The organism is Paenibacillus sp. JCM 18996, assembly GCF_055392555.1.
Genome location: NZ_AP043884.1, coordinates 3,707,501 through 3,761,889, shown reverse-complemented (window position 1 = coordinate 3,761,889; position 54,389 = coordinate 3,707,501). Strand labels below are relative to the sequence as shown.

Below are 54,389 nucleotides of genomic sequence, written 5' to 3'. Positions count from 1 at the left end.
ACGGCCCTTGCTATGGAAGCGAGAGGGTACAGGCTCAAGCCTCTGGGCCGCAACTCCTCGTACCCGCGGATGAACCGTATCGACGCAGCTGCCGTGGGATTTGGCGCTGTGCTTTCGGCTGCTCTGCTGGGGATACATTTTTATTTGTTATAGACAGGAAATATTAATATAATTAATCCATGCAGATTTTTCGCCGCATCCTTTGCGGATGTGTGGATTGAAATCATATGAAGGACGGGGATCATTTTGAACAAAACGCCATCTAAGGAGAAGCCGAAAATCCTCCGCAAACTGGAGAAGGAAAGGCAGCAGAGACGCATACGAACACTGACCTGGTCGACTCTCGCAGTTATTGCGGTTATCGTCGTTCTGGCCATAGCGTTCAGGCCGTCCTCCACCGCCCAATTTGATTACGGCAAGCTTCCCGTCCTGGGAAACGCCAATGCCCCGGTCAAAATCATCGAGTTCGGGGATTACAAATGCCCATCCTGCCAATATTTCGCCCAGCAAATCGAACCGAGGCTGAAGAAGGACTTTATCGACACCGGAGCGGCCTCCATGCACTTTATGAACTTTACGATTATCGGTCCGGATTCCAATACGGCGGCACTTGCCGGGCAGTCGATTTACCATCAGAGCAACGACGCCTACTGGGCATTTTATGAGGCGGTTTACAGGAACCAAGGGAATGAGAAGGTCGAATGGGCTACTCCGGATTTTCTCACCAGCCTTGCCCAGAAGGAAAACATCAAGGTGGATTACGCGAAGCTTCAGCAGGATATCGTGTCGAGGACGTATCAGAATGAAGTGGACGAGCATAATGCCATCGCGAAAAAGAACAACTTGTCCGGCACTCCGACCCTTTTTATAAACGGCAAAAAGTTTGATGATATATTTAATTACGATGCCCTGAAGAAAGAGATCGAATCCGCTCAAAAAGGTGGGAAATAGATGAGGACTGACGATTTTCGAGCCCTGTTGAAGCCTTACGCGCTTTATTTGGCTTGGGTCGTTTCCCTTGCCGCCACTGGAGGAAGCCTGTATCTTAGCGAAATATTGGGGTATATCCCCTGCAAGCTTTGCTGGTTTCAGCGCATTTTCATGTATCCCGAAGTGATCCTGCTGGGCATCGCGAGCTACAAGAACGACCGCCGTCAGGCCGGCTATGTGCTACCTTTGAGCATCATCGGCGGATTATTCTCGCTGTACCATTACGCCGAGCAAAAAATCCCGGGGCTGGCCGAGCTGCTGCCTTGTACCTCGGGTGTGCCTTGCAATACGGATTACCTGGATTGGTTCGGATTTATTACTATTCCTTTTTTGGCGCTGATTGCGTTCATCTTGATTACATGCTTTTTATGGATAGGGCGGGACAGCTCGGATAACAGCAGGAAAGACAGCCAAGTTTCTGCAGATTAAAACAAAAAAATCCCTGGCTTTGCGAATATGTCAAGTAACCAGCATGAGAAAAGCCACCCTTCGGCGGCCTTGGGTAAACGTTTTAGCTCTTCATAGAAATTTTCCCTAGTTCCGGCTAAAATGACTAAAACTAATTCGCCTTCCTCATTTTCCTCAACTCGATTGTGTGTAGCTTGTTACCCTAGGGATCCCAAAATTCAAAACTACCATGGCCAGCATCTGAAATATCGGTTACTTCAACTCCTTTTTTTCTTTTAAGTACCGAGATATCGTCATAAAGTTACTTCTGCACAATCTGAATAAGGTTGCCGCATGTATCGTCGAAGACAGCTATTGTAAGGTCGCCCATTTTTGTCGGCTCCATAGTAAAATTCACGCCGTTTTCCAATAATCGTTTGTACTCTTTATTAATATCTGCAACGCCAAACATTGTTGCTGGGATGCCATCGGCAAATATCTTCTTTTGATACTCTTTGGCGGCAGGATGGTCATTCGGTTCGAGTAAAAGTTCTGTACCGTCTTGCTCATCGGGAGAAACAAGCGTTATCCACCTAAATTCTCCGACGGGAACGTCATGCTTTTTTACAAAGCCCAGCGTTTCTGTATAAAACTCCAATGCCTTGTCTTGATCTTGAACGAATATACTGGTAACAATGATTTTCATAATGTTTTTCCCTCCATTGATATTTGCAACGTTGGTGTTCTGCTAACAATCTGGCTCCAATAGAAAAACCCATACATTCGTCAGAAGTTTTTAATTAAAATTACTCTATCCATCCTTTCAGCAAATTTTTAAGTGGTTCGTTATTGAATATAACCACTCGATATTCCCCCTTTTTAATGCGCTTACAAAAAAGACCCGCGCACTGCGGATCTTTTGTCTGCTTGTCTATATCCGGTATAGTCCGTTTCCTGGGAGAGGGACGATTGGCTCTTTATCTTCCGACAGCCCAGCCGCGTTTTGGGATTGCATGGCAATGTCAACGAGCCACCGGGTAAAACCGGCCACATTCATCTGCTCCATCTCCTCGAGGCTGTAAAAACCCGCTGCGTCCACTTCCTCTCCATCCGGCTTGGGCTCGCCGCCCAAATATTCCATGGCGAAGGCAATGTACACGTTATGTATATGCCTAGGCTGATCCCGGACGGCCACTATGCTTTTCACCGCAGCCTGAACGCCGGCTTCCTCCAACACTTCCCTTTCTATCGTTTCATGGATCAGTTCCAGCTGCTCAATATATCCGCCGGGATTAGTCCAGTATCCTTTGCCCGGTTCCTGCGCTCTGCGCACCAGCAGCATTTTCCCGTCTTTTACGACGAGGGCCCCGACACCGACGCTGTAATTCCCCCAGTGGACAAAGGCGCATTCGGAGCATGCATGTCTCAAGCCGCCGCCGATATCGCGGGTCTCCAGGGCACCTCCGCACGACATACAATATTTTATTTCCATTGTGGTCACCTTCCCTTGCAAGTCGTCTTTGTTTAGCGACTATTATACTTCATCGGCTGCTTAATGAACAGAGACATCGTCCCTTACGGCCGGATGGATTTGGAGGCCGGAAGTCTCGTGGCCTGCAGCAGACGAAAAGCCAGACCCGGCATAAGGCGTCCCAGATGCAGCAAAATCGGAGATGCCGCCGGACTGCCAAGCAGCGATTGAAGAACGCTCCCCCATCGCAGCGGACCTGTAAATTCGCGGCGCAAAGCCCTCGTATACTCCTGCCGCCAGCCCGCGAGTCCCATGGCTCCCCGCAGATAGCTGTCCGCAAGCGGCCCGCATAGTTCAACGGATCGCAGGGCCATGGCCATACCGTCGCCGCAAAGCGGCGGAATGACCGATGCCGCATCTCCGATATGCGGAATCAGATCCCACGCATTCACCGAGCGGGTCGTGAGTACAGGGGCAACTGCCGCCTGACTACCCGGAATCGGACGGCCGTCCGCCATTCTGCCCCGGTACGCCGAATTGAATAAGGAAGCCCTCTCCAGCACCCCTTTCACCGTTTTCCCGGCATCGAGAAATGCCTTTCTTGTTACGAGGGCAGCGACGTTCACCCGTTCCTCGTCAATAGGCGACACCCCCACATAGCCTCCGGGAAAAAAATATAGCTCAACCACAGGCTCCGGCTTTACACCTTCAAAATGCGATTTAATCCCGACATATCCCTCACTTGGTGCGGGCGCGGCAGAGGCAGTCAATCCGGCTCGCGGAGTTCGCCCCCATGCGCCAATTACTGTTCTCGCTTCCCATATTTTTCGTTCCTGCTTATGCTGCGAATCCACCATGAATCCACGGTCCGTCGGTGTCACCGAGGTAACCGTTAATCCGGTGTGTACAGCGCCCCCCATCGTTTTCACTGCCTGGTGCAGGGCGATGTCAAGAGAATATCTGCTTATACCAAGAGCCTTCCCGGGCAGCGGAATTTCCAAAGAAGCTCCCCCGGGCATAATTAATCGGGCCGCCCCTATTTCTATAGGCTGAAGCGAACCTACCACCTTATCCAAACCAAGCGCACCCAGGCTGGCCTGGGATTCCGGGGAAAGGAACTCCCCGCAAACTTTATGACGCGGAAAAGCTTTATGATCAACCAGAACGGTCTCCCACCCTTTTGCCGCCATAAAATGAGCCATGCTTCCGCCAGCAATACCTGCACCAAGGATTACCGCATCATGAAGATGTCGCTTCATTATAACCGCCCCATAGGCCCTGCGCCCTATAAAATGTTGTTCACTTGCTGGCGGTCACCACATACCGGAACAGCGGCCTCCACCAATAAAACAATTCGCAGTCGTCAAACTTCCCTCTCAATTCCTCCCAATCCGACGAAGTAAAACCTTTGGCCACCGACAAAGGACCGTCGTGCCGTATGTACCGGTTTGGCGAGATGCTATGGGCGGCAATCCAAACGGCCATCCAGGCAATCCAGTGCCGATGGATATCGTTAATCACAATGCCCATCCGGGAAGCATGCAGCATAGCCCTTACTGCCCGGGGCAGCTCCTCATCCGAAAAATGGTGAATAAATTGAGTGGCCGTAACCAAATCCGCGCAGCCTTCCGGAAGCTCAAACAAATCGCATCGGATGACTCGCACGCGCTTCTCCTTTTGAAATAACAACCTTGCTTCTTCGCATGCTTCTTCCGTAAGGTCAGCTATAGTAATCGTCAAGTCCAGGTTATTCTTTTCCGCCCACTGCAGTAAACTCCGGTTGACATCCCCCGAGCCGCCGCCAATGTCAAGGAGGGATAACTCCTGAGGCTTCCCCGCCTGGGTCCACAATTTTTCTACGCCAAAGACAGTCGGACCAGCCGCCGCAAAAATGCGGTTCAGCCTCCGAAGATGCCTCAGCGCTTCCCTGAGATCAGCTCCCCCTATGGAGAAATCGTCCATTAATTCCTTCGCTTCCGCCCGCTGCCCCAACCAGTTAAACATAAACCTCACCTGATGCGTCTTGCTGCATCCGCACAGCCGGAATATACTGAATGCGCAGAAGCTCCGCATGCATGCCCGGTCCGAAAGCCAGCGCCATCCCTGCCTTGGGACCGCTCGTCTGCCGCTCGAGCTCAGCCCTCATCTCTTGAAGAACAAACAGGATCGTCGCCGAGGAAAGATTCCCGTATTCCCTCAGAACGGACCGGCTTGCGCGGGTCTGATCATCCGATAGGCCAAAGATCGTTTGAAGCGCATCGATAATTCCCCGTCCTCCCGGATGGATCGCCCACAGATCAGGCAAAGACTCCCCGTCCAGCAAAGTCCTTACTTCGGCTGGAACGCTTTCTCCGATCAAAGCAGGAATACGCGGGGAAAGGTACAGCTGAAAACCATGATTGCCGATTCTCCATACCATGTCATCAGTGGAATCCGGCAGGATCACCGTGCGATGGCTGCCTAAAGCGAACCATCCTTTGCGGTTAGCTCCTCGTGTCCCTACAACGCAGGCCGAAGCTCCATCCCCAAAAAATGCCGCCGCAAATAGATCCTCCCGTTCGCCCGAATTCTGAATGTGCAGAGTACATAATTCGACGCAGCAAATCAGCACATGCGCAGACGGTGTCTGTTCCACAATCTCCTTGGCCATGCGCACAGCTGTCAATCCGGCGGCGCATCCCAGGAACGTAAGGGGAATGCGGGTAAGATCGGATTCCAATCCAAGCTGCCCTATAAGCGAGATATCCAGGCCGGGCTGAAATAACCCCGTACAGCTGACCGTAATCAGATGGGTGATATCGGAGCCGCTGATTCCACTGTCCTGAAGCGCTTTCTCGGCCGCATCCAAAGCAAGGGGAACGGAGCAGCGCCTATACACTTCCATCCGCTCTGCTGTCGTCGGAACTTCGTCATCAGGCGTGGAAGGCAGATACCGGTTCCGTCCGGAGGGCTCTGTCACATTCGGCTCACAGGTGTAACGGCTCTGTACACCGCACTGCCTGAATATTCTCTTCGCCCATCGTCCGGCATGCGAGTTTTCCCCCAGCGCCTCCGCTAACCTGTCCGAAGCCTCTTCCTGAGTAAAGCGGTGAGACGGCAGGGCCGTGCCGATTCCCAACACCGCAATGGCAGATCCCCCAATTTCCACTGTTCTCTTCATCCCTCTTTCGCTATGTTTTATGTCACTAAAAGACATGTCTTCTGCTTCATTCTATTATTAAGCCCGGCAATTATTACCCATCCGGCAAGAGCAATGACGCAGCCGCTCGCGCATAACGCTTTCATCAAGTCTAATTATTTGCTGATTTCTTGCCGTTCAAATACCAGTCGAGCGTAGTTCGGATCGCTTCCTCGTGCGGAGTGACGTTAGAGCCGAACGCATTTCTGTATTTAGTGTCATCCACCACGAACGGCTGGTTATGCTGGTAAAAAATCTCTTGAAATTCTCTCATCTCAGCACTGAACAGACCCATAAGGTCAAGGATCATCTTATTAGCAACCCGGTACTTAGGCGTTTTTCCCAGAAGAGCGGCGATCATCCCGGTAAGCTCCCTTATACTGGAAGGTTGATCGCATGGAATATGCCATATTTCTCCTAACGCGCGTTCCTTCTCTCCAAGCATAACCAGACCGCGGGCAAAATCCCTGATATAAATGAGCGAATGAGGCATATTGATGTTGCCCAGCGCTTGTACCGGTTTATTGGCGATCAGATTGTAAAATACCATGGAACCCAATATAGACAGCGTAACGCCAGGTCCGTAAAAATCCGATCCCCTCCCGATTGCCGCACGAACCTTGCCTTGCTTGTGCGCATCCATCAACAAATTTGCCGCTTGCGCTCTCACCGTCGTCTTCCGGCCTACCGGGCGGCAGGCCGTGCTCTCGCTGATTTTGCCTTGGACAGGGCCATACGCATACAGGTTGTCTCCATACACCAGAGCAGCATTTGTCCGGCTTACCCCTTCGATCAGCCCATTCATCATATCAGGAAGCCGGTTCCACTCCCTGTACGGCAGCCCTGTGCAATTATACACGACATCCGCATCTTTACATATACGCATCACCTGCTCCACCTCGCCGGCATCACAGCTCACCAGCTCCACTCCCGGCTGAACATCGGCGATTCCGCTCCTGTTGGCCATTCGTACGCTCACACCCTGTTCCACCAGCTCCTCCATCACCGCTTTTCCTAATGCACCCGTGCCGAATATGACATGCAACCCTTTTTTCATTTTCAAGCCTCCCCTATGCCATGTAATGTTAACACTGTTAACCAAAAGCCAAAAAAATCATAGCTCCAGTCCTCTCAAGCAAGCATCCAAATGAAAATCGATTAAAGCCTCACTGTCCGTCCATTCAAAAGCGGGAAACATGTTCAACAAAGAAGTAATCCCATGCAGCGCAGCCCACACCGATTGGCTTATCGCCAGTTCCCCATGGCTTGCAATCAGCTTGGAAGGGACGGCTTCGCGTATTAGCTCGACCAAAACCTTAAAGCCCTTCATCCGGTCGCTCTCTCCTGTTAGTACTCTGTCGTAATGCTCTAAATTGTCGATAAACATCAGCTTGTAGTAACCGGAATTGTCGAGTCCGAACTGAACGTACGCTTTCATAGCAGCTCTCAGCTTGATCGAGCTCGTTTCATCAACATGCCGATTTACCGCTTCCAACAGATATTTGAGAAAAATAGAGTAACCGTCCTGTAGCAGCATCAGAAGGATTTCTTCTTTATTTTTAAAGTGATTGTACAGGTTGGTCGGTGAACATTTGACTTTGCCGGCTATTTTTCTCATCGACACATTCTCGTACCCTTCACTCAAAAACAGCGCGGTTGCCGCGAGCAGGATATCTTTTTTGCTTATTGTTGTTCTTCTCTCTGTCTTCCTGTAATCCATTCCATATCTCCTTTCTATAAAAAATGTCACATTAACAGTGTTAATATGTACACCGTTAACTTTATCACAAAATATTCCAACCCGCAATAAAATCTCGCAAATGGATCAGCCTCGGCAATAGCGCCCCGATAACATTGAAAAAAAGCACGATCCCAATGGACTGTGCTTTTTCCTGCTCCATCTCCCATCAAGCATTGAGCGATTCCCGCCCGGTTACACGCGTCGACTTATCCCTGACGGATGTCCACTTCAGGGATAAATACCGCCACCCGTTGGCTAGACCGGTCAAGACGATTAAACTGCATAACGCGCTCCATGCCCCATACTGTCCGAACTGGTAGACTTGTGTGAACAGAACCGTGCATGGGATAAACAAAACCCAATTGAACAACAGCGCCGTCCGCGACAAGAATGTTGTATCCCCTACGCCCCGTAAGCCGCCGGCAAAAATAATGCCCGCTCCGCTGAACAATTGAATGAACGAAGCCAGATGAATGAGTGAAATGGCCGTCATGTAAACGGCGGTTTCTGTCGTATACAGTTTCGCAACCGGCAAGGCAAACAGAAACAAAAAGACCGAGAACAGCGCCATAAATCCCACCCCTAGATACACCGTCACCAAACCGAAGCGTTTGGCTTCCAGCGGCCGCCCTTTGCCGATTTCCTGGCCGATTCCGACGGTAGAAGCGGCACCAAATCCATTGGAGGGCATAAACCCGAAGGAGAGAATATTCAGCGCGATTTCGTTGGCGGCAATGGCTGCAGTCCCTAGTCGGGTGATACAGCTTGTGAATACCAGCATCCCTATACTGTTGGAAAGTTCCGTTATGCTCAGCTTCACACTTTCAAAAAGGACCAGCCGAACTTGAGGCAGTTCAATCGGCACCCATGTACGCGTCAAATAAGCTTCGTTCATGAACCGGAAGTACACGAGAAGATTCAGCAGCAATCCGATGCCTTCCGCGATCACCAAACTCCATGCCGCTCCTTGCAGTCCCATATCCGGAAAGCCGAACTTCCCGTAGCATAGCAGATAGGTAAAAAGCACAACCAAAGCGTTGCTGATCAACGCAATGTTCATCGGTGTCCGCGTATCGCCTGTGGCCCGCATATAGGCAAAGAACACAATGTTAATGATGCTGAACATTAAAGCGAACATGCGCACCTGGACGTGAGGGGTTCCCAGGCTGAGAATCGTTTCGTTGGATCCCATGGCCTGCAGAATAAAATGGGGAAACGCAAAACTCGAACCGAATTCAAGAAGGGCCAGTATGGCTGATGCGATAAGTGCGATTTGCATGCGCTGATTGCCCAGTCTCATATTGTTCGAGCCGTGATTCTGAGCGACCAAATAGTTAATGGCTCCCTGGATGCCTGAAAACAACGCCCATATGTTGTACATCAAAATATTCGTAATTCCTACCACAGCTATTGCCGCAGCCCCCAATTTGCCAACTATCATCAGGACGAGCAGACCCGTAAAGGTCATAGATGAAAAAGTCGCAATCGATGGAATCGCCAGCCGAAGAATTTGCCTGATCAGTTGCATCATAATCCCACCACCAGTGTTATTTTAAGAGGAAAGTGTTCGCCTGCCCCAACCACCTTACCATTTTCTTAAGCAGTCACGCAATAGAAAAAAAGGCCGGTGATGACTGAAATATTCGCACGGTGAGGACAGACTGCGACGGCAAAATTTTTCCATCCGGTCCAATAGATTGTTTTATTCTGAAAGGACAAGGGTAAAAGAATTTTGGGCATCACCAATAACTTACAAGGAGTGATTTCAATGGCGGACAACAAGCAGAACAAAATGAGCCGTGAAGAAGCTGGACGTAAGGGAGGAGAGGCTACTGCAAGAAACCATGACAAGGAATTTTATCAGGAGATAGGCCATAAGGGCGGAGAAGCCACTTCCAAGTCCCACGACAAAGAATTTTACCGGGAAATCGGGGAAAAGGGCGGAGAAGAACGGGCCCGTCAGCGCAGAAACGAATAGTGGGAAGTGAACGCAGGCTGCCAATCCATCAGTATGAATGGAACTAATTAAAAGAATCCCCTTACGGTTGCTGAGGCATCGTTCATCCTCTCGGGATGGAGCGACCCTGTTGCCGGAAGGGGATTTTTATGGTCTTGTTCGGCATTCATCTGACGATAAAAATAAGTATATAAACCTATTGAAACCCGCATCCGAATAAGCTATTGTATAAAGACTATCGGATGAAGGTGATGGGTTATGAGAGTACATCGGATACTTGTAAAAAACGACTTGTCGCTGGAAAGATTAAAAACGATATCCCAGAAAGCGGCTATTTTTCAATCGAATATTTATGTTTATTTATACGATGAGTCGGTTCAAATCGACGTTAAGAGCTTGCTTGGGCTTTTATTGCAAATTATTCACAAAGGCACCGCCATAACAATCAAAACGATAGGAAACGACGATCTCGAAGCATTGGAAGAGATGTGCGTCCTATTTGAAAATGCATAACGGAATCCCCGAAAAAAAAAACGAGTGCTTGCCGCCGCAGCATTCGTTTTTTCTTGATTTTAAAGGGAATTTGACTTCCACCATTAAATAAGCTTCAAACCGCTGATCAATATCAGGCTTGCTATAATAGTACGTAAAATCTTGGTCGAAGCTTTTGACGATAAAGTGCTTCCCAACAGGACGCCAGGCACTGAGCCAAGCAGCAGATTTATGGCCAGCATATAATTGACGTTGCCAAAGCTTGCGTGCATAATCCCGGCTGCTGTAACCAGCAGAAAGGCGTGCGCGATATCCGTTCCCACGAGCTGCGAAGCCTTCATACGAAAAAAATAAAGCATCACTAAAGCGAATAAAGAACCCGAGCCAATGGAGGTAAGACCCACGATAAAACCAAGTACTGCACCAATAGCGATTGTGAAGCCTTTACTGTCACCCAGTGATTTCGTCTTGAAGCTCTCGGCATTGTATTTCTGGTCGATTACGATTTTGACCAGCGTAGCGAGAGACACAATAATCAGGACATAGCCGAGTGCATGTTTAATGATTTGTTCTTGATTGGCATAAACTGAATTGAATAGATGCAATAGCACAATAGACGCTACTGCGCCAGGGACACTGCCGAACGCCAAGTATTTTACCAGCCGAAAATCAATCGTTTTTTGCCGCCAATGCTGGATCGTGCCAAACAATTTCGTGACCGAGTTATAGAGCAGGTCTGTTCCAACCGCGATGGAAGGATTGATACCGATCATAAGCAGTATGGGGGTCAATAAGGCAGCCCCTCCCACTCCCGTTAAACCAACCATGAAGCCAACGAAGAAACCCATAGCTACGATGCTAATCGTCATGTCGTATTCCCCACTTCTTTAATCCGCACTATTCCTATCGGGTATATTTCTTATTTTATTTAATTTTCTGATGCATGTAAAGAGAAATATTTATAATTCATCTTATTCCGCTGCCGCCTTATAGGTTAATGATCATGCAAAGAAAAAAAATCCGTTATGCGCGGATAATAAAGCAGCAAATTTCCGCCTTTTAGAGGAGTCATCCATCAGCTTGCCGAATGTAGGAAAAGATACTGTTTCTCGTCAGGAGAGTGAAGCATGGAAATACGAAAGCCAGGTCCGGATGAGCGTCCTCCGATGGAATTGCTTCTGCTGGCCGATCCTTCCCGGAAACTGGTTGAAGAATATATCGCCAGGGGTCAGTGCTTTGTCGCCAAAGCGGATGAAGGCATTGTAGGTGTCTATGTGTTGCTGCCGACACGGTCTGAGACAATTGAGTTAGTAAATATAGCGGTTGATGAGAAGCATCAAGGCAAAGGGATAGGGAAACGGTTGGTGAACCATGCGGTTGACAATGCGAGGCTGCTCGGTTATAAAACGATCGAAGTGGGCACCGGCAATTCAAGTGTGGGACAGCTGGCCCTTTATCAAAAATGCGGGTTTAGAATGACCGGTATTGACCGGGGCTTCTTCCTGAGGCATTACAGTGAACAGATATTCGAGAACGGCATACAAGTTGTGGATATGGTACGTTTGTCCCAAGATTTATAAAGCGGCCGCGGTTCTAAGGCGGCCGCGGTTAAGAGGTATTTTGCTCCTTTATCAGGCAAACACCGCTTTTTGATTCGCCATGACTTTGAGCAGCTCTGCCACCTCTTTTCGCAACATGCGTATTTGTTATCCAGAGGAATATCTCTTGTATGTGCAGAATGAATGTTTCTTTTCGTGCTGGCTATCTCGCCGATCAGTGTCGCCCGAGGTGCATGACCTTACGTACGAGCCATAGGAGCGCGGCTGCCAGCATCATGTCGAAGCAGACGTTAAACAGGAACAAGTGCTTGGCCATATCGGCCTCTCCGTCACCGATGACCGGAATTACAAACGAAACGGCGCCGATCAACCCAATCCAGGCGAAGAGCTCCGCAAACACCTTTGGACGCAGGCTGTCCGCCCAAATATGCTCACAAATGAGCACGGAATAATAAAGCAAATAAAAAACGAAGATGAACCAAAATGTATTCGGCAGCCGGTTATGCTTCCATTCGCTCCACAGGCCGAACTTGCCCGAGACGGCGCCTCGCGGCTGCCCTTCAGCTTTTTCATAAGTGCCAAGGTAATAGGGGCGGATCGTCATTCCGTTCTGTGCCGCTACCTCCAGCTTGCCCAGCAGCCGTGCCGGATGCTTCATGTAGAAGACGGCAATTTTGGCATGGCTCATTTTATTGTAAAACTTCTCGTAGAGCAGCGGGTCTCGCTGCGGGATCGGTGTATCCGGCGTGAAAAAATTCGTATTCTGTAAAACCGCCAGCTCCGGGGGCAAACCGAGCTCCTTGAGGTCCTGCGCGGGGGTTGGGGAGTCCTTAAGCACCCCGTAGAACACCGTTTGATACATGTTGATTTCCTTCAGCTCCTTGGGAGCAAACAGGTACATTGCAGCCGAGCCGAGCAGCAAAAACACGGAAAAACCGATGACCGTCCGGCGCCATGCCCTTTCCCTGCTGAAATTCAAGAAGCGAAAGCCCAGCAGCGCGGCGAGCACGCCAACAGGCGCGTTCTGGATCTTCGACCCTACCAGAAAAATGGCGCACACAAAAAACAATATGAGCATCGTCAAAGATATCCGCTCCCGCCGTATAAGCGCAATGCCTAGAGCCACGGTAAGCAGCAAAAATACATAAGACACCGGCTCGCCGAACAGAGTATTGAAGTACCCGATATAGCCGATGTCGGCGAATATGAAGACAACCACTGTGGCGAGGATGACATTGTACCCGGTGGAACGCGTTTTGTTATAACGTACAATTAAATAAAGCGCCGTACACAATAAGACGGTATAGACGGCTGCCATAAACCGGATGTCGAACACGGTCGTACTGTACAGCAGCTTGTTAAGCAGTGCGGCCATAAGGACAAGAAAGAGCTGCGTTGACGCATAGCCGCCGATTTCGATCGGAACCAGCTTGAATTCCCGGGTCATATAGCCGAAATATCTGTCTTCATCGCTCATCGAAGGATTAAGGTAACCCAGTCCTGCGGACTTCATGATTCTCAAAAAATCGCCGTTGTCGGCGATGCCCGCGATAGGACGCGCCATCAGTACGTAGATGGCGACCGCACAGACAGCAACAATTGTCCATAATTCGAGATGCCGTTTAAATTTCATTCGTTTCCCCTGCCTGTAAAGGAACCGGAACCTGCCGGAATGTAAAATATTTATGGCCTAAGTAGTTGCTGACCGTATATAAGCCTGTACCGAACAATACAGCTGCATTATGCGCCCAATACGCGCCATCGCGGCCGGCGACGGCAAGCACCAGATGGGAAAGACCAAGTCCGATCGCATAAGAGAAAAAGTAACACACTGCAACAACCGCAAAAAATTTCCACAAGCTCCGTCTCACCTGCGTACGGGAGCCAAATGTGAACGACCGGTTCAGCATATAGCTGACAGCGGCTCCAATACCGTTGCCGATAAGAGTGGCCGGCCAATATCCGATCCCCGCTCCATTCAAGAGAACATAGATAATAGACAAGCCGACAATCGTATTGACGATACCGACGAGCAGGAAGCGGACGAACGAATGGTTCCACAAAGCCGTCATGCTCCTTCCCTCCCTTGAGTAACCTGTGCGGCGGACGGCGCCGCCGAAGCCCGAAGTTTGGTTTCGACAATATACAGCGGACGGTGCTTCACCTCTTTGTAGATTTTACCGATATATTCTCCGATCAGTCCCATGCCGATCAATTGAATGCCTCCGATGAACCAGACCGACACCATCAGCGACGCCCACCCGGCTACTGTGTTGCCGGCAAGCTTCTGGCCGATGGCGTACAATCCCGCCACAATGCTGATGAAGAACAAGACGAAGCCGGCTGCGGACACGAGCCGGATCGGCGTCACGCTGAGCGAGGTAATGCCATCCCATGCAAAGGCGAGCATTTTTTTCAGCGGGTATTTGGACTCGCCCGCGAACCGTTCGTGCCGGTCGTAATACACCCGAGTCGTCTTGAAACCAATCATCGGTACGATTCCACGGAGGAACACGTTCACTTCTTTGAAATTGGCCAGCTCATCCAGCGCTCGCCTGCTCATAAGCCGGAAATCCGCATGATTGTATTCGATCTTGCCGCCCATCTTCAGCAGCATTTTATAAAATACCTGTGCCGTGAACCGCTTGAACCACGTGTCTTTCTCCCGGCTTTGCCGCACCCCATACACGATATCATAGCCTTCATGATATTTGGTCATGAAGTCGCGGATCACATTCGGGTCGTCCTGCAGATCAGCATCGATGGAAATGGCGCAGTCGCAAGAGCTTCTCGCGGAGTTCAGCCCGGCGAGCAGCGCGCTCTGGTGCCCCGCGTTGCGGGCGAGCTTCAAGCCGGCGACGTGCGCATGCGTTCGATGGAACGACTCGATCAGGTTCCACGTTTTATCGCGGCTGCCGTCATCCACGAACAGGACGTAGCTGCTGCCGGCGGCGAGCTTATCAAGAATAAGCCGTTCCAGCATGCCGGTGAGGCGGACTACCGTCTCGGACAGTACCTCTTCCTCGTTGTAGCAAGGAACGACGATTGCGAGAACGGGCAGTTTTTCCAATTTCAATTCCAACATCCCCTATTTCCGAATTCCGCCTGCGCAGTTTTGATTTAATAATACCTGATCCCGCGCCGCTATACAAAATGGAAAAATATCCCTATAAGCAAACAATGTCAACAGCAACCGGCGCCCCGCAGTAGGGTTCATTCTTTTAAAGGCAGTATGAGTAATGCAAAAAAAGCCCGCCTCTCCCTTTGTGTGGGCTAGACGGGCAAGTGTGCCGCTTATCTTTCTACAATGATGTCTCCGCTGAATTGTTTTGTGCTTTCATCCCACGATAAGTTAATCAGCAATCTGTTCGAATTAAACGAATAGTAAGAAGACAGATACAATGCTGCCGCATCGATGAGTTCTTGCTGATTCAGAAAGTATTCCTGGTAATTTAGCCGGCTTCTCGCCGAAAAACCTTTATCCTGATCAAAAAATAACTTAATGTCAGTTACCCGATTCGGCTCGCTGCCTTCTACATTTCCCCGGTTTGCCCTCGCCGCGACCGCCACACACACCGAATCAATCAGGTCCTGCTCGTCAAATTGTATTCTCATCCCCGTCGTCCTCTCAGTGATTTAAACAGCAGTGAACCTATCCAGATAACGAAAATCAGTATGCCAATATCTATCAATAAAGGCATAATGGAAAAAGGCTGATGGACATAACCGCCTCCCGCAGCCGGGAAATAACCGCCCTGCGGATGCAGCATCGAGCCTAAAAATGTCCCTGCGGCAAATGCGCCAGCTACAGGCCAGAAGCTGCTTGGCTTTTTACCGTTAGGAACTGCCTCGGAGTAAGTGCTGCCGCCGTAATAGCTTCTTCCGGTGGCGGGATTCGTAGTGCTTCCATTCTGTACATTTGACGACGGTCTCTGGGTGCCCGTGCTGTATGTCGTTCCGTTCTTTGTGATCGAACTGTTTGAGCTTGGCGCACTAGGAACCGTAGACTTATTCGAAGCGCCTCCGCTGAACCCGGACGAACCGCTTGAATTTACGGCTGGGCCGTTTGAACTGTTACTGCTGCCGGCCGATGGACTTTGAGCGCCCGAGCTGCTTGAATTGCTTGAACCGGGAGCAGTGGAACTGCTCGAGCCGCCGCTGAATCCGCCCGTTGACGAGTGGCTGGGTGGAGTACTGTGCGTACTTGAGCTCCCGCCTGTGGAAAATGTCCCGGTTCTTGACGTGGTTGTAGGCGTAGTGGAGGATGCGCTGCCCTGGCCTGCAGCTGCGGCTGCCATCCCTATTGAAGCATTTAACGAAAGCATCAGCGCCAAAACGATGGTTACAGCTTTCTTTTTCATACTTAACACTCCTTGCTTGCCTGATTGCGCTAGATTTAATTGATAAGACCGCACACTGTCTATTATAAAGCCTGATAATTAGAAACGCATTAAAAAACAATAAAAATTTAGCCATTCCCGACCTTTTTCGACAATATAAGTCATATACTTTTTTTCCGTTTTTTTATTTGCCGACTATTTTCTCAGGTACCCGGCAGCCAGTTTCGTTAATTATGAACAAAAGAATTCATTGAAATTATCAGACCAAATTCGACAGTAAGTGCAATAAAACTGCTGTAGTATAAAAATAGAAACCTTAGCGAGCGCCTCTTTATAGATTGTCAAAACCATTTAAAGGAGGGATCACAGCCCATGATAAACTATGACGGACCTGTCCATGAACTGCCTCAATCCATTACGTGCCCCAATTGCGGCAGAAGAATGCGTTTGAACTATTTTTTATGGAAGGATCCAAGATATGTGTGTGATAGTTTTCGTCGGGAAAATGATTGTGAAATGGTTCTTATGATAAACGAATATAGGCCGCGTGCAGACAGAACAGTTTCTGCTTGATGCAAGCTTGCGCACGTTGGCAGGCTCGCCTGCGGACTTCATGTGAGCTCTGACAGGAATAAAAAAGCCAAATCCCGACTTTTGAGGAACTTGGCTTTTTTCTTATTATCTATAAGCGATTCCATTGGGATTTTTGCCTACTTTCATCTTGGACAGCGGACACAGCAGCAGTAACAGAATAGACCAGTTCATAGAGTTACATGCCCCTTCCTTATTAAACCGCGAATCAATCGAAGCTGTATCTAAAGCCACACTTATCCATCCTGTCTTCTCCCTTCCAAGCATCACGGGTCAAAGTTTAACTCTCTGCAATCTAAGCGCATTTAATACGACAGAAACAGAACTCAAAGCCATCGCGGCGCCTGCAACCCATGGGGCAAGCAGTCCAATGGCTGCTATTGGAATGCCAAGACTGTTGTAGGCAAGCGCCCAAAAAAGGTTCATCTTGATATTGGCCATCGTTTTTTGACTCATATAAATCGCATCGGGAATACTGTTTAAATCGCCCCGCATTAACGTCACATCCGCAGCTTCCATAGCAACGTCAGTTCCGGTCCCAATCGCCATCCCTATGTCAGCCATCGCAAGAGCCGGAGCATCATTGATACCATCGCCAACCATGGCTACTTTCTTGCCTTGAGCTTGCAGCTTTCTCACTTCTTCCGCTTTTCCTTCCGGCAGGACTTCGGCTAACACGTGATCGATGCCCACCTGCTTGGCGATCGCCTGTGCCGTGCGCTCGTTGTCTCCAGTGATCATAATTACCTCGATACCCATGTCCTTCAGGCGAGCGACAGCTTCCCTGGACGAGTCTTTTATTGTATCCGCAACAGCAACCATACCTGCATACTGCCCGTCAATAGCGATCAGCATCGCTGTTTTTCCGGCCTCCTCGAATTGTTCCATTGCGATGAAAGCCTCATTCGCCGAGACATTGTATTTCGCCATCAGCTTCCTTGTCCCTGCCAAAATCTCTTTTCCTTGCACAATGGCTCGTATCCCGAATCCAGGTATAGCTTCAAATTGCTCTGCTTGTGGGATTTGAATACCCTTTGCCGCGATGCCTGACACGATAGCCTCTGCCAAAGGATGTTCCGAGCTTTTCTCTGCTGCGCCTGCCAGACCTAAAAATGACGCTTCGTCCATAGTTTTCACAACCACATCGGTCAATTCAGGCTTGCCTTTTGTCACGGTACCCGTTTTATCAAGAATAATCGATTGGATCCGATGTGTGGCTTCCAGGTGCTCTCCGCCTTTAAACAACACTCCGAATTCCGCGGCGCGGCCGGAACCGGCCATGATTGATGTAGGCGTTGCAAGACCAAGTGCACAAGGGCAGGCGATAACGAGAATCGCGATTGCTTTTTCCAAAGCGCCGGCGAAGTTGCCTTGATCGACGAAAAGGTACCAAGCCAGAAAAGCAGCTGCAGAAATGCCGACAACGATGGGAACAAAAATACCCGAGATCCTGTCCGCTATCCTTTGAATAGGCGCTTTCGACCCCTGCGCTTCTTCAACCACTGTGATAATTTGCGCTAATGCCGTTTCTTTGCCCACTCTCGACGTCTTGATTTTAAGCATTCCGTTTTTATTGATTGCCGCGCCGACCACGTTATCTCCAACCCTTTTTTCAACCGGAATGCTTTCGCCTGTGAGCATCGATTCGTCAACGGATGACGACCCTTCGAGCACTTCCCCATCCACAGGAATTTTTTCCCCGGGCTTTACCAAGACCACGTCACCGACTGCTACCTCTTCAACAGGAATACTGATCTCGTGTGCATCCCTCAGCACAAGGGCCGTTTTAGCTTGCAGACCCATCAGTGTTTTTATTGCTTCCGACGTGCGTCCTTTAGCTAAAGCTTCAAACAATTTGCCTAGAATAATTAAAGTAATTAATATTGCGCTCGTTTCATAGTACATCGGCGGAGCATGATGCGGCTCTGCCATGGCCGACCATTGAAATGTCAAGTACAGGCTGTAAAAAAACGCTGCAGATGTACCCAAGGCAACAAGTACGTCCATATTGGCGCTTTTATTTTTCAGCGCTTTGTAAGCTCCAACATAGAACTGGGATCCAATGATGAATTGAACCGGAGTAGCCAGTAATAACTGAAACCAAGGATTCATGAATAAATTAGGGACCCATACAAAGGAGGTAAATGTAAAATGCCCTACCATGGCCCAAAGTAAAGGCAGCGACAGTAAAGCTGATACCAGCAGTTTTCCTTTCTGTCGTGCAATTTCCTTTTGTCTATGTTCAGCTTGATTTTCCTGTCCTTTAGGCATCGCCTTATAACCGAGTTGATCTACCTTTTTCTGCATATCTGTGATGGTAACATTCTCGGGATTATAATCGACATGAGCGGTTTCCAGTGCAAAATTCACGTTCGCGTTAGTGACGCCAGGCAATTTGTTTAAACCTTTTTCAATCCTGGCCGCGCATGCAGCGCAGGTCATTCCGCTAATTTGAAGATCAATCGAATTCTTCACTGTTGAATTGCCCAATTCAGTTTTTTCCATCCCAATCACTCCAGTTAAAGTGTTATACCCCCATAGGGTATAGTTTTATGCAAAAAAAATTAGCTGCAGGGGTCACTTAAAAAGTGCCCCCTTATCCTATATTTAGGCAACATCATACCCTTGATCTTCAATTGCTTCTTTAATGGCTTCCAGTGTAACTTTGGATTCATCATATTCAACCGTAACCGATTTAGAGTCCAGATTCACTTTTCCGGCAGCACCTATAATTTTCAGCGCTCCTTCAACTGAATTCACGCAATGACCGCAAGACATTCCTTCAACATGCAAAGTTACATTTTTCATTAGTGGTTCCCTCCCGCGTAACATTATTTCATTAATTTGTTAACAGTAATCAAAAGTTCATCAATCACTTCGTTATCGCCTGCTTGAATGCGTTCCATGACGCAGCTTTTCATATGGCCTTCCAATAAAAGTTTCCCAACACTGTTCAGGGCAGATTGAACTGCAGCAATCTGATTCAACACATCATCGCAGTAAGTGTCTTTTTCAATGAGACCCTTTACTCCTCTAATCTGGCCTTCGATACGGTTTAAGCGAGTGATCAGGTTGCTTTTCATTTTCTCAGAATGATGACTGTGTCTTTCTTCCTTTGCAGAACAACATTCTTCATATGAAGTATTATTAGGATCCATATGTTTCACTCCTTATAGCAATAATATACTATACCTATATAGGGTATGTCAAGGGAGCTTGAAACGGTATCTTTGTAATTAAATGCAACAGTTTCCGCGAAAAATAAGTTGTACATATTTTACACATACCCTCCATATGTATCCAATATAAGGAGGAGAAGCCCACTATGACCGGATCTTTACTCTTAATCATTGAATATTCCTTGCTTACCGTTTGGATTTTATGCTTTATTGTCCAATATCGTTCTCGAATTACCTGCATGGCGGGTATGATGAGCGCTATGTGCCTTGCAATGACCATTGGGTTGGGTGCCGGGACATTTATCGCAGCCCTATTTCCCGGACACTTTTTTCAAGCGTGTATAATCAGCATGCTGCTTGCCGGCTTGATTGGTGCGGTTGCAGGGTTGCCGATCAGCACCATGGCCGTACTCGATGGCTTGCTATCCGGCATTATGGGCGGAATGATGGGAGCCATGTTCATTGCAATGATGCCAGCTGCTTATATAGCGGTGACATTGAAAATCGCTGCTGTATTAACTGCGAGCATTATATTTATTTTGCTGATTATGCTGATTGGGGAAATCAAGGACTTGGGTTCCGCGCGCCGGTTGCGCTTCTGCTTCTTGCCACAAACCATGTTTGCCTTTGATATCCTTATATTTGTTTCCCTTTTCTTTCTCCACCCTCTCCCTGCGCATTTAGAGGACCAGAAGCCGAATCATACCCATAATTACGAAAAATCATCGAATAGCAACGATATGGCAGAAATTAACTTTTCGTCAATTCCCCTTTAAATTGACAAAAAGAAAAATAGATCGAAGGAAGAGATCAAAGGCAAAGGACAGCCACACGTCGGCGATCCCCATTTTAAAATAGATACACAATGTTAAGCGGCTTTATGCTCAGATTAATGCTAACCTCTCCTTCTCTGTAAAGCAGGGGACTGGTTGCCCGGCCCTCCTCGTCAAAGCATACGAGCAAATACCCCGCGTGATCCCTTGCTATTCCTTTATTTTATTTAAGCAACCGCTGCCGCATCGCCTCAAACAGCAGCACCGTAGCGGCCATCGCCACGTTCAACGATTCCGACTCACCGCGCATCGGGATGATCACGGTCTCGTTCACGAGCGCAGATACTTCAGGCGAAACGCCGCTGCCCTCATTGCCGAGCACAAGCCAGGTCGGCTTGGTCAAATCCAGATCATAACAGCTTCTGCTTGCTGACAAATCCGTAATCACCAACTGCGCGCCGCCCGCCTGGGCTCTCGGCAGCAGTTGAGTGAGGTCCGCCTCCGCTATGGGAAGATGAAACATCGAGCCCATCGTAGAGCGTACTGTCTTGGGGTTGTACAAATCAACCGTACCTTTTCCGAGCACAATACCTTGGGCGCCGACGGCATCCGCGCTGCGGATGATCGTGCCGAGGTTGCCTGGGTCCTGCACACCGTCCACCGCGACGACAAGTTCGTTCCGGAGGCCGCCAAAAACTTCCTCTCCCCAAACCAGCTTATCCACCACCGCGCTCAGCCCTTGCGGAGTCTGCGTATCGGTGATTTTGGCCATGACTGCCTCGCTCACACCGATCCATTCCACATGGCTGCGGGTTTCTTCGTACAACGACTTGGGCGGCCCTTTATCCGACAGATAGAGGATTGTTCCGACCGGTGCCTTGGCTTTGACCGCTTCTTCAACCAGATGCACTCCTTCGATCAAAAACTTCTTCTGCTTGTCTCTTCCCCGCCGCTCGAGCAGCGCCGCCCAATCTTTCACTCTCTGATTCTGTGTCGAATTAATCTCAACTGGCATCGCATTTACTCCGTAATTGATTTCAAGATTTTTGGCACGCAGCCTTTTGCCGTATTATACCACAATTGAATTCCACTTAAAAAAAGGCCGCCAGCCGGATCTGACCCTATGGACCATGAGTGTTACTCCCGGCACTTAGCCGGAACTGCGGAAAATAGTCAAGACCTCTGCGCATAAAAAATGGATGTTCTGCACATCTTAGCTAGAGCGGCCAAATTAGCGACAAATAATCACGCTCCGTCTTTTAGCGGCAGATCAGCTTTGGGACGAGCATGAAGGAGAGATTCTAAGCATGATTCTGCTATCTTTGAGACAGGCGATTTTTAAACGGGTAGAAGGCAGGTCAAATGAGGAATTGGTCCAAATCATCCAGGATTCCATAGACGCCGAAGAGAAGGTGCTGCCGGGGCTGGGTGTATTGTTCGAAATGATCTGGAAAAACAGCGACACTGCTCTGCGCGAAAAAATGGTGGAAGTGCTGGGTGCTAACCTGCCGGCCGGCCCGCCGGACGAGGAAGACAAAGACGACAGAAAAGCCTGACGGCGTCCTTTAGATCTTTGCAGTAAACCAAACTATTGCGCGTGGGGAAGAAAAGGGTATGGGGTTCCAGCCGCTGTTGGTGCCCTGTTCCTCGATGAGGTTAAGCGGCTGGAACACGACAATAAGGCGGCCTGTGAAGTTTCCACCCAATACCCTTTTTCTTTTTTGGATCTGCTCAGTGATGACTTCCGCTAATGCAGTATTTCCCGGTTATTGCCCGGTATTAACGCACTGCGCTTCCGCTAATTATGGTCAAAACGCTCTCCTGGATGGGTAAACAGCGTGTTTGCCAAAAATAGAGGAATTGAATTCCGTTAATGTCAGGCGGGGAGCCGAAATCTGGGAATAACGAAAAAAATGAGTTACCGCCGTAAATTCGCGATTCACAGTAGTTCCTGCACTGCAGGGAGCCCGCTGCCCTCGGATTTATACTTGCTTACTTATCTTTTAAGAAAAAAGCCTGACGGCCAAGTCAGGCTTTCTTTGCGGATGCAGCCATATAAGGATAAAACGAAGAGTGCTACTTGTTTGCGAGACGTTTGATCGATTGCATATGTCCCAGATGATTCGCCTCATGGTATAACGCCATGCCAAACATGTCACCGTATGTATACAATTCTCTCTGGGCGAAATGGAACGGAGCCTGCTCGGCCCAAAGCGCAGCCGGGAGCGCTTCAATACGTTCCTTCTGGAACGTCAGCTGCTGCTTCAGCTCGGATAACGTAGGAGCTTCCCTATTCCACTCGGAAGGCCTTGTTCCCATGCCGAAAAGCTCAGGGTAATAATCTGGAATGACCTTCGGATGCTCAGGTGACTGGAATAAAAACTTCTCGGCAACGCTGTAGACATGCCCTGTGAGCCAGCGGATCGTGTTATTGAAGCCTCCCGGCTGAAAGCTCGCCTCTTCTTCCGTCACCGTGTCCAAAAATTTCAGCAGCGCTCCTCTGGTCAATCCAAACTGTTTCATCATCGCTTCATTCGACATACGGCCATCCCCGTCCCTTGTGATTATCAATCCGTCCATAAAGAAATTGTACATAATAACTCTCCGCAGCTCAATCAACCAGGGACCCTTCCAGCCCGGCAGGCATTGGAGCAGGGATATCGCAGCTGCTCTTCATCACATAATGCTTGCCTTCATCCGAGGAATCATGGAAAGCGTGCATGGCTTCAAGGACATGATACGCGAGCTCGCCGTTCGCCCGGTGCGGACGGCCGTTCAAGATGCCGTGCGCCATATCCGCCACGCCGACTCCGCGGCTGTTTCCGCCGAAGCCGTGGGTAAAAGGAATCTCCGCCCATTCCTTCTCATCCTTGCGGCGGACATAGATGGGCTGCCCGAACGTATTCGGATCGGGCACTTTCATCGTGCCCTCGCTGCCGTAGATTTCAATATTCGGCAGGCTCGTGCCTCCAAAAGCGTCAAAGCTCGTAATCATCGTCGCAACAGCTCCGCCGTGGAAATCCAGAACGCCGGTCACATGCGTAGGCGTTTCCACCTTGATGAGGCTGCCTTTTTTAGGCTCGCTCAGCACTACCCTCTCCGGGTACGCGATGGATGTGGAACCGGAAATCCGGCGGATCGGCCCGAGCAGCGCCACCAACGCCGTCAAATAGTACGGCCCCATATCGAACATCGGCCCGCCGCCTTTGGCGTAATAGAACGCCGGATCCGGATGCCAATGCTCATGGCCGCGGCCGATCATAAATGCCGAAGCCGCGACCGGTGTGCCGATCATCCCGTCATCGATCAGCTTGCGGCAGGTCTGGATGCCTGCGCCAAGAAACGTATCGGGCGCGCTGCCCACACGAAGCCCTTTCCTGTGCGCTGTCTCCAGAATCCGCTGCCCCTCTTCACGGGTAACGGCAAGCGGCTTTTCCACGTAGACATGCTTGCCCGCTTCCAGAGAGCGGATACAAATCTCCGCGTGGGCCGCCGGAATCGTCAGGTTGATCACGATCCGGATCTCCGGGTCGGCGAGCAGTGCGTCTACGGAATATGCCTTGGGAACGCCGTACTGCTCAGCGCTTGCCTGGGCTCTCGACAAATCCAGATCGGCACACGCAGCAACTTCAAGAATATCAAACCGCTTACAATTTTCAAAATAAATACTGCTGATCTTTCCGCATCCGATGATTCCTACTTTAAACTTGTCCATGTGATCTCCCCCGAGCCTTCCCTAAGGCTTTAAGTTATTTCGCAGCCCAAACCATCCCTTTTTTCATCAAAGCGAGCGTTTCCGGCATAGCGACGATATTCGCCTGATGGCCGAGAGAGCAGTAGTACACTTTGCCGCTTCCATAGGTTTTGGTCCATGCGACAGGCATTTCAACATCACCGAAATCGGTTACCGCCAGCACCTCATTCGCCGGATCCACGTGCATATAATATTTCTCCGACACGACCGTAAAATCTTCCATTCCTTCCGTCAAAGGATGACTGCGGTCCTTGATGCGAACCATATACGTCACGCCGTCATTGCCGGGATGCGCCACCCATTGGCCGCCAACCATATATTGAAACTCCGTCTCGTTGCGGAAAGAATCCGCCATGCCTCCGTGGCAGCCTGCAATTCCCACTCCGTGCTCCTTCACTGCCGCGAGCAAAGGGTTCAGCTGTTCACTGGTAATCGTTCCCATCGTCCAAACCGGTACAATCAGGTTCAACCGGTTCAGCTTTTCCGCATCCAGCAGCGAATCCAGCGTATCGGAAATTTCCACTTCAAACTGTTCCTCTCTCAGCACCCCGGCCAGCAGATCTGCAACTTCCTTGGGCTGATGGCCTACCCAACCGCCTTGAATCACCAATGCTTTCTTCATCCTGTTCGCTCTCCTCTTACAGCTCGTTTATTTCTACCCATGTTCTTCTCTCGATGGACAGGTCCACCGCTTCCAATACCTGCTGGCACTTCACTCCGTCATGGAAATTCGGCACCGGCTGGCGGTCCTGCTCTAGCGCATCCATCAGCTCCAGCACTTCATGGATAAACGTATGCTCATACCCGATGGTATGCCCGGCAGGCCACCATGCGTCCATATAGGCGTGCGAAGGATCCGTAGCAAGAACGCGGCGGAAGCCCTGCACATCCTCGGCGTCCTCGGTAAAATAGACCTGCAGCTCGTTCATTCTTTCAAAATCGAACTTCACACTGCCTTTGGAACCGTTGATTTCAAAAGAGTTCGTGCAGCGGTGCCCCGGAGCAAACCGGGTGGCTTCGAAGCTGCCCAGCGCCCCATTGTCAAAACGGCTCAAAAACAAGGTCGCATCATCCACGGTAACCTCGCCTTTAGGCGCTTCCTTGCTGCTTTTGGCGGTTAATCCAGTCATGGAAGAAGGCTGCGGCCGCTCCTTAATGAAGGTCTCGCTCATTCCGATCACTTCCTTCATACCGCCGACCAGGAAATGCGCCAAATCGATCAGATGCGCTCCAAGGTCGCCATGGGAACCGGAGCCGGCGATTTCCTTCTGCAGTCTCCAGACAAGCGGGAATTCCGGATCCACAATCCAGTCCTGCAGGAAACAGGCGCGGAAATGATAGATCGTACCCAGCCGGCCTTCCTCGATCAGCTTCTTCGCAAGCAGCACAGCCGGGGCAAAACGGTAGTTGAACCCAACCATATGCTTCACGCCGGCCTCTTCGGCTGCCTGCAGCATTTCGCGCGAATCGCCCAGCGTCAGGGCGAGCGGCTTCTCGCAGAAGATGTGCTTGCCGGCTTTGGCGGCGGCCAGGGCGATTTCCTTGTGCGCGTCGCTCGGAGCGTTAATGTCGATCACATCGATATCTTCCCGCTGCACCATCTCCCGCCAATCGGTCACGGATTCCTCCCAGCCGAACTGGCTGGCCGCTTGCTCCACGCCTGCCTGATCGCGCCCGCAAATGAGCTTCATTACCGGTTTCCCCGCATTCGGGAAGAACATCGGCAAATCCCGGTATGCGTGGCTGTGCGCCTTGCCCATAAACTTGTAGCCGATCATTCCCACATTGATCTTCTTCATCCGTATATCCTCCCTCGATTGGCTTACATATCCACTTGTATGCCTGGCCGTCGCCACGTATGTAAACGCTTAAGTTGAAAATTGTAGAATGTCGCTCGATTTCCGCACAACCAGCCGTACAGGAAGCTTTTCTCGAAAAATATCCTCTCCGCCCGATTGGACACGGTCCAGCAGTTTATCCGCGGCGAGCCGGCCCATCTCGAAAAAAGGCACGGAGACGGAAGTCAGCGGCGGATCCGTCACTTTCGCGGCATCGGAATCGTCGTAACCCGCAACCGCGACATTCTGACCGGGCATCCAGCCCTCCTCCTTCATCCGCTGCATCAGCCCGATCGCCATCCGGTCGTTCGCCGCAAAGACAGCGTGCAGCTCCTTCCTGTATGGCGCAAAGGCCGGGAGGGATTCGTAGCCGCTTTTTCGGCTGTAGTTGCCTTGGATGACCCATTCTTCCCGGTAAAGAAGCTCCGATTGCGACAGCGCTCTGCGGTATCCTTCCAAGCGCGCCCCGGAATTCGAATACTGCGGAGAACCGTTGAGAAACGCGATGTTGGAGCAGCCCGATTCAATCAGATGCCTCACAGCCAGGAAGCTTCCGCTCACATGATCGGCGTCCACCTCCGAGAAGCTCTCTCCTTCATAGCTTTGGTTCACCAGGCAGAACGGAAGCGCATGCTCCGCAAGCTGCCGCAGGGAATCGCGTTCCCCGGGAACGTCGCGCGAGCCGAGAATGACGCAGGCGTCCACTTTTTGCGAACGGAACAGCTTCAAGTAATCGGCCGGCTCTGCTGGGGATTGCAGTATAAGCAGCATGTCGTATCCCCTGCTCCTCACCGCTTCCCCGATCCCGCTCAGTATCTCGGAAAAATAGTACGTTGAGAACAAATGCACCTTGGGCACATAAGGCAGAACTACTCCGAGATTGCCGCTGCGTTGACGGGCGAAGCTCTGCGCGATGGCATTGGGATAGTAGCCGAGCTCCTCCGCCGCGTGCAGCACACGCTGCTTCGTCCCGTCTTTCATCGGGCCCACGCCGTTCAGCACACGGGACACGGTGGCCTCGGAGACGTTGGCTAATTGTGCAACTTCTTTTCTGGTTGCGATAGCGGCTCCCTCCGAAATTCATACTGTCATCACATTATGTACACGCGTACATTTTCTCATCCGAAAGCCAATCTGTCAATAAGCAGGCAGCGATAAATTCCCACGACACCAAAGGCTGCCCCAGAAACTTTCCACTCCTTGCTTTTTGGATTTACTCCGAGCGGTCTTCCCGTTTCCCGGACATTTCCCGGAAATAGGGGAGTTTTATTCCGCGTATGCGGTATTTCCCGGCTATTGCCCGGAATTAACGCACTGTGCTTCCGTTATTTATGGCCAAAACGCTGGCCTGGACGGGTAAACAGCCTGTTCGCCAAAAATAGAGGAAATGAATTCCGTTAATGTCAGGCGGGGAGCGGGAAATCTGGGAATAACAGAATAAAAATCCGTTACCGCCGTGAATGACTATTCAAAGTAGTACCTGCCACTGCATAGAGCCCGCTGCTCTCGGATGTATACTTTCTTATCTTCTAAAGAAAAAACATCCAAGAGCGGCGCCTCCGCTCAAGGATGTCAGGAAACCTTTTTCTTTTTGGCGGCGATTTTGCGCCTGGTTTTGTTGAGCCTGTTGTAGCGCATGATTAGTTTGACGTTATTGCGTTCATCCTTCAATTTGCCGAAAATATAAGGATCGGGCTTCGTGTTGACTTCCAGTATCCAGGGCTTCAGTTCCCTGTCCAGCGCCACATCAACCCCGATCTCCCTGAGCCCGGGAAAGCGGACCGAAAGCTGCTTGGCAGTATCGTAACCGAGCGTTTTCAAGTCACGGATATACTGCTCCCGCGACTGTCCGTCAATGTATGGAGCGAGGAGCTTCTCAACCGCCTCCAGCGTGCCTCCGTTATGGTAATTCGTGACGATTCTCGCCGGATCGGCGACCCTGCCCGCAAGGCCGGTGGCCACCCAGCGCTTTTTAACATCTCTCTGCACCATAACCCTCAGATCGAATCGGTTTCCCTGGTGGGAAAGCAGATGGATTCCCTTTTGCACCAAAAATAATCTTCCCCGGGTCAACGCCTTCACAGCCGACTGCAACTGCGGGAACGAGTCAAAGGTTTGCTTCTTGGTCCCGGATTGGCAGCTGTACAGCTTTACACCCTGCGGGGTATCAGTCATTTCCACGCGAATTACCCTGTTGCCGAACGATCCCGAATCGGGTTTTACATAAACCATGCGGTGCTTCTCCAGCATCTGCCTGAGATGGTCTCCCTCCAGCTTGCGTGTTTCGGGAATATGTTCAGACAGCTTACTGCTGCCAAACAGCGCCTTTGTCTTTTTCCATTTACTCACGACGTATCTGCTCAATGAATGGTCTTCCTTTCTGCGCTATAAGCGTCAAATTGGTGCATCAGGCACTATAGTGTATGAAAGGCGGCGATTGTTGGCCTCTGCTTTGGCAGCAAAAAACCTCCGATGGCCGCTTGACGGCGGTTTCCGGAGGTTTCCAAGATCATTACTTTAAAGTGTAACCGAACAGGTTTTTCAAAATCAGCTGCAAAATCCCGATGGAATACAGGAATACGAGAAACATCATAACCGGAACCACGTAGCGGAGAAGGAGCATCCACAGCTTGTACCAAAAACCGGTCAGCCCTGCCTCTTCACCTGCGCGCTTCCAGGCATACCCGGTAAACAGGGTAATGACCAGACCGCCCACAGGCAAAAGGATGTTGGATGCAGTGAAATCTATCATATCGAAGACGCCTTTTCCTGCGATGGTAAAGCCGGAAAGCGGGCCGCCTGTCGACAGCGCCGAAGGGATCCCCACAATAAAGCATAACACACCCGTGATGACTGCAGCTTTTGTGCGGCTCATGCGCCATTTTTCAGTTACATACGCTACCGGCACCTCAAGTAAAGACACGGCCGAGGTCAGTGCCGCAATGGCCAGCAGCACGAAGAAGATGCCTGCGAAGAAGCTGCCGAAAGGCATAGCGGAAAAGGCCGCCGGAAGCGTGATGAACACCAGGCCCGGACCGGAATCCGCTTCAATCCCGAAAGCGAAGGTCGTCGGAAAAATGATCAGCCCCGCCACCAGCGCATAGAGCAGGTCTCCTCCGCCTACCGCCAGTGCCGCCGCGCCTAAAGACTGGTTCTTTTGAACGTAGGCTCCGTAGGTGAGCATCGTTCCCATCCCAAGCGAAAGCGAGAAGAAAGCGTGCCCCAGGGCGACAAGAGCAGACTCAGCGGAAAGCTTCGAGAAATCGGGCCTCAGGAAGTACTCTACTCCCGCCATGGCGTTGGGAAGGCTGAGAGCGCGGAACATGAGCAGAAGCAGAATGACAAGCAGCCCGGGAATTAAATATTTGTTAAATTTTTCGATTCCGCCGGAAATTCCTTTCGCAACTACGACAATGACCAGCAGCATTACGACGGCCTGCCAGAACACAGGCAGATAGCCGGAAGTGAAGGATACGAATTGGCCTTTGAAATCCATGTTATTGAACAGGCTGCCGGAAAAAGACCTTACCGCGTAATGCAGTGTCCAACCTGAGACGACCCCATAAAACGACATTATCATAAAGGCGCCGACCACGGACAAGAACCCGAAGCCTCCCCATATTTTCCGGTTTGACAGATTGGTAAACGAGCTCGACGCATTTCCCCGCCCGCCCCGGCCGATCGCCATTTCCGCAAGCAGAATAGGCAGCCCGACAAGCACCAGGCAAATGATAAACAGCAAAAAGAAAGCAGCGCCGCCGTATACTCCTGTGATATACGGAAACTTCCACATGTTCCCGAGTCCCACCGAGCTTCCGATCGCGGCCAGAATGAAGCCCATGGAGCTGAATTGATCTCCTGCGTGCTGTGTATTTTTAGAATGATTTGTTTGCATGTAACCTATCTTCCCTTTCTGGCTCTCCATTATACATGTTCTCCATAGTATTATATTTTTCCGGCACTGTCTAGTTTTTTTGAGTTGTATATTGTGGCAATACAAAAACCACCTCCATATAGAAGGTGGCTCGTGACGCGGCAGGACTTTATCAGGCTGCATTGCCGCCGTATTCATTTTTGACTGTATCATAGAATTTGGCTGCAGACGCTTGAACATAAGGGATAATCCACAGGAACCCGATACAGAGAGACAGCAAGCTGAGCAGAAACCAACCGATGAAGCTCAGGTAAAGCAGGAACAGCTTCCATTTGTGTCCGGACATCATTTGGGCGCTTGTGCGAATCGCCTCGGAAGCCGTGAGCTCGGGCTGGTCGTTTAATATGTAATAAGCTTGCGAGTACCGCAGCGCGGCGATAATGCCTGGGACAATCAGCAGCAGGCTCCACAGGAACACGTAAATCCCGGTCAGCAGCATCGTCAGCAAGGCAGGGACGAACATCGGCTTGAAGCCGTCAAACAGATTCGAGATCGAAGCCTCCCTGCCTCTGTTCAATTGAAGAAAATATTTGGACAACCCGTAATGGAGCGGCCCGGCAATCAACAGATTAATAATCGACCCGATAAAAGACAGCTCGCCGCAGACCCCGATAATGAGCGTATACACCAGGCAGACAAGGATGGAGCTTCCCCATTTGCCTTTCAGGCTTCTTCTGGCATAAGCACGGATTTCAGAATTTTCCAGCACAAACCCAACCCCTTATCCAAAAATTTTGGTACCTACACGTATGTGTATGCAACTGGTTGATTTTGAATGAGCTGAACTTATGGTTATAATAAAGGAGGATTCTATTCTCAAACTTAGGGAGGCTACCTGCTTTGAATAACTTTACATTTCATAACCCAACGAAGCTGATTTTCGGCCAAGGCCAATTGGAGCAGCTGAAAACCGAGGTTCCCAAATACGGCAAAAATGTTCTTCTCGTTTACGGAGGAGGCAGCATCAAACGCAGCGGCTTGTACGACAAAGTTCTGTCCTATCTGAAGGAAGCGGGTGCGCAAGTCCAGGAACTGAGCGGGGTGGAGCCGAATCCTCGTTTGAGTACGGTCAATAAAGGCGCAGAGCTGTGCAGAAAGAATAACATCGACCTTATCCTCGCTGTCGGCGGAGGCAGCGTCATTGACTGCGTCAAGGGGATTGCCGCGGCGGCTAAATATGAAGGGGATTTCTGGGATATTGTCACCCGTAAAGCCACGGTCAAAGACGCCCTGCCTCTCGCCACCGTACTCACTTTGGCCGCTACCGGCTCGGAGATGAATTCCGGCGCTGTGATCACCAACTGGGAAACGAAGGAGAAGCTCAGCTTTGGATCGCCTTTTACATATCCGAAGTTTTCAATTCTCGACCCTGCTAATACGGCTACAGTCCCTCAAGACCAGACCGTATACGGCATGGTGGACATTATGTCTCACGTGTTCGAGCAGTATTTTCACCATGACAAGAATGCGCCCGTACAGACCGGATTCTGCGAGACCATACTGAGAACGGTCATCGAGACCGCGCCGAAGCTGCTGGGCGACCTTCAAAACCTTGAATACCGCGCAACCATACTGTACTGCGGTACGATGGCTTTGAACGGCATCCTCAGCATGGGAGTCCGGGGCGACTGGGCCACCCATAACCTAGAGCACGCCGTATCCGCGGTGTATGATATTCCTCACGGAGGCGGACTGGCGATTTTGTTCCCGAACTGGATGAAGCATACGCTGGATGCAGACGTTGAACGTTTTAAACGGATGGCCGTCAACGTTTTTGGCGTGGATCCGTCAGGCAAAAGCGACCGGGCCGTGGCCGAAGAGGGAATTCAAGCAGTCCGCGGCTTCTGGACCTCTATCGGTGCCCCAAGCCGGCTCGCGGACTATGACATTGACGATTCGCAGCTCGATGTCATGGCGGACAAGGCTATGGTGTACGGCGAATTCGGCCACTTCAAGAAGCTGGACCGCAGCGACGTCCTGGAGATTTACAGGAACTCGCTGTAAGACTGCATTGGCTGAAGGTACGAATCGAGTCACACTCTGTTGCAACACACCACCGTAGTCCCAGCGAAATGAAGAAAAGCACCCGGCGACCGGGTGCTTTTCTTATGTGACAATCTGCACAAACTCACATTACTTATTTATTCATCGTTCTCGCAGAACGAGTATCATTTGATGCTTAAAACAATGAAAGCCCTGCCTCTCTTCCATCCTTACGGCTCCGAAGACCGCGCCAGTGTGAATTAAGTCTATCAAAATTCCGTAACAGACTTGTCTTTTCGTCCTTCTTCTTCACATCTACTCTTTGCGGGTTATGGGAAATAAGATGATGTCGAACCGGCTGGTTCCAGGAAAAAACTTCTGAGGAAAAAAAGATTGTGCTGTTACTATACAAAGTAAAGGGGTTATTGAGTTTACAAATACTTATTATACACACCACTGTTACCCGAGTCAAGTGTTTTTACTTTACACTCTTTCCGCTCCGGTATCCGATCCAGCCGTTGGCTTCCACTATTTCAAGAAACTTCACCAATCTGGGCAGGACGGGCTCCGCTTGTTCACCGAATACATAAGCCAGCTCGCGTTCAATCTCGGCTACGGTATGCTGCCCGGCGCACTTTCGCAGCACCTGGCTTCCAAGCGCATCCAGCTTGACGCGAAATGCGGCCGGCTGATTCCATAACCTGACCGAGAGCCGCTCCAACCAGCTGTTACGGGGGATGACCAATACGCTGGCCTCCCCCTTTTGTTCCAATTTAAGGCCTTCCTTCAGTACGGGTGACATCTCAAGTAAGTTCAACCGCCCCATTCTCATTCACTCCGCTCCGCCGCACTCGATTTGTTTTTCCCTTGATAGGATACCCACCCCAACATAATCGCCAGGACGATGAAGATCATAAGCGAAAACCAGTTTTCATTCAGCACAACCTGCTTGGGCACAGGGACTTTTACAAAAATAAGTATCGCGATAATTACGCCGACCAAGGATTCACCGGCGATAAGCCCTGAGGCAAAAAGCGTCCCTGTCTCGACACGGGCTTTCGCGGTTTCTTCATTGCGGGACATATATTCCACCAGCCAGCGCACCACCCCTCCGGCCATAATCGGCGTGCTCACATGGATAGGAAGGTAGATGCCGACCGCGACGGTGAGTGAGTTTAAACCCAAGAATTCGAACACAACCGCCGACATCGCACCGATAAAGATAAGGTCCCACGGAAGATTTTCCGCCATCAGGCCCTCAACGACCAGCTTCATTAGCACGGCTTTAGGTGCGGGAAGCTCGGCGGAGCCCATTATAAACGCTTTGTTCAGAATAACCAGGATAAAGCCGATGATTAAGCCGCTCACCAGCACTCCCACCATCATTGCGATCTGCTGCTTCCATGGGGTCCCTCCCACCAGGTAACCGGTTTTTAAATCCTGGGAAATGTCCCCGGCGACTGCCAATGCAACGCAAACGATCGCTCCAACCGTTAAAGCCGCTACCATGCCCGTCTGCCCCGTGACTCCGGTCATTTTAAACACCAGTGTAACGATCAAAAGCGTAGCGATAGTCATACCGGAAACAGGCGAGGAAGAGCTTCCCACTAACCCGACAATACGGGAGGCGACGGTGACGAACAAAAATCCCAGCACCGCGACAGCGATTCCGCCGATTATGCCCACGTCCGTCAAAGGAGAAAAGGCAATAATCAGAATCAGCAGGACCACACCGCCGAGCAAAACCCATGAGGGCATGTCGCGGTTCGTACGTTCGGCAGAACTCGGCACACCCCCGCCCCTCTTTAAACCGGAGAAAGTTTGTCCAACCGAGGACACTAGCAGCGGAAGCGTTTTGACCAGTGTGATGAGCCCGCCCGTCGCGACCGCGCCCGCCCCGATATATCGGATATACTGCGCCCAGATGCCCCAAGCGTCCAAAGCCGGAATCGCAGCTGTGGCCGGTGCAACAGGCCGCGCTCCGGCGGAACCGAAAAAGCCGATCATCGGGATCATTACGAGCCACGCCAGAATACCTCCGGCTATCATCTGTCCGGCGATTCTCGGTCCGATAATGTACCCCACGCCCAGTAGAGCCGGATAAGTGTCCATTCCGATCACCGCATTTTTAAACCCCGACACCTGCGCTTCGATTTCCGTCTTAAACCATCGAAACCCGTCGCCCAGCGCTTTCAGAATTCCGCCGGCAAAGAAGCCCGTGAATACCAGCTTGGCTCCGCTGCCTCCGTTCTCCCCCGTGATCAGCACTTCTGCGCAGGCACTCCCTTCAGGATAAGGCAGGGTATGGTGCTCATTGACGATCAGCAGCCTGCGGAGCGGAACCATCATGAAGACGCCCAGAAACCCGCCGGTCAATACGATGAACGACACCAAAAACTGGCTTGGCGCCAGGTTCCACAGGAACAACGCGGGTATGGTAAAGATAGCGCCGGCAGCCACCGCTTCTCCCGCCGTGGTCATCGTTTGCACGATGTTGTTCTCCAGGATCGATTTGCGCCGCAAAATTCCCCGCAGAATGGCTAACGAAATCACTGCAGACGGAATCGAAGCACTGACTGTCAAGCCGATTTTAAGCCCGAGGTAGGCGTTAGCCGCGCCAAATACGACAGCCAGAACAATTCCCAGCAGAATTGCGATCAGGGTGAGCTCAGGCAGCGATCGGGCAGCAGGTATGTAAGGCACAAACGAACCGGATCTTTCTTTCACGTTAAATCCCCGCTTTCTTAGGGCAGTTGCAATATGAGTTAGCATTTGCTTTTTTTATGAAAATTAACAAACCGCCCGCCGTCCAACTTCGCAACGCGCTCCGGCACACGCGCCTCTTCCGGCGCGTTTAAGGAGCTTGCTCCAAAAACTTGGCGGTCGGATTCTTCTCCATCGCCGTGCGCATCGCGTACTCGTTCTCGAACAGCGCCACGTAGTTGCCGTTCTTGTCCGTTACCAGCTGAGAGTTAATGCGAAATTTGCCGGGATCGATCTTGTCGTCAACGATCCATCGCGCAAACTGGAAGTTCATGCGGTGCAGCTGGATGTCCACGCCATATTCGGCCTTCATCCGGTGCTCGAACACCTCGAACTGCAGCTGGCCGACCACTCCCAGAATAGTGTCCTCAAAGCCGATCGTAGTGAACACCTGGATGGTCCCTTCCTCCGTCAGCTGATTGATGCCTTTCTGATACTGCTTGTGCTTCAGCGCGTTCTTAACCGTCACTTTGCTGAACAGCTCGGGAGAGAACGTCGGCAGCTCGGCGAACTCGATATCCTTGCCCTCGGACAAAGAATCGCCGATGCGGAAAATACCCGGGTCAAACAGCCCGATTATATCTCCGGCATACGCCTCATCCACGATGTCCCGGTCCTGGGCGAGAAACTGCTGCGGCTGCGCCAGCTTGATCTCTTTGCCCGCGCGCACATGGCGAACGGACATACCCCGTTCGAATTTACCCGACACGATGCGCAGGAAGGCGATGCGGTCGCGGTGGGCCGGATTCATATTTGCCTGGATCTTGAATACGTATCCGGAGAATTTGTCGTCCGTCGGCTGCACCTCGCCTATCGAGCTTTTACGGGGTTCCGGCTTCGGAGCAAGCTGCAGGAAATTATCCAGGAACGTCTGCACGCCGAAGTTGTTCACAGCGCTGCCGAAGAAAACAGGAGTCAGCTCGCCAGCCATAACTTTTTCCATATCAAAAGGGTCCCCAGCCACATCCAGAAGCTCGACCTCCTGGCAAAGCTGATCGTGGAGGAACTCACCCGCAATCTCGCGCACCAACGGGTCGTTATAGCCGCTTACTTTTCGCACCTCGACGCCTTTATGGTCGTTGCCCTGGAAAAGCTCCAACTGCTCCTTCTCCCGGTCATAAACTCCGCAAAAGGCTTTGCCCATGCCGATCGGCCAGTTCATCGGATAGGAACGTATGCCGAGCACTTCCTCCAGCTCTTCCAGCAGATCGAACGGATCGCGGCCTTCCCGGTCCAGCTTGTTGATGAAGGTAAAAATCGGAATCCCACGCATCCGGCACACCTGGAACAGCTTCTTCGTCTGCGCCTCCACCCCTTTGGCCACGTCGATCAGCATCACTGCGCTGTCAGCGGCGGTTAAGGTACGGTACGTATCCTCCGAGAAATCCTGGTGGCCCGGTGTATCCAGAATATTTACACGATGGCCCTCATAATCGAATTGCATGACGGAAGACGTCACAGAGATCCCTCTCTGCTTCTCTATCTCCATCCAGTCCGATGTCGCGTGCTTGCTTGCTTTGCGTCCTTTTACTGTACCCGCCAGACGGATGGCGCCGCCAAAAAGCAGCAGTTTTTCCGTCAGTGTCGTTTTCCCCGCATCGGGGTGTGAAATAATCGCGAAAGTGCGCCGTTTTTCCACTTCTGTCTGCAGCTGTTGTAACAATTTACTCATCTTGTCTTCCTTCCTGAAGCTGTATTTCTTTTATATCCTAAACTTACACCTTAACAAGGGGAACAGTCCAATTCGCCTCATCCAGCCATGCGCGGGACATCGCGTCGCTCTTTCCGTTCGGCATGGTTGCCTTTTTAAACGCGCCGTTCTTATCTATCCAAATACTATAATATTCGTGGTTTCCCATATTCGCGTGCAGTGGAGGCAGCTTGTAGGAACCGAGAATTTTTTTCAATTGTTTATAATCGTTGTCCCTGGCAAAATCGGTCAGATCGCCTGTAAACATGATCGCAGGAGGTCTGCAGTTGTTTGATATCCTCCAAAGCCATCTTCCGCCTTCGGGAAGGCCCTTCCTCATCCACTGTAACATGAAGATCGCTCAGAATGAAATAGGCAAACAAAGAGCCGCCCGCCGCAGGCGCTACCGGTTCACTCGCGTTGGGAGCAATTGAAAGAATGTCATCTGGAGCAAGATCCGAGTCCTTGGGTTTAAAAAACCTCCATGGATTAAAAAATGCCGCAACGGGCGCCACCACAACACCCGACAGGAGAAGCAGCCATTTGATAAAAGCCCTTCTGGACATTAGCTTAACACGCCTCTCTCCCAGCATCTTGTAAAGAAATTCCGTCAGCCGGTCCACATTTGTTGAGAGGTATCTGCTGACGTATTCTTTGGTACGAAGAGTATAGCACTGCGTCATTTCGTTTGAAAGAGGGCTGGGGCAAAAAAGGTACATACGATTCCCATACAACAAAAAAGCTCCTTTCGGAGCTTTTTTGTTGTATGGGAATCGTATAGCGGTGTGAAAAAGAAACGGGTCCCGGTCTATTCCTGCATAATCCACGTGACGTTATTCTCCGTCTGTCCATTGACCGGCCACCAGGTGAAACCGTCGCGCGCCAGAAGCTCTTCGGCCCTTATGGGGCCCCATGAACCAGCCGGATAAAAAACCAAATCCTCTGTCGTTTCTTTCCACGCCTCGGCAATCTTGTCTACAAATTCCCATGCAGCAGCCACTTCGTCCCAACGGGTAAAGTAAGTGGAATCGCCTCTGGAGGCGTCGTAAATGAGCCGTTCGTAAGCTTCCGGAGTGTTGAGGCCCACTTGGCAGCTTTGGCAGAAGTCCATTGCAATCGGCACGATATCGCCCTCGGAGCCCGGTCTTTTGGCATTCATCTTCATATAAATGCCTTCCAGCGGGTTGACTCGGAACACCAGCAGGTTCGGTTGAAGCACATGCTTCTGTGCGTAGTAAGCATTCTCCGGAACATTCTTGAACTCCACCACGACCTCCGTTGTCTTAACCGGGAGCCGTTTTCCGGTACGAATGTAGAAAGGAACCCCCGCCCAGCGGAAATTATCGACATACAGTTTGGCGGCAAAGTACGTTTCCGTATTGGAGCCCGGGTCTACATTATCTTCTGCACGGTAACCTTTCAGAGGCTTGTCCTTTACCGCTCCCTCGGTATATTGCCCGCGCACCACGTTCTCCCTTACATCATCGGAAGAATCGTAAACCCTCAGCGAACGCAGCACCTTGACCTTCTCGTCGCGGAGATCCTCCGGATGCAGGCGGCTTGGCGGCTCCATCGCCATCATCGTAACCATCTGAAGCATATGGTTCTGCCCCATATCCCTGAGCGCGCCGGAATGGTCATAGTATCCGCCCCGTTCCTCCACGCCTACGGTTTCACCAAGCGTGATCTGCACGTTAGCGATGTATTTGTTGTTCCAGATCGGCTCGAAGAAAGCATTGGCAAACCGGACTACGCCGATGTTCTGCACCATTTCTTTGCCCAGATAGTGATCGATCCGGTAAATTTCCGACTCGTCGAACACTTGGCGAATCTGCGCATTCAGCTTTTCGGCCGACTCCAGGTCGTACCCGAAAGGCTTCTCGATGACCAGCCGGTGCCAGCCTTCCGATTCAAGCATTCCGCCGTCGCGAAGGTTGTAGGACACGCTTCCGAACAGCTCGGGAGCGAGGGCCAGATAGAACAGCCGGTTTCCCTCGGTCTGATATTTGATATCAAGCTGGTCCACGCGCTGCTTCAGCTCCCTGAATCCTTCGACATTATTAATATCGAGGGACATGTATTCGAAATGCTGCGCAAACCGCTGCCAATCGGCATCGTCCTCTACTTTATAGCGTGCAAATTCCTGTATGGAATGGAGAAGTTCCTCCCTGAATTGCTCGTTGGTTCTCTCACGTCTCGCCAAGCCTACGACGGCAAACTGCTCTGTCAGTTTTTTCTCGCGATAGAGGCTGTAAATCGCTGGAAACAGCTTGCGTTTCGCCAAATCCCCGGTTGCCCCGAAAATTAAAAACACAGCACCACTCATGTATTCATCATTCTTTCTATGTATTATTTTTGTTCAAGAGGTTATCAGCTGACTTTATATTAGTTTACCATACTGCATTTTCATGCGCCATTCAAGACTGCAAGCAAAAAATCACTCTATCAGGTTGCTCAACCGGCGGCCGTTTCATTCCTCAAAATGGGCAGGCGGCGAATAGGCGGATGCCCATGCCTTGGTCAGGCGCCTTGAATAGGCTAAAGAGTAATCTCAATACGGAGGTGTTATAAATGCAAAGAATCCATCCGATCAGTGAAGACAGCTGCAGACCGTTAGTCGGTCGAACCGTTCTGCTGTGTCTGAGAGACGGAAGCGAGTTTGTCGGTGTACTGACAGGCATTGAGAACGGCCATCTGGTATTCGGCGAAGAAGAGGCAGCAGCGAAGTCAGGCAAACCATCAAAGACCAAAGGAAAAGGATCCGTGGAGAAAGATGCGGCAACCGATTTATCCGGATTTCCGCCTTTCGGATTCGGTGCGGACGGCCCTTTCGTTCCTCGCCGGCTCACTTTTGACATAGCTTTTATCGCACTATTGTTCCTTCTCACGGTGTAGCCGAAAGAAATTAGTAAACCAAAGCTGCGGACTCACCGGGGCTTTGGTTTTCTGTGTAATTATTGCTGTAAAGGCTTGCTCATAATATAGCAGTTCATATCTGGCGCAAACTGTTGGACCTGATAACCCAGCGCACTGTAGAAGCCCTGGGCATTGCGGTTCGGCTCATCGACAGAGAGGACGGCCCGGTTGCAGCCCTTCTGTACGCCGTATTTTTCCGCAGCAAGCATGAGGGCCTTGCCGTACCCCCGTTTATGATATTTCGGATCCAGCGCCAGCATATCGATATTGAGCACGCGCTGGTTCGACTTCACCGTGACAAAACCGAACGCCGCGCCTCTTGAGGCGCTGACCGTAAACGTTGTCTGGTGCTTCAGGCGCGCTTTCAGCTCCGGCATGCTGAATTGTGTCCACGGCTTATGCAACTGGACAAGAGGCAGCAGCTCCTGCATGACCAGCTTAAATATAGCCCCATCGTCCAAACGGGGGATTCGCATTCGTATCATCAAATTCGCCTCCGAACCTTTCTCCTGTTATCCTATGACGGGAGCTGCGGGTTCGCTATTACGGGGCTTACTTACTTTTTATATTTTTTGCCGACAAACTGAAGGAAAACAATACTGATCACAATGACCAGCAGAATAACGACCGCCTGCGCTCCGCTCATGGCTTCCCGTACCCCTTTGATCGAATTACTTTCCATACATTGTACGGCCCGCGGAGCGGCCTAGTCAATGATGGTCCCGTTCCATCAGTTCGCCAAGCCGTTCTTATGCGCATAAATGGCTGCCTGAGTACGGTCCTCCACGCCTAGCTTGGCCAGGATGTTGGTCACGTGAAACTTTACCGTCTTGATGCCGATGTACAGCTCGCCCGCCACATCCTGATTCGATTTGCCTGCGGCGATCAGCCGGAGAACTTCCATTTCCCGCTCCGTCAGCTCATCGTGGGCGGCGGCAGCCTGCTTCGGTTGGCGCAGCCTGTTCATCATTTTGGAAGCCACCTGAGACTCCAGGATCGATTGTCCGTTAGCGGCTGCCCGTATTGCGTTGGCGATCTCCGTGGCCCGGGACGTTTTCAGCAGGTAGCTGAAAGCGCCCGCCTCAATCACCGGATACATTTTCTCATCATCCAGAAAGCTGGTCAGCACAATCACTCTGCACTCGGGCATGATCTGCATTAACGCGCGCGTCGTTTCAATCCCGTCCATCCCATCCATCACAAGATCCATCAGTACCACATCGGGCCGGTACTCCTGCGCAAGACGAATGCCCTCCAGTCCGTTGCTGGCTTCGCCGACCACTTCAATTCCTTCCTCCGTTCCGAGAACGGCAGCGAGGCCGATGCGGACCATTTCATGGTCATCGACCAGAAGTACCTTGATACACTGTTCCATGCTCGTCTTCTCCTTCCGCAGTGATCGGCACCCGGATTTCAATCCGCGTTCCTTTATCGGGAGCCGTAATGATCTGCAACGATCCGCCAATTTCACTGACGCGTTCCTTCATGGAAACTATACCATAGGAAGCGTGCTTCTGTGCCTCTAAATCGAAGCCTACTCCGTTGTCCCTTATAGACAGCCGCACGGAATCCGCGGGATGCTGCAGCTTGACCTCCAGCTTGCTCGCCTTCGAATGGCGCAGCGCGTTGGACAGCGCTTCCTGGACGATCCGGAACAGATGGTCCTCGATACCTTTTGCAAGCCGGATGCCATCGTCCATTTCCCAAGAAATATCGATCGGCACCTTGGCCCGCATCTCCTCAAGCAGCTCGATCACGCCCTGTGACAGCCTTTTTCCTTCCAGGTGAACGGGTCTAAGATGCAGCAGCAGAGCCCTCATCTCGGATTGGGCCACCGCGGCCATCTCCTCTATTAGATGTATCTGCCGGACCGCTTTGTCGTAGTCCTTTTCCAAAGTCCGTCCGACTGCCGTGGCGGTCATCGATATCGCAAACAGCTGCTGGGACACGGCGTCATGCAGATCCCTCGCCAATCGCTGCCTCTCTTCGACGACGGCCGACAGCTTCGCTTTCTCCGCGAGCTGCGCGTTGTTCGTCGACAGCCTCTGCAGCGTGGACACCTGCTCCTCCCACTTGCCCGATATCGCATTGAGCTGGTCGCCGAGCCGGCCCACTTCATCTTCGCCCAAATAAGGGACTCTACGCGACAGATTGCCCTTTTCCAGCAGCAGCATAATGTCGCCCAGCATCTCAAGGCGCTGTTTCGTCCCGTTGCTGTACCAATAGCCGTAAGCCGCCCCTACACCCGCCGCCAGGACCAGCAGCATGGCCCCTCTCTTCACCAGCTCAAGCCATGTTTCGAAGCCTGCTATGTAACCGTACGAATACAAAGTGTATACAAGCCCTGCGCATAAGGTGATAGAAAAGAGGATCGATTCGCCCATACTGCGCCACACCATGTTGGTGAGCTTCTTTTTCTCTTTTGCCATGGCTCCCCGATCCTCCTTTGCGCTTTACATCACTTTTACATCAATATCTCCTACGAGATAACCAATGACAAGTTTCACTTTCTGCTCGCCTGCCTCGTAGTTCAGAGAGCGCCACACCGTCTTGTTAATGAAACCGGCCTCCCTGTGAGGCCCCACGTTCATCTGTCCCACCGCAAGGGAAGCGTTCACTTCCACCGCGAGATAATCCGGAACGATGATGTCCAGGTCGCCGACAATTCCTTGGACAATAATTGTAGTTTCCTTGTGTTCCAGAATAGCGGTGGTCAGATCCATGCGGATTTCTCCGATAATGTGCCAATAATATATATCTTTCACGACCCAAGGTTCCTTCCCCCATCTGACACTGTTGACGAAATTGTGCTTTTGCTGAAAGGAACTGTCCTTGGGAATTTTTTTCGACCTATGATAAAACAGTCCAACCCCCGTCAGAATCAGGAAAATCGGAAAGGAAAAATCGCTGCCAATCAACAGCAGCACGCCGGTAAAAAGGCATATGAAGCCTCTGCTCCGGGACGAGCCGCGTATATTATAGACACCTAGTGCTATCAGCAGGAGCGCGGCCATGGTAAAAACACTGTCTACCCAATGATTAATCAGCAGAAAAATCCCGGCTCCGGCCAGAACAAGGGCAGTATTGCGGCTTGAGGTAGTGGTTTCGTTTTTGTCCATGTCGCGCCTCCTTTCCACCACCTGTACAGAAAAGAAAAGCTATAAAGGCGGGTGGTACTGCCCTATAGCTTTTTATCCCTAATGTGTAGAATATCATATTTTATAGGGCTCTCATAGCGAAATCTGATCCGTCTCTCAATCTTTAGTTGTTTCCGCCGGCTTCCGAGCTCTGTCCGCCTACTTTTTGCTTCAACAGCTGAAGCTGCTCATCGATCTTGCTCTGTTTTACAGGGTCAACGGGAGCATAATTTACGCCGCCTGCCTGGCTGCCGTATACGTTAGGCCTGCGGGCCACTTCAGCTTCCGCTTCCAAACGGACGATTTTCTCTTCCATCCGGTGGAAACCGCGGGACGCGTGGCCTCCTTCAATGACAGGCGAGCTTGTCACCTGCGCCATCTGTTTTTTGGCCTTCGCCAGCTGGGCGCGGGAGATCAGTTCGTTGCGCTTATTGCGCAGCTTGTAGAATTCGTCTTTCATCTCATGAAGCTGTGCGATCAGCTCCTGGGACTGCTGCGACGCTTGGGCGTGAAGCTCATTGTACTCCACCGTTTTTTGGTCGTAATAGAGTTTTTCTTCCAACGCCTGCCTTGCCGCGGCTTCCTGGTTGTTTCTCAGTGCCTGCTCGGCGGCGGCTTCTTTACGGGCGGCGATTCGGGCCGATTCGTCCTTCTGCTGCTTCAGCATGCGCTCAGACGCCATATGCTTCGCTACAGTAACCTCTGCCTGTGCGATTTCCGCTTCCATGTCCCGGAGATACTGGTTCAGCATAAGGATCGGGTCTTCCACTCGGTCAAGCACCTCATTGATGGATGCCTTTGTCATGTCTTTTAATCTCGAAAATACTCCCATTTTATTGGTCTCCTTTTTTGTTCTCGTATTGGGCCAGCTTGGCGCGCAGCTCCTCGAGTTCTTTTTTCATCGCTTTCGTTTCCAAATCTTTCATCATATCGTCCAGATCCGCTTTTTTCGCTGCAGCGTCCGGAGCCGGCCCGCCTTGCGGCGGATGATTGTAAGAGGAATGCCCGCCTGCGTATGGATTTCCTTCATGGGAGCCGGCTTGGCCGAAGCCTCCCTTTTTCCAATCTTTCCATTCGTGTTTCATCTGCTTCAGTTCGTCTTTCCATTCATGCTTGCGCTGCTTCCATTCGTTCTTCCACTCGTTCTTCCATTCATGCTTTCTCTGCTTCCATCCGCAGTAACTTCCGTTAGCGTGCGGACCGTATTGAGGGCCGTACGGGTCTCCATATGGACCCCCATGAGGGCCTCCCGGATTAGGGCCGTAGAGATCATGGAACACCGGCTCTTTAGGTATAATGACAGACGCTATAAAATACAGCGGGATAACGGTGCCGCCTGAAAAAAAGGCCGTTCCTACAACAATCAGCCGAAGCAGGTTGGAATCCACATGCCAACTCTCCGCCAAACCGCCGCATAAACCCATTAATTTCGAGTCTGTTCTTGAACGGTACAATTTGTTCATTGCGATTTGTTCGCTCCTTCCAGCTTGTTGCGCAGCTTATCCAATTCCGCTTCCAGCGCCTGGCTCAGCAGGCTGCCGGCTCCGTGAACCGCTTCGGCGGTCATACTGCGCAAATCGCGCAGCGAACGGCTCTCCGCTTCCATATACGACACGCGCTCCTCCAGCCGGTCGAACGCACCGGACAAACCGCCGCGTCCCGCTCCGGCCTGCTCGCTCACGCGCTTCTGCAGCCTCGCCGACTCCAGCCTCGCGGCGTAGTAACTGCGCTTGCCCGCCACCTCGCGGTAGTCGGCCTGCAGCTGCTCGAGCCGCTCCTCCACGTCGCTCAAGCTGGCGGCGCTGTCGTCGTAGAGCGCTTTATAGCGCTCCTCTCTCTCCTCCGCCTGCAGCTTCTCCTGCAGCGCCAGCTTCGCCAGCTCCTCCTCGCCCACTTTCAGGGCGAGGACCGCCTGCTGCTCGCGCTTCAGCTTCAATTGCCCGGCTTCGCTGTATTCGCGAAGCATAACCTCGGCGTGGCTTGCGCACTGGCGCCGCAAGCTCTCAGACTGGCGGATTTGCTCCGCCAGGTCGTACAGGTATTGATCGATCGCCCTGACCGGATCCTCGCAGCGTTCGAGCCTGTCGTTCAGGCTCGCCATCGTAATGTCCCTTACTCTTTTCAACATGCTCATCGTTCATTCCACCTCATATCCATCGTATGCTTTTTGCTTCTGCCGCCTTTTTTGAGCAGCGAGATTCCGTAATAGATGACCGCTGCCCCGGCGATTAAGATCAATAACCAGGAGAGCTTGTTCAGCAGCATGATTGAACCCGCCACAGTGATGATCCAACCGAAAAAACTGCCTCTTTTAATGCCGTAAATACCGAGAGCGATAAGTGCAGCCGGAAAGAGGTAGCTCATCAAGGTCCCTGCAAAATGCCCGAAATGAATGCCGACCTGATGAAGCACGATCAATGCTCCGACTCCGATCAGCAGCAGGGGCCAACCGCTGTTTTTTTTCATTCGCCCTGTTCACCGCCTTTCTTGTTTATCCAAACGTTTTTGGATGTTTTGCTTATGTATTTATAATAGGATTTTGCGCATATTTCTAAAACAGACCGAAGGTGGTTTTTCGACCTGGACTTAAGTCCAGCCGCTCGTCCGACCTGAGGCTCCGCACAGCGGAATTCCCCATAATAAAGACGCCCTTTATAAAAGGTAGCCATTCAGGGAAAGTTAGCCATGAGGTGATAGCAATGAAACCAATGTATACGAATATTGTCAGATTTTGCGTGCTTTTGCTGGTTATGGCGTTGTCCTTCCCGCTGACCGTTAGCGCACAGCCGAAGGGGCAGGTACAGGTTTTCAATGTGGCCAAAGAGCAGGTCGTCCTGACCATGCACAATTCCGAAGAGTTGCAGCAGCAGGCCCGCAGCTGGCTCTCTTGCGTCACAGGCATGGTCCCGCAGGTCTCGGTGGAACCGAAGCGCGGCCTCGTCATCCGGATTCCGCTTGATCCTCCGGTGGCCGCTTCTTTACCGCTTGTACGGGAAAAGATCCAGGACGTATTCCTGTTTATAGAATCGCCCGAGGCAGTCGATCCCAAGCTGCTTGTGTTTACCGTAGACAATAAACCGGCGCTGCTGCAGCTAAAGGTCGACCTTCAGCCGTTTATCCAAAAATTCAAACTCAGCCCTCTTTTCTAGAAAAAATCCGACAAATAAGTGGCCCGCGGGATCAAAGAGCGTTGGTAACACGAAGTACACAGGCGTGCCCGGAAAGCTTTCATTCACACTTCCCCCTCAGCGAAATCGCATTATGCCGACCAATGTCCTGTCCACTCCAGGTGGACTCGTGTGAATTTTGTCGTTGATCGACACACGGGAACAGGCGAATGTCCAATCAAAGCAAGGCGAATGGGAATATCGTGTATTAAGCCTTGAGGGAAGGGGGAAGTTGAAAATGACTGGAGTAGCGGGTGTTGGATACGGCTCCACTGGAGCGATTCTTGTATTGTTTATCTTGCTGGTAATTATACTGGCCGGATTTTGCTATGGCGTGTACTAAGATCCTCTTTCAATAAAATTTCATTACATTCAAAGGAGGTTATTTTCATGACATTAGGTTACGGATATCCTCATCACGGAAAAGGCGGCCCTGTTGTTGGCGGCTGGCACGGCTCCGCTGCAGCGATCCTGGTTCTCTTCATACTGCTTGTAATCATCGTCCGCACTTTCTGCTGGTAATCCCTTATATAAGCCCAAAACCCCGAAGTGAACTGCACCCCAATTGTTAGACACCACTAACAGTTGGAGGTGCAGTTTTTTTATGGGTAAATTTAGTGCGGAAGAGAAGCTCCAAGCAGTACAAGCTTATTTGACAGGGAAAGAATCGTATAGGGAAATTGGAGCACGTATAGGCGTGGATCACAAATCTGTTGCAAAATGGGTGTCCCTTTATCAAGCGCATGGCATGGAAGGCTTGGTCACAAGGTATACAACCTATTCAAAAGAGTTTAAAATGGACGTACTGAATTTTATGAACGAATCAGGGACGTCTCTTTTAGAAACCGCCGCGACTTATAACATTCCAGCGCCTGCGACCATTCTACAGTGGAAAAGAGTTCTGGAAGAACGAGGTGAAGACGCCCTAGAACCAAAGAAAAAGGGGCGTCCATCCATGAAAAAAGAAACAAAGAAATCGACTCAAGTTGAAGGTTCGGTCGAAGCACTACAAGCAGAATTAGAGCGTCTTCGAATGGAGAACGCCTACCTAAAAAAGTTGAATGCCTTAGTTCAAAACAAGGAAAAATCACGAAGCAAGACAAAGCGCAAGTAATATTTGAACTAAGGCTAGAATTCCCCATTACTTCACTCATTCAACTGGCTCAGATTCCACGTAGCACGTATTATTACTGGGTAAGTACACTTGGTCGACGAGATAAAGATGCAGACTTAAAAGCCCGCATTACAGCCATCTATCATGAACACAAGGGTCGTTATGGTTATCGTCGTATTACAGATGAACTGCACAATGAAGGGCACCTAGTAAACCATAAAAAGGTGCAGCGCATTATGCGTGAACTTGGGTTGAAATGTACAGTTCGAATGAAAAAATATCGTTCATATAAAGGGAACGTCGGTAAAATCGCACCTAATATACTAAATCGAGATTTTCATGCAACAAAACCAAATCGGAAATGGGTAACGGACATTACTGAATTCCATCTATTTGGCGAGAAGCTATATCTCTCACCTATGTTGGATTTATTCAACGGGGAAATTATTACGTATACCATTGATTCTCGCCCAGTCTATTCTCTTGTGTCCAGGATGCTGGACCAAGCGTTTGAACGTTTGAATGAAGCCGATACACTTCTGATTCATTCCGATCAGGGCTGGCATTACCAAATGCGTAAGTATCAACAGGCGTTAAAGGAACGAGGGATTACTCAAAGTATGTCACGCAAAGGAAATTGTTACGATAATGCCGTTGTCGAAAATTTCTTTGGCATCTTAAAATCCGAATTCTTATATACACAGGAATTCGAGAGTATTGAAGAGTTCAAAGTGGAACTAGAAAAATACATCAACTACTATAATCACAAACGAATTAAGACAAAACTAAAAGGCATGAGCCCAGTGCAGTACCGAACTCATGCCTTGAAGGCAGCATAACTAAATAGTGTCTAACTTTTTGGGGTCACTTCAAGCCCAGTAAATCTGCTCGGGGTTTTATTCATTTTCTCCCTCCTGAACGCTGCTCGTTCGCCCTCGGTTCCGTCTAAAACTTATCGAGCGAAGCTCTTCCATATTCCGTTTTGGAAGCCGGATTGTACAGAATCAATTGGTTGAACTGATTAAAATCTGCGGATGCCGATATTTCCAGTTCCTGTACCGGTTCATTCGCGGCGATTTTACCCAGGTCCTTGCCTTCGGCGGCTTTAGCTCCCTTTTTCGTCAAAATGGCATGCAGCTCCGCTCCGGCGTCTGCTTTGAAATCGGTCAGCCTTACAAGTTTCCTGCCGTCTTTAGTATAGATAATGGCTTTTCCTTCCAGTCGATGTTGTTCATCGCTGATAAAAGTACCCGCATACTCCGGCGTAATCTCCGGAGAAGAAACGCTTCCGCCTTGCTCTGCTGCAGGCTTTTTCCCTCCGGACGGCAGGGCTGCGCCCGCCTTGTTATCCTCTGTCGCCGAGCGCCCAGCACTTCCGCTGGCGCCGCCTGCTTTGCTCGGGCCTCCTGCCACGCCATTGTCCGGTGTGCTTCCGCTTCCTGCGGAGGTTCCCGCTTCAGGCTTGGCAGCAGGTTCCTGCGGTTTCGATACCGGACCGCTTCCGTTTTCCGCTGGGGCTGGGGCTGGAGCCGACGCCTTCTGCGATTGTTTGTCTCGAGAGGGGGAAAGGAGCAGCAAACCAATCGTAATTACGGCAATAAACGAGAGTGTACCCAGTCCGATCAGCCAATATTTATTTTTTGACATGTCAGCGCCTCTTCTCTATATTGTTCTTCCCCCTTTATTCTACTGAAAAAAGCCTGAAGAGTACATGCCGCCGCTCGCACGAGACAAAGTACCGGGAGCTTCCCCGGCCCAAAAAATATTCGAAGCCTTATTAAAGCTGCTGCCTATTTACACATAAGAAAACCCACCGGATAGTTCCCTCTCCAATGGGTTTAAAAAAACTTTTCATCGGATTCGCTTCAATTTCTTTCTCGCGCATCTATCAACATTGCGAGACAATAACCGATCTACATTCCATAGTCCAGCTTACAAGCTCGGCCCGATGCGGTTAATGCTGAATTCCTGATGGCCCAGTACCTCCGCTTTGGTCAGCTTTCCGTTCGCCACCTCTTTGATTTCCTCCCAGATGCGGTTCCCCGCATCCTGGAGCGACAAGGTCCCTTCGAGCATAGCGCTGACGTCAACATCCATATTGTCCGACATCCGGTCGAACATTCTTTTGTTTCCCGTAATTTTAATAACAGGGATCACCGCGGAACCGGTAGGCGTTCCTCTTCCGGTTGTGAAACACACAATGTGGGCTCCTCCAGCGGCCATTCCCGATACACACTCGATGTCATTGCCCGGTGAATCCATGAAATACAAGCCTTTACCCGGCAGCAATTCAGCGTACTCGATTACGCCTTCAATCGGAGCGGTCCCGCACTTGCTGATGCATCCCAGAGATTTCTCCTCAATAGTGGTCAATCCGCCGGCAATGTTGCCCGGGCTCGGATTTCCTCCGCGCATGTCCGCTCCCATCCGCTCCACTTCTTTTTCAAAACGGTCAACGATATGGTAAAGTTGGTCTTTAATTTCACTCGTTCTGCAGCGCTCGGCCAGAACATGCTCCGCGCCGATAATTTCCGTCGTTTCTCCAATAACGATGCTTCCGCCTTCTCCGATCAACGAGTCAGCCGCCGCACCCAGCGCCGGGTTCGAAGCAAGCCCTGACGTAGCGTCCGAGCCCCCGCACTTCACTCCCACCCGTAGTTCGCTCAGCGGCACCGGAACCTTCTGCTCCGCATCCAGCTGCTGTTTCATCCTGCGGGCAAGCTCCACTCCGTGCTGAATGGCTTTTACCGAGCCGCCGACGGATTGGATATCGAAGACCTCAACAGGTTTGCCTGTTAACTTTATCGCTTCAGCCAAAGCCACTGGATCCACAACCTCGCAGCCAAGAGAAATAATGATGACGCCCCCGACGTTTGGGTTCTTTCCTGTGCCCGCCAATACATCAAACGTCCGATCTTTATCCGCTCCGATCTGAGAGCATCCGTGCTGATGCGGAATCGCTACCGTATCCGGAACCATTTGCGTGATCCGCGTACATACCTGATTGGCGCATATAACAGTTGGAATAATTAACAAATGATTGCGGATCCCTATATCTCCGTTGGGTCTTCTGTATCCAAGAATCGTACTCATACCTTCAGGGCCTCCTTAGCCTGGTCCCCGCGTCCGCGGATCCCTTCCACATTATGTACGTGTACGTGCTCGCCTGCCGCAATATCAGTGGTAGCTCTTCCGATGACCTCACCATATTTACGGATTTTCGTCCCCGCCGAAATCTGCTGTATGGCCACCTTGTGACCAAATGGAACCGCATTCATAAGTTTCAATTCCACAACCTCGTCACCCGAACGATAAGCAATCGTTTGTCCTGCTTCCATATCCTTTAACGCCGTCGCTACATGATCCTTGTTATCCATTACAAGTGCCTCTGCGCCTGCCCTTATCTCGTCCGCCATCTCTATCACCTCCATAAAGAGTTATCGATAACACCAAAATAACAACATCTTTACTTGCTGTCAATTCATTTTTCACTACAATCAGAGCAGGCAAAATATTAGGTTTTTCAAAGGAATGAACACATCATGGTTACCATATACGATATCGCCAAACAAGCCGACGTTTCCGCAATGACGGTTTCCAGAGTTATCAATAACACAGGCCGAATCAGCGAAAAGACGAGGTCCCGCGTCCGCAAAGTAATGGAAGAATTAAGTTACGTCCCGAACACGGCAGCCCGAAGTCTCGTTCTGCAGCAAACGCAGATTCTTTCCCTATTAATTACGGACATTACCAATCCGTTTTTTACGACGCTCGCCAGAGGGGCCGAGGATGCAGCGATGCGTCAGGGGTACAGATTATTATTTGGCAACAGCGACGAGAACACCCTAAAGGAAAAAGAATAAGTATCTATGATCCTATCAACCCGCGTCGATGGAGTTTTATTCGCTCCCTCGGGAGACCAGTCGTACGATCATTTAAAAATGCTCGAGAAGCATAATATTCCTTTTGTATTGCTGGATAGAGAAGTACCGGGGATCGATTGCGACAGGGTATTGGGAGACAGCAGGGATGGCGCTCGCCGCCTGGTCGAGCATTTGACCAGCTTGGGGCATAGACGAATCGCATGCATCCAAGGTTCCCGGAACATCTCTACTTCACGCGACCGACTAACAGGTTACAAACGCTAAAATTAAACGATATCCCTTTAGATCCCGATTTGATTGTGGAGGCTGGATATACCTCTCATCAAGACGAGGCTCATATTAAAGAGCTTCTAAGCCTGCCGACTCCGCCTACTGCTCTTTTTGCGGGCAACAACTTTATCGAGCTGGGCGCCCTCCGGGCTCTTAGAGCCAAAGGGCTGCAGGTGCCTGGAGATATGTCCGTGGCTTGTTTTAACGATCTGGGCGAGGAATCCGCAATTGATCCATTTCTCACTGTCGCTTCACAGCCCGCATATCAATTTGGCAGCATGGGCATTCAATTGCTCATTAATCGAATCAAAGACAGAGCGGACGAAGACCGGCAAACCATCATATTACCGTCGGCATTACGGATTCGAAGCTCTACAGCTTCTTGCGATTCACCGTAGTGGGGCTGCCCTTCCACCCGCAGCAATGAAAAAAGCTCATAGACCGTTTAAGATCAATGAGCTTTTTAGGTATGCGCGTAGAGGGACTTGAACCCCCACGGTCTCCCGCTAGATCCTAAGTCTAGTGCGTCTGCCAATTCCGCCATACGCGCACGGCAGTAAAGATACTTATGGTGCCGGTGAAGGGACTCGAACCCCCACGGTTTCCCTCACGATTTTGAGTCGCGCGCGTCTGCCAATTCCGCCACACCGGCTAATGTAGAAACTTGATTGAAATGGCGTGCCCTAAGAGATTCGAACTCCTGACCTTTTGATTCGTAGTCAAACGCTCTATCCAGCTGAGCTAAGGGCACATAATACGCACATTTGGTGGTGCCGAAGACCAGACTTGAACTGGTACGGTAGTCACCTACCGCAGGATTTTAAGTCCTGTGCGTCTGCCGATTCCGCCACTCCGGCTTATAAAAAGGTGGAGGCGCCACCCAGACTCGAACTGGGGGTAAAGCTTTTGCAGAGCTCTGCCTTACCACTTGGCTATGGCGCCATAAAATAAATGGAGCGGAAGACGGGAATCGAACCCGCGACCCTCGCCTTGGCAAGGCGATGCTCTACCGCTGAGCCACTTCCGCAAAAGAATACTGGGGATCTAGGATTCGAACCTAGGCATGACGGAGTCAAAGTCCGTTGCCTTACCGCTTGGCTAATCCCCAATATGAAATGGGGCGATCGATGGGACTTGAACCCACGAATGCCGGAGCCACAATCCGGTGCGTTAACCCCTTCGCCACGACCGCCATATTGAATACTTTGGCAGGGGCAGCAGGAATCGAACCCACACCAAAGGTTTTGGAGACCTTTGTTCTACCTTTAAACTATGCCCCTGTATTTAAGTGGTGGAGGCTGATGGATTCGAACCACCGAACTCGTAGAGAGCAGATTTACAGTCTGCCGTGTTTAGCCACTTCACTAAGCCTCCAGGAATGCTGCATGGTGCCGTCGAGAGGACTTGAACCCCCAACCTACTGATTACAAGTCAGTTGCTCTACCAATTGAGCTACAACGGCATCTGCATTAAACTAACAAAGTGGCTCGGGACGGAATCGAACCGCCGACACGAGGATTTTCAGTCCTCTGCTCTACCGACTGAGCTACCGAGCCTTACATTACATGATTGAAATTAAATGGCGGAGCTGACGAGATTCGAACTCGCGGTCTCCTGCGTGACAGGCAGGCATGTTAGGCCTCTACACCACAGCTCCGTATAATATCATCCCAAAGGATAAGTGCTCGCAAAGTAAATGTATCCATCCATGATGAATTTACTTTGCGATAGGAAGTAATATTGCGGGGGCAGGATTTGAACCTGCGGCCTTCGGGTTATGAGCCCGACGAGCTACCGGGCTGCTCCACCCCGCGTCGTTAAAAAGTTCTATGGTGGAGGCTGACGGGATCGAACCGCCGACCCTCTGCTTGTAAGGCAGATGCTCTCCCAGCTGAGCTAAGCCTCCATAGAAGGAATCAGATTTTCATTATATTCTTTATTTAATGTAAAGTCAAAAGAAAATCATGTATATTAGTTTCATAGAAATGGTGACCCGTAGGGGATTCGAACCCCTGTTACCTCCGTGAAAGGGAGGTGTCTTAACCCCTTGACCAACGGGCCAAACTTATGGCGGAGAGAAAGGGATTCGAACCCTTGAGACGCTTGTGACGCCTACACGATTTCCAATCGTGCTCCTTCGACCAAACTCGGACACCTCTCCATAAATGGCTCCCCGAACAGGACTCGAACCTGTGACAACTCGATTAACAGTCGAGTGCTCTACCAACTGAGCTATCAGGGAATATCATATTCAATTCAGGGTGTTTATTCCCTGAAAACTAGCAGCGAAACGTACGTAAAGTCTTTGTTCTTTTAGTTCCCTTCAAGTGGTTTGGGGCTCCCCGAAAAGTAATCGGAAGATGCTTCGAAGCCTTGCGTCACTTTCCTGGGTATTATGGTTAAGCCCTCGACCGATTAGTATTCGTCAGCTGCATGCATTGCTGCACTTCCACCCCGAACCTATCTACCTCGTCGTCTACAAGGGGTCTTACTGAATTGGGAAATCTCATCTTGAGGGGGGCTTCACGCTTAGATGCTTTCAGCGCTTATCCCTTCCGTACTTGGCTACCCAGCGGTGCTCCTGGCGGAACAACTGGTACACCAGCGGTACGTCCATCCCGGTCCTCTCGTACTAAGGACAGCTCCTCTCAAATTTCCTGCGCCCGCGACAGATAGGGACCGAACTGTCTCACGACGTTCTGAACCCAGCTCGCGTACCGCTTTAATGGGCGAACAGCCCAACCCTTGGGACCTACTTCAGCCCCAGGATGCGATGAGCCGACATCGAGGTGCCAAACCTCCCCGTCGATGTGGACTCTTGGGGGAGATAAGCCTGTTATCCCCAGGGTAGCTTTTATCCGTTGAGCGATGGCCCTTCCATTCGGTACCACCGGATCACTAAGCCCGACTTTCGTCCCTGCTCGACCTGTTTGTCTCGCAGTCAAGCTCCCTTCTGCCTTTGCACTCTTCGAATGATTTCCAACCATTCTGAGGGAACCTTTGGGCGCCTCCGTTACTCTTTAGGAGGCGACCGCCCCAGTCAAACTGCCCGCCTGACACTGTTCCCGATCCGGATCACGGACCCAGGTTAGAACCTAGATACGATCAGGGTGGTATCCCAACGTCGCCTCCGCACAAGCTGGCGCTCATGCTTCTTAGGCTCCCACCTATCCTGTACAGATCGTACCCAAATTCAATATCAAGCTGCAGTAAAGCTCCATGGGGTCTTTCCGTCTTGTCGCGGGTAACCTGCATCTTCACAGGTATTAAAATTTCACCGG

At 50.8% G+C, this 54,389-nt stretch carries 59 protein-coding genes, 18 tRNA genes, 1 rRNA gene and 2 pseudogenes (2 of these 80 running past the window's edge); 17 read left to right on the top strand and 63 right to left on the bottom strand.

Translation table 11 applies throughout. From position 1 onward, the window contains the following. The 3 genes from ACZ5N7_RS18620 to ACZ5N7_RS18610 form a co-directional block, all read left to right on the top strand. Positions 1 to 153: the 3' portion of an ATP-binding cassette domain-containing protein gene (locus ACZ5N7_RS18620; protein ID WP_464656087.1), read on the top strand. The gene continues 1,623 nt to the left of window position 1, outside the view; 153 of the gene's 1,776 nt are visible here — the last part of the coding sequence; its start codon lies beyond the left edge, outside the window; the stop codon is at positions 151 to 153. Between the two features lie 93 nt (positions 154 to 246). Beyond that, positions 247 to 951, top strand: a complete 705-nt coding sequence (locus ACZ5N7_RS18615; protein ID WP_464656086.1) for a DsbA family protein — start codon at positions 247 to 249, stop codon at positions 949 to 951. After that, entirely contained in the window at positions 952 to 1,419 is a 468-nt protein-coding gene (locus ACZ5N7_RS18610) for a disulfide oxidoreductase (RefSeq protein ID WP_464656085.1), read from the top strand. A 280-nt stretch (positions 1,420 to 1,699) separates the two neighbouring features. On the opposite strand, the gene ACZ5N7_RS18605 is transcribed toward ACZ5N7_RS18610, so the two are convergent. From ACZ5N7_RS18605 to ACZ5N7_RS18565, 9 genes and pseudogenes are all read right to left on the bottom strand, one after another. Continuing rightward, complete coding sequence (locus ACZ5N7_RS18605; RefSeq protein ID WP_464656084.1) at positions 1,700 to 2,083, bottom strand: VOC family protein; 384 nt, start codon at positions 2,081 to 2,083, stop codon at positions 1,700 to 1,702. 100 nt (positions 2,084 to 2,183) lie between these two features. Next, positions 2,184 to 2,255 (bottom strand): annotated as a pseudogene (locus tag ACZ5N7_RS18600) (transcriptional regulator); the annotation flags it as partial. Positions 2,256 to 2,308: 53 nt separating this feature from the next. After that, positions 2,309 to 2,869: an NUDIX domain-containing protein gene (locus ACZ5N7_RS18595; RefSeq protein ID WP_464656083.1), complete on the bottom strand. Its 561-nt coding sequence runs from the start codon at positions 2,867 to 2,869 to the stop codon at positions 2,309 to 2,311. Between the two features lie 83 nt (positions 2,870 to 2,952). Further along, the gene (locus ACZ5N7_RS18590) at positions 2,953 to 4,107 is read right to left on the bottom strand and encodes an NAD(P)/FAD-dependent oxidoreductase (RefSeq protein WP_464656082.1); all 1,155 of its coding nucleotides are present in this window, start codon (positions 4,105 to 4,107) and stop codon (positions 2,953 to 2,955) included. A gap of 40 nt (positions 4,108 to 4,147) precedes the next feature. Further along, positions 4,148 to 4,852: a methyltransferase domain-containing protein gene (locus ACZ5N7_RS18585; RefSeq protein ID WP_464656081.1), complete on the bottom strand. Its 705-nt coding sequence runs from the start codon at positions 4,850 to 4,852 to the stop codon at positions 4,148 to 4,150. Further along, a complete protein-coding gene (locus ACZ5N7_RS18580) occupies positions 4,845 to 6,008 on the bottom strand; it encodes a type III polyketide synthase (protein WP_464656080.1) in 1,164 nt (387 codons plus the stop codon). Before ACZ5N7_RS18580 ends, ACZ5N7_RS18585 begins: the two co-directional genes overlap by 8 nt. A gap of 130 nt (positions 6,009 to 6,138) precedes the next feature. Beyond that, complete coding sequence (locus ACZ5N7_RS18575) at positions 6,139 to 7,083, bottom strand: NAD-dependent epimerase/dehydratase family protein (protein WP_464656079.1); 945 nt, start codon at positions 7,081 to 7,083, stop codon at positions 6,139 to 6,141. A 57-nt stretch (positions 7,084 to 7,140) separates the two neighbouring features. Further along, positions 7,141 to 7,746 carry a TetR/AcrR family transcriptional regulator gene (locus ACZ5N7_RS18570; RefSeq protein WP_464656078.1) on the bottom strand — a complete coding sequence of 202 codons (606 nt, stop codon included), beginning with the start codon at positions 7,744 to 7,746 and terminating at the stop codon, positions 7,141 to 7,143. A gap of 187 nt (positions 7,747 to 7,933) precedes the next feature. After that, on the bottom strand, positions 7,934 to 9,298 hold the full coding sequence (locus tag ACZ5N7_RS18565) for an MATE family efflux transporter (protein ID WP_464656077.1): 1,365 nt from the start codon (positions 9,296 to 9,298) through the stop codon (positions 7,934 to 7,936). 237 nt (positions 9,299 to 9,535) lie between these two features. Between ACZ5N7_RS18565 and ACZ5N7_RS18560 the strand changes: the two are divergent. Then, positions 9,536 to 9,742, top strand: a pseudogene (locus ACZ5N7_RS18560) (KGG domain-containing protein); the annotation flags it as partial. Positions 9,743 to 9,982: 240 nt separating this feature from the next. After that, positions 9,983 to 10,237, top strand: coding sequence for an HPr family phosphocarrier protein (locus ACZ5N7_RS18555; RefSeq protein WP_464656076.1), 255 nt, complete (start codon positions 9,983 to 9,985; stop codon positions 10,235 to 10,237). An 83-nt stretch (positions 10,238 to 10,320) separates the two neighbouring features. Here ACZ5N7_RS18555 and ACZ5N7_RS18550 read toward each other — a convergent pair whose 3' ends face one another. Next, a complete protein-coding gene (locus tag ACZ5N7_RS18550) occupies positions 10,321 to 11,085 on the bottom strand; it encodes a sulfite exporter TauE/SafE family protein (protein ID WP_464656075.1) in 765 nt (254 codons plus the stop codon). A 258-nt stretch (positions 11,086 to 11,343) separates the two neighbouring features. Between ACZ5N7_RS18550 and ACZ5N7_RS18545 the strand changes: the two genes are divergently transcribed. Then, a complete protein-coding gene (locus ACZ5N7_RS18545; RefSeq protein ID WP_464656074.1) occupies positions 11,344 to 11,796 on the top strand; it encodes a GNAT family N-acetyltransferase in 453 nt (150 codons plus the stop codon). A gap of 193 nt (positions 11,797 to 11,989) precedes the next feature. Here ACZ5N7_RS18545 and wsfD read toward each other — a convergent pair whose 3' ends face one another. The 8 genes from wsfD to ACZ5N7_RS18505 all read right to left on the bottom strand — a co-directional run bounded on the left by wsfD (position 11,990) and on the right by ACZ5N7_RS18505 (position 19,864). Continuing rightward, a complete protein-coding gene (gene wsfD / locus ACZ5N7_RS18540; RefSeq protein ID WP_464656073.1) occupies positions 11,990 to 13,408 on the bottom strand; it encodes a glycan biosynthesis hexose transferase WsfD in 1,419 nt (472 codons plus the stop codon). Beyond that, positions 13,398 to 13,847, bottom strand: coding sequence for a GtrA family protein (locus tag ACZ5N7_RS18535; RefSeq protein WP_464656072.1), 450 nt, complete (start codon positions 13,845 to 13,847; stop codon positions 13,398 to 13,400). Before ACZ5N7_RS18535 ends, wsfD begins: the two co-directional genes overlap by 11 nt. Next, a complete protein-coding gene (locus ACZ5N7_RS18530; RefSeq protein WP_464659350.1) occupies positions 13,844 to 14,845 on the bottom strand; it encodes a glycosyltransferase family 2 protein in 1,002 nt (333 codons plus the stop codon). The genes ACZ5N7_RS18535 and ACZ5N7_RS18530 overlap by 4 nt, the downstream gene beginning before the upstream one ends. 224 nt (positions 14,846 to 15,069) lie before the next feature. After that, positions 15,070 to 15,390: a DUF2653 family protein gene (locus ACZ5N7_RS18525; protein WP_464656071.1), complete on the bottom strand. Its 321-nt coding sequence runs from the start codon at positions 15,388 to 15,390 to the stop codon at positions 15,070 to 15,072. Then, positions 15,387 to 16,136, bottom strand: coding sequence for a hypothetical protein (locus ACZ5N7_RS18520; RefSeq protein WP_464656070.1), 750 nt, complete (start codon positions 16,134 to 16,136; stop codon positions 15,387 to 15,389). The genes ACZ5N7_RS18525 and ACZ5N7_RS18520 overlap by 4 nt, the downstream gene beginning before the upstream one ends. 843 nt (positions 16,137 to 16,979) lie before the next feature. After that, positions 16,980 to 19,211, bottom strand: coding sequence for a heavy metal translocating P-type ATPase (locus ACZ5N7_RS18515; protein WP_464656069.1), 2,232 nt, complete (start codon positions 19,209 to 19,211; stop codon positions 16,980 to 16,982). 102 nt (positions 19,212 to 19,313) lie between these two features. Continuing rightward, on the bottom strand, positions 19,314 to 19,514 hold the full coding sequence (locus ACZ5N7_RS18510; RefSeq protein WP_464656068.1) for a copper ion binding protein: 201 nt from the start codon (positions 19,512 to 19,514) through the stop codon (positions 19,314 to 19,316). 23 nt (positions 19,515 to 19,537) lie between these two features. Further along, entirely contained in the window at positions 19,538 to 19,864 is a 327-nt protein-coding gene (locus tag ACZ5N7_RS18505; protein ID WP_464656067.1) for a metal-sensitive transcriptional regulator, read from the bottom strand. Positions 19,865 to 20,031: 167 nt separating this feature from the next. On the opposite strand from ACZ5N7_RS18505, the gene ACZ5N7_RS18500 reads away from it, so the two are divergent. Next, entirely contained in the window at positions 20,032 to 20,661 is a 630-nt protein-coding gene (locus ACZ5N7_RS18500) for a hypothetical protein (RefSeq protein ID WP_464656066.1), read from the top strand. Positions 20,662 to 20,881: 220 nt separating this feature from the next. On the opposite strand, the gene ACZ5N7_RS18495 is transcribed toward ACZ5N7_RS18500, so the two are convergent. Next, complete coding sequence (locus ACZ5N7_RS18495) at positions 20,882 to 21,673, bottom strand: TrmH family RNA methyltransferase (RefSeq protein WP_464656065.1); 792 nt, start codon at positions 21,671 to 21,673, stop codon at positions 20,882 to 20,884. A gap of 292 nt (positions 21,674 to 21,965) precedes the next feature. Between ACZ5N7_RS18495 and sspI the strand changes: the two genes are divergently transcribed. After that, a complete protein-coding gene (gene sspI, locus ACZ5N7_RS18490; protein WP_464656064.1) occupies positions 21,966 to 22,214 on the top strand; it encodes a small acid-soluble spore protein SspI in 249 nt (82 codons plus the stop codon). Positions 22,215 to 22,734: 520 nt separating this feature from the next. Here the strand turns inward: sspI and ACZ5N7_RS18485 are convergent. From ACZ5N7_RS18485 to ACZ5N7_RS18450, 8 genes are all read right to left on the bottom strand, one after another. Next, the gene (locus tag ACZ5N7_RS18485; RefSeq protein ID WP_464656063.1) at positions 22,735 to 23,253 is read right to left on the bottom strand and encodes a DinB family protein; all 519 of its coding nucleotides are present in this window, start codon (positions 23,251 to 23,253) and stop codon (positions 22,735 to 22,737) included. Between the two features lie 16 nt (positions 23,254 to 23,269). Next, positions 23,270 to 24,373, bottom strand: a complete 1,104-nt coding sequence (locus ACZ5N7_RS18480; protein WP_464656062.1) for a Gfo/Idh/MocA family protein — start codon at positions 24,371 to 24,373, stop codon at positions 23,270 to 23,272. Positions 24,374 to 24,407: 34 nt separating this feature from the next. Continuing rightward, positions 24,408 to 25,034 carry a ThuA domain-containing protein gene (locus tag ACZ5N7_RS18475; protein ID WP_464656061.1) on the bottom strand — a complete coding sequence of 209 codons (627 nt, stop codon included), beginning with the start codon at positions 25,032 to 25,034 and terminating at the stop codon, positions 24,408 to 24,410. 16 nt (positions 25,035 to 25,050) lie between these two features. After that, positions 25,051 to 26,211: a Gfo/Idh/MocA family protein gene (locus tag ACZ5N7_RS18470; RefSeq protein ID WP_464656060.1), complete on the bottom strand. Its 1,161-nt coding sequence runs from the start codon at positions 26,209 to 26,211 to the stop codon at positions 25,051 to 25,053. Between the two features lie 69 nt (positions 26,212 to 26,280). Next, a complete protein-coding gene (locus ACZ5N7_RS18465) occupies positions 26,281 to 27,312 on the bottom strand; it encodes a LacI family DNA-binding transcriptional regulator (RefSeq protein ID WP_464659348.1) in 1,032 nt (343 codons plus the stop codon). A 510-nt stretch (positions 27,313 to 27,822) separates the two neighbouring features. Next, complete coding sequence (locus ACZ5N7_RS18460; protein ID WP_464656059.1) at positions 27,823 to 28,599, bottom strand: YheC/YheD family protein; 777 nt, start codon at positions 28,597 to 28,599, stop codon at positions 27,823 to 27,825. 163 nt (positions 28,600 to 28,762) lie between these two features. After that, the gene (locus tag ACZ5N7_RS18455) at positions 28,763 to 30,145 is read right to left on the bottom strand and encodes a sodium-dependent transporter (RefSeq protein ID WP_464656058.1); all 1,383 of its coding nucleotides are present in this window, start codon (positions 30,143 to 30,145) and stop codon (positions 28,763 to 28,765) included. 151 nt (positions 30,146 to 30,296) lie between these two features. Further along, complete coding sequence (locus ACZ5N7_RS18450) at positions 30,297 to 30,893, bottom strand: DUF975 family protein (RefSeq protein WP_464656057.1); 597 nt, start codon at positions 30,891 to 30,893, stop codon at positions 30,297 to 30,299. Between the two features lie 131 nt (positions 30,894 to 31,024). Here ACZ5N7_RS18450 and ACZ5N7_RS18445 point away from each other — a divergent pair, with 131 nt between their 5' ends. Beyond that, positions 31,025 to 32,188 carry an iron-containing alcohol dehydrogenase gene (locus tag ACZ5N7_RS18445; RefSeq protein ID WP_464656056.1) on the top strand — a complete coding sequence of 388 codons (1,164 nt, stop codon included), beginning with the start codon at positions 31,025 to 31,027 and terminating at the stop codon, positions 32,186 to 32,188. Between the two features lie 457 nt (positions 32,189 to 32,645). Here ACZ5N7_RS18445 and ACZ5N7_RS18440 read toward each other — a convergent pair whose 3' ends face one another. The 5 genes from ACZ5N7_RS18440 to zwf all read right to left on the bottom strand — a co-directional run bounded on the left by ACZ5N7_RS18440 (position 32,646) and on the right by zwf (position 38,946). Then, positions 32,646 to 32,993 (bottom strand): PqqD family peptide modification chaperone, encoded by a 348-nt coding sequence (locus ACZ5N7_RS18440; protein WP_464656055.1) that lies wholly within the window; start codon positions 32,991 to 32,993, stop codon positions 32,646 to 32,648. 2 nt (positions 32,994 to 32,995) lie between these two features. Further along, positions 32,996 to 34,939: an OPT family oligopeptide transporter gene (locus ACZ5N7_RS18435; RefSeq protein ID WP_464656054.1), complete on the bottom strand. Its 1,944-nt coding sequence runs from the start codon at positions 34,937 to 34,939 to the stop codon at positions 32,996 to 32,998. An 82-nt stretch (positions 34,940 to 35,021) separates the two neighbouring features. Further along, entirely contained in the window at positions 35,022 to 36,602 is a 1,581-nt protein-coding gene (locus tag ACZ5N7_RS18430) for a peptide chain release factor 3 (RefSeq protein WP_464656053.1), read from the bottom strand. A 43-nt stretch (positions 36,603 to 36,645) separates the two neighbouring features. Then, entirely contained in the window at positions 36,646 to 36,960 is a 315-nt protein-coding gene (locus ACZ5N7_RS18425; RefSeq protein WP_464659346.1) for a metallophosphoesterase, read from the bottom strand. Positions 36,961 to 37,428: 468 nt separating this feature from the next. Further along, on the bottom strand, positions 37,429 to 38,946 hold the full coding sequence (gene zwf / locus ACZ5N7_RS18420) for a glucose-6-phosphate dehydrogenase (protein WP_464656052.1): 1,518 nt from the start codon (positions 38,944 to 38,946) through the stop codon (positions 37,429 to 37,431). Between the two features lie 245 nt (positions 38,947 to 39,191). On the opposite strand from zwf, the gene ACZ5N7_RS18415 reads away from it, so the two are divergent. After that, the gene (locus tag ACZ5N7_RS18415) at positions 39,192 to 39,515 is read left to right on the top strand and encodes a hypothetical protein (protein ID WP_464656051.1); all 324 of its coding nucleotides are present in this window, start codon (positions 39,192 to 39,194) and stop codon (positions 39,513 to 39,515) included. Positions 39,516 to 39,574: 59 nt separating this feature from the next. On the opposite strand, the gene ACZ5N7_RS18410 is transcribed toward ACZ5N7_RS18415, so the two are convergent. The 9 genes from ACZ5N7_RS18410 to ACZ5N7_RS18370 form a co-directional block, all read right to left on the bottom strand. Next, entirely contained in the window at positions 39,575 to 40,021 is a 447-nt protein-coding gene (locus ACZ5N7_RS18410; RefSeq protein WP_464656050.1) for a GNAT family N-acetyltransferase, read from the bottom strand. A gap of 71 nt (positions 40,022 to 40,092) precedes the next feature. Continuing rightward, entirely contained in the window at positions 40,093 to 40,218 is a 126-nt protein-coding gene (locus ACZ5N7_RS18405) for a hypothetical protein (RefSeq protein ID WP_464656049.1), read from the bottom strand. Positions 40,219 to 40,266: 48 nt separating this feature from the next. Beyond that, positions 40,267 to 40,911, bottom strand: a complete 645-nt coding sequence (locus tag ACZ5N7_RS18400) for a response regulator (RefSeq protein WP_464656048.1) — start codon at positions 40,909 to 40,911, stop codon at positions 40,267 to 40,269. Further along, a complete protein-coding gene (locus ACZ5N7_RS18395) occupies positions 40,877 to 41,965 on the bottom strand; it encodes a sensor histidine kinase (RefSeq protein WP_464656047.1) in 1,089 nt (362 codons plus the stop codon). The genes ACZ5N7_RS18400 and ACZ5N7_RS18395 overlap by 35 nt, the downstream gene beginning before the upstream one ends. 24 nt (positions 41,966 to 41,989) lie before the next feature. Beyond that, complete coding sequence (liaF, locus tag ACZ5N7_RS18390; protein WP_464656046.1) at positions 41,990 to 42,655, bottom strand: cell wall-active antibiotics response protein LiaF; 666 nt, start codon at positions 42,653 to 42,655, stop codon at positions 41,990 to 41,992. Positions 42,656 to 42,797: 142 nt separating this feature from the next. Next, entirely contained in the window at positions 42,798 to 43,505 is a 708-nt protein-coding gene (locus ACZ5N7_RS18385; RefSeq protein ID WP_464656045.1) for a PspA/IM30 family protein, read from the bottom strand. A gap of 1 nt (position 43,506) precedes the next feature. After that, the gene (locus ACZ5N7_RS18380) at positions 43,507 to 44,136 is read right to left on the bottom strand and encodes a PspC domain-containing protein (protein WP_464656044.1); all 630 of its coding nucleotides are present in this window, start codon (positions 44,134 to 44,136) and stop codon (positions 43,507 to 43,509) included. Beyond that, positions 44,133 to 44,807, bottom strand: coding sequence for a PspA/IM30 family protein (locus tag ACZ5N7_RS18375; protein WP_464656043.1), 675 nt, complete (start codon positions 44,805 to 44,807; stop codon positions 44,133 to 44,135). Before ACZ5N7_RS18375 ends, ACZ5N7_RS18380 begins: the two co-directional genes overlap by 4 nt. Beyond that, positions 44,804 to 45,139 carry a LiaF transmembrane domain-containing protein gene (locus ACZ5N7_RS18370; RefSeq protein ID WP_464656042.1) on the bottom strand — a complete coding sequence of 112 codons (336 nt, stop codon included), beginning with the start codon at positions 45,137 to 45,139 and terminating at the stop codon, positions 44,804 to 44,806. The genes ACZ5N7_RS18375 and ACZ5N7_RS18370 overlap by 4 nt, the downstream gene beginning before the upstream one ends. A gap of 233 nt (positions 45,140 to 45,372) precedes the next feature. On the opposite strand from ACZ5N7_RS18370, the gene ACZ5N7_RS18365 reads away from it, so the two are divergent. The 4 genes from ACZ5N7_RS18365 (at position 45,373) to ACZ5N7_RS18350 (ending at position 47,793) form a co-directional block, all read left to right on the top strand. Continuing rightward, entirely contained in the window at positions 45,373 to 45,822 is a 450-nt protein-coding gene (locus tag ACZ5N7_RS18365) for a hypothetical protein (protein ID WP_464656041.1), read from the top strand. A 256-nt stretch (positions 45,823 to 46,078) separates the two neighbouring features. After that, on the top strand, positions 46,079 to 46,183 hold the full coding sequence (locus ACZ5N7_RS18360; protein ID WP_464656040.1) for a YjcZ family sporulation protein: 105 nt from the start codon (positions 46,079 to 46,081) through the stop codon (positions 46,181 to 46,183). 47 nt (positions 46,184 to 46,230) lie between these two features. Continuing rightward, the gene (locus ACZ5N7_RS18355) at positions 46,231 to 46,362 is read left to right on the top strand and encodes a YjcZ family sporulation protein (protein ID WP_464656039.1); all 132 of its coding nucleotides are present in this window, start codon (positions 46,231 to 46,233) and stop codon (positions 46,360 to 46,362) included. An 82-nt stretch (positions 46,363 to 46,444) separates the two neighbouring features. Then, a protein-coding gene (locus ACZ5N7_RS18350; protein WP_464654521.1) for an IS3 family transposase occupies positions 46,445 to 47,793 on the top strand; the annotation gives its coding sequence in 2 pieces (ribosomal slippage) (positions 46,445 to 46,889 and positions 46,889 to 47,793; 1,350 coding nt in all). Between the two features lie 106 nt (positions 47,794 to 47,899). On the opposite strand, the gene ACZ5N7_RS18345 is transcribed toward ACZ5N7_RS18350, so the two are convergent. The 3 genes from ACZ5N7_RS18345 to ACZ5N7_RS18335 form a co-directional block, all read right to left on the bottom strand. After that, positions 47,900 to 48,601: a hypothetical protein gene (locus ACZ5N7_RS18345; RefSeq protein ID WP_464656038.1), complete on the bottom strand. Its 702-nt coding sequence runs from the start codon at positions 48,599 to 48,601 to the stop codon at positions 47,900 to 47,902. A gap of 285 nt (positions 48,602 to 48,886) precedes the next feature. Then, positions 48,887 to 50,047, bottom strand: coding sequence for a UxaA family hydrolase (locus ACZ5N7_RS18340; RefSeq protein ID WP_464656037.1), 1,161 nt, complete (start codon positions 50,045 to 50,047; stop codon positions 48,887 to 48,889). Further along, complete coding sequence (locus ACZ5N7_RS18335) at positions 50,044 to 50,370, bottom strand: UxaA family hydrolase (protein WP_464656036.1); 327 nt, start codon at positions 50,368 to 50,370, stop codon at positions 50,044 to 50,046. Before ACZ5N7_RS18335 ends, ACZ5N7_RS18340 begins: the two co-directional genes overlap by 4 nt. A gap of 126 nt (positions 50,371 to 50,496) precedes the next feature. On the opposite strand from ACZ5N7_RS18335, the gene ACZ5N7_RS18330 reads away from it, so the two are divergent. From ACZ5N7_RS18330 to ACZ5N7_RS18320, 3 genes are read left to right on the top strand one after another with little or no spacing between them, the layout of a single operon-like run. Continuing rightward, entirely contained in the window at positions 50,497 to 50,817 is a 321-nt protein-coding gene (locus ACZ5N7_RS18330; protein ID WP_464656035.1) for a LacI family DNA-binding transcriptional regulator, read from the top strand. A gap of 6 nt (positions 50,818 to 50,823) precedes the next feature. After that, positions 50,824 to 51,102, top strand: coding sequence for a hypothetical protein (locus ACZ5N7_RS18325; RefSeq protein WP_464656034.1), 279 nt, complete (start codon positions 50,824 to 50,826; stop codon positions 51,100 to 51,102). A gap of 35 nt (positions 51,103 to 51,137) precedes the next feature. Further along, on the top strand, positions 51,138 to 51,506 hold the full coding sequence (locus ACZ5N7_RS18320; protein WP_464659344.1) for a substrate-binding domain-containing protein: 369 nt from the start codon (positions 51,138 to 51,140) through the stop codon (positions 51,504 to 51,506). Between the two features lie 72 nt (positions 51,507 to 51,578). Here ACZ5N7_RS18320 and ACZ5N7_RS18315 read toward each other — a convergent pair. The 19 genes from ACZ5N7_RS18315 to ACZ5N7_RS18225 form a co-directional block, all read right to left on the bottom strand. Next, positions 51,579 to 51,658, bottom strand: a tRNA-Leu gene (locus ACZ5N7_RS18315). Positions 51,659 to 51,677: 19 nt separating this feature from the next. Further along, positions 51,678 to 51,760: transfer RNA gene (locus tag ACZ5N7_RS18310), tRNA-Leu, on the bottom strand. Positions 51,761 to 51,782: 22 nt separating this feature from the next. Further along, positions 51,783 to 51,859: transfer RNA gene (locus ACZ5N7_RS18305), tRNA-Arg, on the bottom strand. A gap of 17 nt (positions 51,860 to 51,876) precedes the next feature. Further along, positions 51,877 to 51,965, bottom strand: a tRNA-Leu gene (locus ACZ5N7_RS18300). An 11-nt stretch (positions 51,966 to 51,976) separates the two neighbouring features. Next, positions 51,977 to 52,050 (bottom strand) — tRNA-Cys (locus tag ACZ5N7_RS18295). A 10-nt stretch (positions 52,051 to 52,060) separates the two neighbouring features. After that, a tRNA-Gly gene (locus ACZ5N7_RS18290) sits at positions 52,061 to 52,135 on the bottom strand. A 9-nt stretch (positions 52,136 to 52,144) separates the two neighbouring features. Continuing rightward, positions 52,145 to 52,216, bottom strand: a tRNA-Gln gene (locus ACZ5N7_RS18285). Between the two features lie 8 nt (positions 52,217 to 52,224). Beyond that, positions 52,225 to 52,300, bottom strand: a tRNA-His gene (locus tag ACZ5N7_RS18280). Positions 52,301 to 52,314: 14 nt separating this feature from the next. After that, positions 52,315 to 52,388, bottom strand: a tRNA-Trp gene (locus ACZ5N7_RS18275). Between the two features lie 9 nt (positions 52,389 to 52,397). Continuing rightward, a tRNA-Tyr gene (locus tag ACZ5N7_RS18270) sits at positions 52,398 to 52,482 on the bottom strand. A 12-nt stretch (positions 52,483 to 52,494) separates the two neighbouring features. Continuing rightward, positions 52,495 to 52,570, bottom strand: a tRNA-Thr gene (locus tag ACZ5N7_RS18265). A gap of 21 nt (positions 52,571 to 52,591) precedes the next feature. Then, positions 52,592 to 52,664 (bottom strand) — tRNA-Phe (locus ACZ5N7_RS18260). 24 nt (positions 52,665 to 52,688) lie between these two features. Then, a tRNA-Asp gene (locus tag ACZ5N7_RS18255) sits at positions 52,689 to 52,765 on the bottom strand. Between the two features lie 83 nt (positions 52,766 to 52,848). After that, positions 52,849 to 52,922: transfer RNA gene (locus ACZ5N7_RS18250), tRNA-Met, on the bottom strand. A gap of 16 nt (positions 52,923 to 52,938) precedes the next feature. Then, positions 52,939 to 53,014 (bottom strand) — tRNA-Val (locus ACZ5N7_RS18245). 80 nt (positions 53,015 to 53,094) lie between these two features. Continuing rightward, positions 53,095 to 53,169 (bottom strand) — tRNA-Glu (locus ACZ5N7_RS18240). 7 nt (positions 53,170 to 53,176) lie between these two features. Next, positions 53,177 to 53,269 (bottom strand) — tRNA-Ser (locus ACZ5N7_RS18235). A 5-nt stretch (positions 53,270 to 53,274) separates the two neighbouring features. Further along, positions 53,275 to 53,350, bottom strand: a tRNA-Asn gene (locus tag ACZ5N7_RS18230). A 153-nt stretch (positions 53,351 to 53,503) separates the two neighbouring features. Next, positions 53,504 to 54,389 (bottom strand): 23S ribosomal RNA (locus tag ACZ5N7_RS18225) (it continues 2,040 nt past the right edge of the window).

Bases quoted from the DNA above. Each gene is read 5' to 3' on its own strand.
- ACZ5N7_RS18610 (WP_464656085.1), top strand. From the start codon at position 952: ATGAGGACTGACGATTTTCGAGCCCTGTTGAAGCCTTACGCGCTTTAT.
- ACZ5N7_RS18605 (WP_464656084.1), bottom strand. From the start codon at position 2,083: ATGAAAATCATTGTTACCAGTATATTCGTTCAAGATCAAGACAAGGCA.
- ACZ5N7_RS18595 (WP_464656083.1), bottom strand. From the start codon at position 2,869: ATGGAAATAAAATATTGTATGTCGTGCGGAGGTGCCCTGGAGACCCGC.
- ACZ5N7_RS18590 (WP_464656082.1), bottom strand. From the start codon at position 4,107: ATGAAGCGACATCTTCATGATGCGGTAATCCTTGGTGCAGGTATTGCT.
- ACZ5N7_RS18585 (WP_464656081.1), bottom strand. From the start codon at position 4,852: ATGTTTAACTGGTTGGGGCAGCGGGCGGAAGCGAAGGAATTAATGGAC.
- ACZ5N7_RS18580 (WP_464656080.1), bottom strand. From the start codon at position 6,008: ATGAAGAGAACAGTGGAAATTGGGGGATCTGCCATTGCGGTGTTGGGA.
- ACZ5N7_RS18575 (WP_464656079.1), bottom strand. From the start codon at position 7,083: ATGAAAAAAGGGTTGCATGTCATATTCGGCACGGGTGCATTAGGAAAA.
- ACZ5N7_RS18570 (WP_464656078.1), bottom strand. From the start codon at position 7,746: ATGGATTACAGGAAGACAGAGAGAAGAACAACAATAAGCAAAAAAGAT.
- ACZ5N7_RS18565 (WP_464656077.1), bottom strand. From the start codon at position 9,298: ATGATGCAACTGATCAGGCAAATTCTTCGGCTGGCGATTCCATCGATT.
- ACZ5N7_RS18555 (WP_464656076.1), top strand. From the start codon at position 9,983: ATGAGAGTACATCGGATACTTGTAAAAAACGACTTGTCGCTGGAAAGA.
- ACZ5N7_RS18550 (WP_464656075.1), bottom strand. From the start codon at position 11,085: ATGACGATTAGCATCGTAGCTATGGGTTTCTTCGTTGGCTTCATGGTT.
- ACZ5N7_RS18545 (WP_464656074.1), top strand. From the start codon at position 11,344: ATGGAAATACGAAAGCCAGGTCCGGATGAGCGTCCTCCGATGGAATTG.
- wsfD (WP_464656073.1), bottom strand. From the start codon at position 13,408: ATGAAATTTAAACGGCATCTCGAATTATGGACAATTGTTGCTGTCTGT.
- ACZ5N7_RS18535 (WP_464656072.1), bottom strand. From the start codon at position 13,847: ATGACGGCTTTGTGGAACCATTCGTTCGTCCGCTTCCTGCTCGTCGGT.
- ACZ5N7_RS18525 (WP_464656071.1), bottom strand. From the start codon at position 15,390: ATGAGAATACAATTTGACGAGCAGGACCTGATTGATTCGGTGTGTGTG.
- ACZ5N7_RS18520 (WP_464656070.1), bottom strand. From the start codon at position 16,136: ATGAAAAAGAAAGCTGTAACCATCGTTTTGGCGCTGATGCTTTCGTTA.
- ACZ5N7_RS18515 (WP_464656069.1), bottom strand. From the start codon at position 19,211: ATGGAAAAAACTGAATTGGGCAATTCAACAGTGAAGAATTCGATTGAT.
- ACZ5N7_RS18510 (WP_464656068.1), bottom strand. From the start codon at position 19,514: ATGAAAAATGTAACTTTGCATGTTGAAGGAATGTCTTGCGGTCATTGC.
- ACZ5N7_RS18505 (WP_464656067.1), bottom strand. From the start codon at position 19,864: ATGGATCCTAATAATACTTCATATGAAGAATGTTGTTCTGCAAAGGAA.
- ACZ5N7_RS18500 (WP_464656066.1), top strand. From the start codon at position 20,032: ATGACCGGATCTTTACTCTTAATCATTGAATATTCCTTGCTTACCGTT.
- ACZ5N7_RS18495 (WP_464656065.1), bottom strand. From the start codon at position 21,673: ATGCCAGTTGAGATTAATTCGACACAGAATCAGAGAGTGAAAGATTGG.
- sspI (WP_464656064.1), top strand. From the start codon at position 21,966: ATGATTCTGCTATCTTTGAGACAGGCGATTTTTAAACGGGTAGAAGGC.
- ACZ5N7_RS18485 (WP_464656063.1), bottom strand. From the start codon at position 23,253: ATGTACAATTTCTTTATGGACGGATTGATAATCACAAGGGACGGGGAT.
- ACZ5N7_RS18480 (WP_464656062.1), bottom strand. From the start codon at position 24,373: ATGGACAAGTTTAAAGTAGGAATCATCGGATGCGGAAAGATCAGCAGT.
- ACZ5N7_RS18475 (WP_464656061.1), bottom strand. From the start codon at position 25,034: ATGAAGAAAGCATTGGTGATTCAAGGCGGTTGGGTAGGCCATCAGCCC.
- ACZ5N7_RS18470 (WP_464656060.1), bottom strand. From the start codon at position 26,211: ATGAAGAAGATCAATGTGGGAATGATCGGCTACAAGTTTATGGGCAAG.
- ACZ5N7_RS18455 (WP_464656058.1), bottom strand. From the start codon at position 30,145: ATGCAAACAAATCATTCTAAAAATACACAGCACGCAGGAGATCAATTC.
- ACZ5N7_RS18440 (WP_464656055.1), bottom strand. From the start codon at position 32,993: ATGGGGCGGTTGAACTTACTTGAGATGTCACCCGTACTGAAGGAAGGC.
- ACZ5N7_RS18435 (WP_464656054.1), bottom strand. From the start codon at position 34,939: ATGCTAACTCATATTGCAACTGCCCTAAGAAAGCGGGGATTTAACGTG.
- ACZ5N7_RS18430 (WP_464656053.1), bottom strand. From the start codon at position 36,602: ATGAGTAAATTGTTACAACAGCTGCAGACAGAAGTGGAAAAACGGCGC.
- ACZ5N7_RS18425 (WP_464659346.1), bottom strand. From the start codon at position 36,960: ATGAGGAAGGGCCTTCCCGAAGGCGGAAGATGGCTTTGGAGGATATCA.
- zwf (WP_464656052.1), bottom strand. From the start codon at position 38,946: ATGAGTGGTGCTGTGTTTTTAATTTTCGGGGCAACCGGGGATTTGGCG.
- ACZ5N7_RS18415 (WP_464656051.1), top strand. From the start codon at position 39,192: ATGCAAAGAATCCATCCGATCAGTGAAGACAGCTGCAGACCGTTAGTC.
- ACZ5N7_RS18410 (WP_464656050.1), bottom strand. From the start codon at position 40,021: ATGATACGAATGCGAATCCCCCGTTTGGACGATGGGGCTATATTTAAG.
- ACZ5N7_RS18405 (WP_464656049.1), bottom strand. From the start codon at position 40,218: ATGGAAAGTAATTCGATCAAAGGGGTACGGGAAGCCATGAGCGGAGCG.
- ACZ5N7_RS18400 (WP_464656048.1), bottom strand. From the start codon at position 40,911: ATGGAACAGTGTATCAAGGTACTTCTGGTCGATGACCATGAAATGGTC.
- ACZ5N7_RS18395 (WP_464656047.1), bottom strand. From the start codon at position 41,965: ATGGCAAAAGAGAAAAAGAAGCTCACCAACATGGTGTGGCGCAGTATG.
- liaF (WP_464656046.1), bottom strand. From the start codon at position 42,655: ATGGACAAAAACGAAACCACTACCTCAAGCCGCAATACTGCCCTTGTT.
- ACZ5N7_RS18385 (WP_464656045.1), bottom strand. From the start codon at position 43,505: ATGGGAGTATTTTCGAGATTAAAAGACATGACAAAGGCATCCATCAAT.
- ACZ5N7_RS18380 (WP_464656044.1), bottom strand. From the start codon at position 44,136: ATGAACAAATTGTACCGTTCAAGAACAGACTCGAAATTAATGGGTTTA.
- ACZ5N7_RS18375 (WP_464656043.1), bottom strand. From the start codon at position 44,807: ATGAGCATGTTGAAAAGAGTAAGGGACATTACGATGGCGAGCCTGAAC.
- ACZ5N7_RS18370 (WP_464656042.1), bottom strand. From the start codon at position 45,139: ATGAAAAAAAACAGCGGTTGGCCCCTGCTGCTGATCGGAGTCGGAGCA.
- ACZ5N7_RS18365 (WP_464656041.1), top strand. From the start codon at position 45,373: ATGAAACCAATGTATACGAATATTGTCAGATTTTGCGTGCTTTTGCTG.
- ACZ5N7_RS18360 (WP_464656040.1), top strand. From the start codon at position 46,079: ATGACTGGAGTAGCGGGTGTTGGATACGGCTCCACTGGAGCGATTCTT.
- ACZ5N7_RS18355 (WP_464656039.1), top strand. From the start codon at position 46,231: ATGACATTAGGTTACGGATATCCTCATCACGGAAAAGGCGGCCCTGTT.
- ACZ5N7_RS18345 (WP_464656038.1), bottom strand. From the start codon at position 48,601: ATGTCAAAAAATAAATATTGGCTGATCGGACTGGGTACACTCTCGTTT.
- ACZ5N7_RS18340 (WP_464656037.1), bottom strand. From the start codon at position 50,047: ATGAGTACGATTCTTGGATACAGAAGACCCAACGGAGATATAGGGATC.
- ACZ5N7_RS18335 (WP_464656036.1), bottom strand. From the start codon at position 50,370: ATGGCGGACGAGATAAGGGCAGGCGCAGAGGCACTTGTAATGGATAAC.
- ACZ5N7_RS18330 (WP_464656035.1), top strand. From the start codon at position 50,497: ATGGTTACCATATACGATATCGCCAAACAAGCCGACGTTTCCGCAATG.
- ACZ5N7_RS18325 (WP_464656034.1), top strand. From the start codon at position 50,824: ATGATCCTATCAACCCGCGTCGATGGAGTTTTATTCGCTCCCTCGGGA.